54 protein-coding genes and 1 pseudogene (1 of these 55 running past the window's edge) are annotated in these 57,671 nt (G+C 50.7%); 44 read left to right on the forward strand and 11 right to left on the reverse strand.

Features of this window, described 5'->3' with window-relative positions:
* Positions 1-199, forward strand: a pseudogene (locus VJY99_RS18605) (RHS domain-containing protein); the annotation flags it as partial.
* Between the two features lie 224 nt (positions 200-423).
* On the opposite strand, the gene flk reads toward VJY99_RS18605, so the two are convergent.
* Complete coding sequence (flk, locus tag VJY99_RS18610; RefSeq protein WP_324121124.1) at positions 424-1,428, reverse strand: flagella biosynthesis regulator Flk; 1,005 nt, start codon at positions 1,426-1,428, stop codon at positions 424-426.
* Positions 1,429-1,531: 103 nt separating this feature from the next.
* Between flk and pdxB the strand changes: the two genes are divergently transcribed.
* The 15 genes from pdxB (at position 1,532) to hisP (ending at position 15,712) form a co-directional block, all read left to right on the forward strand.
* A complete protein-coding gene (pdxB, locus tag VJY99_RS18615) occupies positions 1,532-2,668 on the forward strand; it encodes a 4-phosphoerythronate dehydrogenase PdxB (protein WP_324121126.1) in 1,137 nt (378 codons plus the stop codon).
* A gap of 71 nt (positions 2,669-2,739) precedes the next feature.
* On the forward strand, positions 2,740-3,753 hold the full coding sequence (locus VJY99_RS18620) for an aspartate-semialdehyde dehydrogenase (protein WP_324121127.1): 1,014 nt from the start codon (positions 2,740-2,742) through the stop codon (positions 3,751-3,753).
* On the forward strand, positions 3,753-4,586 hold the full coding sequence (truA, locus tag VJY99_RS18625) for a tRNA pseudouridine(38-40) synthase TruA (protein WP_324121129.1): 834 nt from the start codon (positions 3,753-3,755) through the stop codon (positions 4,584-4,586). The genes VJY99_RS18620 and truA overlap by 1 nt, the downstream gene beginning before the upstream one ends.
* A 24-nt stretch (positions 4,587-4,610) precedes the next feature.
* Positions 4,611-5,270 carry a DedA family protein gene (locus tag VJY99_RS18630; RefSeq protein WP_324121131.1) on the forward strand — a complete coding sequence of 220 codons (660 nt, stop codon included), beginning with the start codon at positions 4,611-4,613 and terminating at the stop codon, positions 5,268-5,270.
* A gap of 138 nt (positions 5,271-5,408) precedes the next feature.
* Entirely contained in the window at positions 5,409-6,329 is a 921-nt protein-coding gene (accD, locus tag VJY99_RS18635) for an acetyl-CoA carboxylase, carboxyltransferase subunit beta (protein ID WP_324121133.1), read from the forward strand.
* Positions 6,330-6,395: 66 nt separating this feature from the next.
* Complete coding sequence (folC, locus tag VJY99_RS18640) at positions 6,396-7,664, forward strand: bifunctional tetrahydrofolate synthase/dihydrofolate synthase (protein WP_324121135.1); 1,269 nt, start codon at positions 6,396-6,398, stop codon at positions 7,662-7,664.
* The gene (gene dedD / locus VJY99_RS18645; RefSeq protein ID WP_324121137.1) at positions 7,654-8,385 is read left to right on the forward strand and encodes a cell division protein DedD; all 732 of its coding nucleotides are present in this window, start codon (positions 7,654-7,656) and stop codon (positions 8,383-8,385) included. Before folC ends, dedD begins: the two co-directional genes overlap by 11 nt.
* Before the next feature lie 190 nt (positions 8,386-8,575).
* Complete coding sequence (cvpA, locus tag VJY99_RS18650) at positions 8,576-9,061, forward strand: colicin V production protein (protein ID WP_324121139.1); 486 nt, start codon at positions 8,576-8,578, stop codon at positions 9,059-9,061.
* A 39-nt stretch (positions 9,062-9,100) separates the two neighbouring features.
* Positions 9,101-10,618 carry an amidophosphoribosyltransferase gene (gene purF, locus VJY99_RS18655; protein WP_324121141.1) on the forward strand — a complete coding sequence of 506 codons (1,518 nt, stop codon included), beginning with the start codon at positions 9,101-9,103 and terminating at the stop codon, positions 10,616-10,618.
* Positions 10,619-10,728: 110 nt separating this feature from the next.
* Positions 10,729-11,298 (forward strand): UbiX family flavin prenyltransferase, encoded by a 570-nt coding sequence (locus VJY99_RS18660; RefSeq protein ID WP_324121143.1) that lies wholly within the window; start codon positions 10,729-10,731, stop codon positions 11,296-11,298.
* Positions 11,299-11,592: 294 nt separating this feature from the next.
* A complete protein-coding gene (gene argT, locus VJY99_RS18665; protein ID WP_324121145.1) occupies positions 11,593-12,375 on the forward strand; it encodes a lysine/arginine/ornithine ABC transporter substrate-binding protein ArgT in 783 nt (260 codons plus the stop codon).
* Between the two features lie 297 nt (positions 12,376-12,672).
* Positions 12,673-13,455, forward strand: coding sequence for a histidine ABC transporter substrate-binding protein HisJ (gene hisJ, locus VJY99_RS18670; protein ID WP_324121147.1), 783 nt, complete (start codon positions 12,673-12,675; stop codon positions 13,453-13,455).
* Between the two features lie 74 nt (positions 13,456-13,529).
* Positions 13,530-14,216 carry a histidine ABC transporter permease HisQ gene (locus VJY99_RS18675; RefSeq protein ID WP_324121149.1) on the forward strand — a complete coding sequence of 229 codons (687 nt, stop codon included), beginning with the start codon at positions 13,530-13,532 and terminating at the stop codon, positions 14,214-14,216.
* Positions 14,213-14,929 carry an ABC transporter permease gene (locus tag VJY99_RS18680; protein ID WP_324121151.1) on the forward strand — a complete coding sequence of 239 codons (717 nt, stop codon included), beginning with the start codon at positions 14,213-14,215 and terminating at the stop codon, positions 14,927-14,929. The genes VJY99_RS18675 and VJY99_RS18680 overlap by 4 nt, the downstream gene beginning before the upstream one ends.
* A 9-nt stretch (positions 14,930-14,938) precedes the next feature.
* Positions 14,939-15,712 (forward strand): histidine ABC transporter ATP-binding protein HisP, encoded by a 774-nt coding sequence (hisP, locus tag VJY99_RS18685; RefSeq protein WP_324121153.1) that lies wholly within the window; start codon positions 14,939-14,941, stop codon positions 15,710-15,712.
* A gap of 241 nt (positions 15,713-15,953) precedes the next feature.
* On the opposite strand, the gene VJY99_RS18690 is transcribed toward hisP, so the two are convergent.
* From VJY99_RS18690 to yfcG, 3 genes are all read right to left on the reverse strand, one after another.
* Positions 15,954-16,847 carry a TIGR01777 family oxidoreductase gene (locus VJY99_RS18690; protein ID WP_324121155.1) on the reverse strand — a complete coding sequence of 298 codons (894 nt, stop codon included), beginning with the start codon at positions 16,845-16,847 and terminating at the stop codon, positions 15,954-15,956.
* Between the two features lie 15 nt (positions 16,848-16,862).
* Positions 16,863-17,237, reverse strand: a complete 375-nt coding sequence (folX, locus tag VJY99_RS18695) for a dihydroneopterin triphosphate 2'-epimerase (RefSeq protein WP_324121157.1) — start codon at positions 17,235-17,237, stop codon at positions 16,863-16,865.
* Between the two features lie 91 nt (positions 17,238-17,328).
* Positions 17,329-17,958, reverse strand: a complete 630-nt coding sequence (yfcG, locus tag VJY99_RS18700) for a GSH-dependent disulfide bond oxidoreductase (RefSeq protein ID WP_324121159.1) — start codon at positions 17,956-17,958, stop codon at positions 17,329-17,331.
* A 150-nt stretch (positions 17,959-18,108) separates the two neighbouring features.
* On the opposite strand from yfcG, the gene yfcF reads away from it, so the two are divergent.
* From yfcF to yfcD, 3 genes are all read left to right on the forward strand, one after another.
* Positions 18,109-18,753, forward strand: a complete 645-nt coding sequence (yfcF, locus tag VJY99_RS18705; RefSeq protein WP_324121161.1) for a glutathione transferase — start codon at positions 18,109-18,111, stop codon at positions 18,751-18,753.
* 56 nt (positions 18,754-18,809) lie between these two features.
* Positions 18,810-19,361, forward strand: a complete 552-nt coding sequence (yfcE, locus tag VJY99_RS18710) for a phosphodiesterase (RefSeq protein ID WP_324121163.1) — start codon at positions 18,810-18,812, stop codon at positions 19,359-19,361.
* A gap of 116 nt (positions 19,362-19,477) precedes the next feature.
* Positions 19,478-20,023 (forward strand): NUDIX hydrolase YfcD, encoded by a 546-nt coding sequence (yfcD, locus tag VJY99_RS18715; RefSeq protein WP_324121165.1) that lies wholly within the window; start codon positions 19,478-19,480, stop codon positions 20,021-20,023.
* A 93-nt stretch (positions 20,024-20,116) separates the two neighbouring features.
* Here yfcD and pta read toward each other — a convergent pair whose 3' ends face one another.
* Both pta and ackA read right to left on the reverse strand, forming a co-directional pair.
* Positions 20,117-22,258, reverse strand: a complete 2,142-nt coding sequence (pta, locus tag VJY99_RS18720) for a phosphate acetyltransferase (protein ID WP_324121166.1) — start codon at positions 22,256-22,258, stop codon at positions 20,117-20,119.
* A 193-nt stretch (positions 22,259-22,451) separates the two neighbouring features.
* Entirely contained in the window at positions 22,452-23,654 is a 1,203-nt protein-coding gene (ackA, locus tag VJY99_RS18725; protein ID WP_324121168.1) for an acetate kinase, read from the reverse strand.
* A 334-nt stretch (positions 23,655-23,988) separates the two neighbouring features.
* On the opposite strand from ackA, the gene yfbV reads away from it, so the two are divergent.
* The 4 genes from yfbV (at position 23,989) to VJY99_RS18745 (ending at position 27,595) form a co-directional block, all read left to right on the forward strand.
* Positions 23,989-24,444, forward strand: coding sequence for a terminus macrodomain insulation protein YfbV (gene yfbV / locus VJY99_RS18730; protein WP_324121169.1), 456 nt, complete (start codon positions 23,989-23,991; stop codon positions 24,442-24,444).
* 71 nt (positions 24,445-24,515) lie between these two features.
* Positions 24,516-25,010 carry a YfbU family protein gene (locus VJY99_RS18735; RefSeq protein WP_324121170.1) on the forward strand — a complete coding sequence of 165 codons (495 nt, stop codon included), beginning with the start codon at positions 24,516-24,518 and terminating at the stop codon, positions 25,008-25,010.
* On the forward strand, positions 25,003-25,683 hold the full coding sequence (locus VJY99_RS18740) for a sugar phosphatase (protein ID WP_324121171.1): 681 nt from the start codon (positions 25,003-25,005) through the stop codon (positions 25,681-25,683). The genes VJY99_RS18735 and VJY99_RS18740 overlap by 8 nt, the downstream gene beginning before the upstream one ends.
* A gap of 79 nt (positions 25,684-25,762) precedes the next feature.
* On the forward strand, positions 25,763-27,595 hold the full coding sequence (locus tag VJY99_RS18745) for an SLC13 family permease (RefSeq protein WP_324121173.1): 1,833 nt from the start codon (positions 25,763-25,765) through the stop codon (positions 27,593-27,595).
* A 202-nt stretch (positions 27,596-27,797) separates the two neighbouring features.
* On the opposite strand, the gene yfbR is transcribed toward VJY99_RS18745, so the two are convergent.
* Both yfbR and alaA read right to left on the reverse strand, forming a co-directional pair.
* Positions 27,798-28,397 (reverse strand): 5'-deoxynucleotidase, encoded by a 600-nt coding sequence (yfbR, locus tag VJY99_RS18750; protein WP_324121175.1) that lies wholly within the window; start codon positions 28,395-28,397, stop codon positions 27,798-27,800.
* Between the two features lie 97 nt (positions 28,398-28,494).
* Entirely contained in the window at positions 28,495-29,709 is a 1,215-nt protein-coding gene (alaA, locus tag VJY99_RS18755) for an alanine transaminase AlaA (protein ID WP_324121176.1), read from the reverse strand.
* 1,005 nt (positions 29,710-30,714) lie between these two features.
* Between alaA and lrhA the strand changes: the two genes are divergently transcribed.
* From lrhA to VJY99_RS18830, 15 genes are all read left to right on the forward strand, one after another.
* The gene (gene lrhA, locus VJY99_RS18760) at positions 30,715-31,650 is read left to right on the forward strand and encodes a transcriptional regulator LrhA (RefSeq protein WP_324121177.1); all 936 of its coding nucleotides are present in this window, start codon (positions 30,715-30,717) and stop codon (positions 31,648-31,650) included.
* A gap of 754 nt (positions 31,651-32,404) precedes the next feature.
* The gene (nuoA, locus tag VJY99_RS18765) at positions 32,405-32,893 is read left to right on the forward strand and encodes an NADH-quinone oxidoreductase subunit NuoA (RefSeq protein ID WP_324121178.1); all 489 of its coding nucleotides are present in this window, start codon (positions 32,405-32,407) and stop codon (positions 32,891-32,893) included.
* 171 nt (positions 32,894-33,064) lie between these two features.
* Entirely contained in the window at positions 33,065-33,739 is a 675-nt protein-coding gene (gene nuoB / locus VJY99_RS18770) for an NADH-quinone oxidoreductase subunit NuoB (protein WP_183270010.1), read from the forward strand.
* 100 nt (positions 33,740-33,839) lie between these two features.
* Entirely contained in the window at positions 33,840-35,651 is a 1,812-nt protein-coding gene (gene nuoC, locus VJY99_RS18775; protein WP_324121179.1) for an NADH-quinone oxidoreductase subunit C/D, read from the forward strand.
* 2 nt (positions 35,652-35,653) lie between these two features.
* Positions 35,654-36,154, forward strand: a complete 501-nt coding sequence (nuoE, locus tag VJY99_RS18780) for an NADH-quinone oxidoreductase subunit NuoE (RefSeq protein ID WP_324121181.1) — start codon at positions 35,654-35,656, stop codon at positions 36,152-36,154.
* The gene (gene nuoF, locus VJY99_RS18785) at positions 36,151-37,491 is read left to right on the forward strand and encodes an NADH-quinone oxidoreductase subunit NuoF (protein ID WP_324121183.1); all 1,341 of its coding nucleotides are present in this window, start codon (positions 36,151-36,153) and stop codon (positions 37,489-37,491) included. Before nuoE ends, nuoF begins: the two co-directional genes overlap by 4 nt.
* A 202-nt stretch (positions 37,492-37,693) precedes the next feature.
* Positions 37,694-40,417, forward strand: a complete 2,724-nt coding sequence (gene nuoG, locus VJY99_RS18790; protein WP_324121185.1) for an NADH-quinone oxidoreductase subunit NuoG — start codon at positions 37,694-37,696, stop codon at positions 40,415-40,417.
* A complete protein-coding gene (gene nuoH / locus VJY99_RS18795) occupies positions 40,414-41,391 on the forward strand; it encodes an NADH-quinone oxidoreductase subunit NuoH (RefSeq protein WP_324121187.1) in 978 nt (325 codons plus the stop codon). The genes nuoG and nuoH overlap by 4 nt, the downstream gene beginning before the upstream one ends.
* A gap of 14 nt (positions 41,392-41,405) precedes the next feature.
* Complete coding sequence (gene nuoI / locus VJY99_RS18800) at positions 41,406-41,948, forward strand: NADH-quinone oxidoreductase subunit NuoI (protein WP_121268553.1); 543 nt, start codon at positions 41,406-41,408, stop codon at positions 41,946-41,948.
* 12 nt (positions 41,949-41,960) lie between these two features.
* The gene (gene nuoJ / locus VJY99_RS18805) at positions 41,961-42,518 is read left to right on the forward strand and encodes an NADH-quinone oxidoreductase subunit J (RefSeq protein ID WP_324121189.1); all 558 of its coding nucleotides are present in this window, start codon (positions 41,961-41,963) and stop codon (positions 42,516-42,518) included.
* Entirely contained in the window at positions 42,515-42,817 is a 303-nt protein-coding gene (gene nuoK, locus VJY99_RS18810; protein ID WP_034458791.1) for an NADH-quinone oxidoreductase subunit NuoK, read from the forward strand. Before nuoJ ends, nuoK begins: the two co-directional genes overlap by 4 nt.
* Positions 42,814-44,655: an NADH-quinone oxidoreductase subunit L gene (gene nuoL / locus VJY99_RS18815; protein WP_324121192.1), complete on the forward strand. Its 1,842-nt coding sequence runs from the start codon at positions 42,814-42,816 to the stop codon at positions 44,653-44,655. The genes nuoK and nuoL overlap by 4 nt, the downstream gene beginning before the upstream one ends.
* Before the next feature lie 216 nt (positions 44,656-44,871).
* Positions 44,872-46,401 (forward strand): NADH-quinone oxidoreductase subunit M, encoded by a 1,530-nt coding sequence (gene nuoM, locus VJY99_RS18820; protein ID WP_324121194.1) that lies wholly within the window; start codon positions 44,872-44,874, stop codon positions 46,399-46,401.
* 6 nt (positions 46,402-46,407) lie between these two features.
* Positions 46,408-47,865 carry an NADH-quinone oxidoreductase subunit NuoN gene (gene nuoN, locus VJY99_RS18825; RefSeq protein ID WP_324121196.1) on the forward strand — a complete coding sequence of 486 codons (1,458 nt, stop codon included), beginning with the start codon at positions 46,408-46,410 and terminating at the stop codon, positions 47,863-47,865.
* Between the two features lie 123 nt (positions 47,866-47,988).
* Positions 47,989-48,471 carry a GNAT family N-acetyltransferase gene (locus VJY99_RS18830; RefSeq protein ID WP_324121198.1) on the forward strand — a complete coding sequence of 161 codons (483 nt, stop codon included), beginning with the start codon at positions 47,989-47,991 and terminating at the stop codon, positions 48,469-48,471.
* 159 nt (positions 48,472-48,630) lie between these two features.
* On the opposite strand, the gene VJY99_RS18835 is transcribed toward VJY99_RS18830, so the two are convergent.
* Positions 48,631-50,418, reverse strand: coding sequence for a methyl-accepting chemotaxis protein (locus VJY99_RS18835; protein ID WP_324121200.1), 1,788 nt, complete (start codon positions 50,416-50,418; stop codon positions 48,631-48,633).
* 474 nt (positions 50,419-50,892) lie between these two features.
* Here VJY99_RS18835 and VJY99_RS18840 point away from each other — a divergent pair, with 474 nt between their 5' ends.
* Genes VJY99_RS18840 through pxpC form a run of 5 tightly spaced genes read left to right on the forward strand, consistent with a single transcriptional unit; the run spans position 50,893 to position 55,637 of the window.
* On the forward strand, positions 50,893-51,849 hold the full coding sequence (locus tag VJY99_RS18840; protein WP_324121203.1) for a 2-thiouracil desulfurase family protein: 957 nt from the start codon (positions 50,893-50,895) through the stop codon (positions 51,847-51,849).
* A 12-nt stretch (positions 51,850-51,861) separates the two neighbouring features.
* Positions 51,862-53,280 carry a deoxyribodipyrimidine photo-lyase gene (gene phrB / locus VJY99_RS18845; protein WP_324121205.1) on the forward strand — a complete coding sequence of 473 codons (1,419 nt, stop codon included), beginning with the start codon at positions 51,862-51,864 and terminating at the stop codon, positions 53,278-53,280.
* A gap of 10 nt (positions 53,281-53,290) precedes the next feature.
* Positions 53,291-54,034 (forward strand): type 2 GTP cyclohydrolase I, encoded by a 744-nt coding sequence (locus tag VJY99_RS18850; RefSeq protein WP_324121207.1) that lies wholly within the window; start codon positions 53,291-53,293, stop codon positions 54,032-54,034.
* A 20-nt stretch (positions 54,035-54,054) separates the two neighbouring features.
* The gene (gene pxpB / locus VJY99_RS18855) at positions 54,055-54,711 is read left to right on the forward strand and encodes a 5-oxoprolinase subunit PxpB (protein WP_324121209.1); all 657 of its coding nucleotides are present in this window, start codon (positions 54,055-54,057) and stop codon (positions 54,709-54,711) included.
* Positions 54,705-55,637, forward strand: a complete 933-nt coding sequence (pxpC, locus tag VJY99_RS18860) for a 5-oxoprolinase subunit PxpC (protein ID WP_324121211.1) — start codon at positions 54,705-54,707, stop codon at positions 55,635-55,637. The genes pxpB and pxpC overlap by 7 nt, the downstream gene beginning before the upstream one ends.
* Positions 55,638-55,709: 72 nt before the next feature.
* Here the strand turns inward: pxpC and gltA are convergent, their stop codons facing one another.
* Together gltA and VJY99_RS19710 are read right to left on the reverse strand one after the other, a co-directional pair.
* Positions 55,710-56,996, reverse strand: a complete 1,287-nt coding sequence (gene gltA / locus VJY99_RS18865; protein ID WP_324121213.1) for a citrate synthase — start codon at positions 56,994-56,996, stop codon at positions 55,710-55,712.
* Positions 56,997-57,203: 207 nt separating this feature from the next.
* Complete coding sequence (locus VJY99_RS19710) at positions 57,204-57,362, reverse strand: hypothetical protein (protein WP_422653024.1); 159 nt, start codon at positions 57,360-57,362, stop codon at positions 57,204-57,206.
* Between the two features lie 280 nt (positions 57,363-57,642).
* Here VJY99_RS19710 and sdhC point away from each other — a divergent pair, with 280 nt between their 5' ends.
* Positions 57,643-57,671, forward strand: partial view of a succinate dehydrogenase cytochrome b556 subunit gene (gene sdhC, locus VJY99_RS18870; RefSeq protein WP_324121215.1) — the 5' portion only. The gene runs 376 nt beyond the window's last position; 29 of the gene's 405 nt are visible here — the first part of the coding sequence; it begins with the start codon at positions 57,643-57,645; its stop codon lies beyond the right edge, outside the window.

Consider the following 57,671-nt stretch of genomic DNA (forward strand, 5'->3'; position numbering starts at 1 on the left):
GCTGGCGCAGTGCGGGCTGAGCGTGGAGCAGATGGAAAACCAGCTGGAGCCGGAACACACCCCGGAGAGAAAAATCCATCTTTACCACTGCGACCACCGGGGACTGCCGCTGGCACTGATTGACGAAACCGGCGCCATTGCGTGGCAGGCCGAATACGGTGAATGGGGAAACCTGCTGACGGAAGAGAACCTGCATCATCCGCAATAGATTATTCTTCTGCCGGGGCGGCGGCAGTGAACTTAATGCGGCTATTACATATTCAGAGTCCAAGTCTTTACCGACATCTGGAGTAATTAATTTTGCAGGTGCGATGTAATGGTCAACAAACTCAGGAAACTCCCACTGTCCGGTTCCCTAAGTTTTTTCATGGACACATAACGATAATCCACCATCATGTCTGTCAGAGCGGTTGCAAACAGAAACTAAACCACTATCCACAGCAACGCCATCACCACAACCAGTGCAACCAACGCCATACCTGGTCGCGCACTCACGACTTTCATTGGCTCGATAAAAGGCGCCCAGATTGGGTTGGCTATTGGCTGAATATTGTGGGTTTCAAGCGCTGCTGGCTGGCGTTCTGCCCGCTTCAAAAATACTTGATTCAAAATATCCTGCACTTGCGAGTTGGTCAGCAACGTCTGCGGCGTTGCCTGGAAACGTTGCAGGGAATAATCGGTCATCTCTTGCCATTCAGCGGGTTCAAGTGGCTGTTTAAGGGCGGCCTGGAGGGTATGCAACGTCGGCGAGTGCTGTTGGCTCAATGTCTGACGGGCCTGCAGCCATGTGGTCAGCAAGGTGAAGTGTTTTGCCGGGATCAGATCCCCCGTTTTTACCCCAGAAAGCTCAAGCATAGACTGCCAGATCAGTTTACCGGACTCGCCCGTCGCGGCAGTAAGCTTGGCAACTTGTTTATTTAAGGCGTTATGTTCAGCCGGAAGCAGCGGGCGATCGGTCGCCTGACGCTGTTGCGGTTGCGGGATCGCCAACTGGTTATTTTGCAATAACGTCAGGACGCTTTTTAATTGCTCGGGCGTAAGTTGGCTAAGGGCAGTCTGGCCAAATTGCTGGCGAATATAGTCGCTAACAGCCTGGCGATTATTGCCTTGAGGCAGAAGCTCGCTGAGCTGTTGAACCACCTGGCGCGTGGCGTGAGTAGTCTGCGCATTGTTCAGACGCTGATTGAGATTTTGTTCGGCCGCCGGGAAGTGACGCGATAATAAAGGCGTTTCACTTTTTAGCCCCAGATCATGCTTAAGTCCCGCCCACACTTCGGCACTCTGTTGTTGATTGAGTGCAACAAGGCGCGTGACCAAACGTTCAAGAACAGTACGTTGCTGACTGGAAAGCGGAAGCTCGCCGGCCGCAGACGGTGTGGAGGGCGGTTCCCCCGGAGGGCGTGCAGTCACCCCCTGAATGGGTTGCATAGTCTAAAATCCTTTATCGATCCCCGGCTCAAGTATGCCAGGACGCCAGATTATGGCACACTATTGGGCTTATTCTCGACGATTAACAGACAGGTAGCGTAACGTGAAAATCCTCGTTGACGAAAATATGCCCTATGCACGCGAATTGTTTAGCCGCCTTGGCGATGTAACTGCGGTGCCAGGTCGCCCGATCCCAGTTTCAGAACTGGCGGATGCCGATGCATTAATGGTGCGTTCGGTCACTAAAGTGAATGCTGATTTACTCGAAGGCAAGGGGATTAAGTTTGTCGGTACGGCAACGGCGGGCACTGACCACGTTGACGAACACTACCTTGAGCGCGCGGGCATCGCTTTTTCAGCAGCCCCAGGTTGTAACGCTATCGCTGTTGTCGAATACGTCTTTTCTTCACTGTTAATGTTAGCTGAACGTGATGGCTTCGAACTGACCGACCGCACGGTGGGTATTGTCGGTGTCGGTAACGTTGGCTCACGTTTGCAGGCACGTCTGGAAGCTTTCGGCGTGCGGACGCTGCTTTGCGATCCTCCTCGTGCGAGTCGTGGCGATGCCGGTGATTTCCAGCCGCTTGAAACCCTGGTGCGTGAAGCCGATGTACTGACGTTCCACACGCCGCTGTTCAAAGACGGCCCATACAAGTCGCTGCATCTTGCCGATGAAAAACTGATCTCAAGCCTCAAACCTGGCACCATTCTGATTAATGCTTGCCGTGGCCCGGTGGTGGATAACACCGCGTTGTTGAAATGCCTGGAGAACGGGCAGGATCTTAGCGTGGTGCTGGATGTTTGGGAGCCCGAGCCTGCGCTTAATGTGGCGTTGCTCGATAAAGTCGATATAGGCACGGCACACATCGCAGGCTACACGCTGGAAGGCAAAGCGCGTGGCACCACGCAAGTGTTTGAAGCATTCAGCGAGTTTATTGGTCAGAAACACCAAGTGGCGTTAGATACTTTGCTGCCCGCTCCGGAATTTGGCCGCATCACACTGCATGGTCCGCTTGATCAGCCGACACTCAAAAGACTGGTTCATCTGGTGTATGATGTGCGCCGCGATGACGCACCGCTGCGTAAAGTGGCGGGAATTCCAGGTGAGTTTGACTCGTTACGTAAAAACTATCTGGAACGCCGTGAATGGTCATCATTATATATTCAGTGTGATGATGAAACTGCGGCACAAACACTGCAAAAACTCGGTTTTAGTGCGGTTTATAACCCCGCTCGATAACCCTAATCTTTTGTCCCACTGGAGCTGAAATCCGGTGGGACGCTGTTTTATTAAGTCTGGAGTAAACCAACATGTCTGAAGGCTGGAATATTGCCGTTTTAGGTGCCACGGGTGCCGTAGGCGCAGCTGTGATTGAACTGCTTGCCGAACGCCAGTTCCCGGTTGGTGAATTGTATGCCCTGGCGCGTAATGATAGCGCGGGTGAAAACATTCGTTATGAAGGCAAAACGGTGATGGTTCAGGATGCTGAATCATTTGACTGGACTCAGGTTCAGCTCGCGTTCTTCGTCGCAGGTGTTGCAGCTTCGGCGCGTTTCGCTGAAGAAGCGACGAACGCGGGTTGCCTGGTGATTGACTCCAGCGGCCTGTTCGCAATGGAACATGATGTGCCGTTGGTCGTGCCTGACGTCAATCCTTTTGTGTTGGGTGAATACCGCAATCGCAACCTGGTTGCTGTTGCTGATAGCTTGACCAGCCAGTTGCTGACTGCTTTGAAGCCGCTGATTGAACAAGGGGGGTTGTCGCGTATTCAGGTGACCAATTTACTGGCGGCTTCTGGTCGCGGTAAAAGAGCTGTTGATGCGCTGGCCGGACAAAGTGCGCGTTTGCTCAACGGTTTGCCAATCGAAGACGAAGATTTATTTGGCCGCCAGTTAGCCTTCAACATGCTGCCTTTAGTACCAGACGCGGAAGGCAGCGTAAGTGTTGCACGTCGACTGGTGAACGAAGTGCGTAAAGTGCTGCAGGACGAAGGTGTGATGATTTCTGCAAGCATGGTTCAGGCACCGGTGTTTTATGGTCACGCACAAATGGTGAACTTCGAAGCGATGCGCCCGCTGGCCGCAGAAGAAGCGCGTGATGCGTTTGGCCAGTTTGAAGACATTGAAATTTCAGAAGAAGGGCAGTTCCCGACTCAGGTTTCCGATGCCTCCGGTAGCGCACATATCTCCATTGGCTGTATCCATAATGATTACGGCATGCCGGAGCAGATCCAATTCTGGTCTGTTGCTGATAACGTTCGTTTCGGTGGCGCACTGATGGCGGTGAAAACGGCTGAAAAATTAGTGCAGGAGTATATGTACTAATGTCCGACGAGTTGCCTACTCCCTCAATACAGGAAATAAGCCCACTCCGTAAGATTGCACTTGGCATTGAATACGACGGCAGCAAATATTACGGCTGGCAGCGGCAGAACGAAGTCCGCAGCGTACAGGAGAAGCTTGAAAAAGCGCTCTCTAAAGTGGCAAACGAACCTATTAACGTGCTTTGTGCTGGGCGAACGGATGCTGGGGTGCACGCCACCGGGCAGGTTGTGCATTTCGAAACCCGTATGGATCGTAAAGATGCGGCATGGACTCTGGGTGTAAATGCGAATTTACCTGGAGACATTGCAGTGCGCTGGGTTAAAACTGTGCCGGACGATTTCCACGCCCGGTTCAGTGCCACGGCGCGTCGCTACCGTTATGTCATCTATAACGAACGGCTGCGTCCTGCGGTGATGGGGCAGGGAGTGACGCACTTTTATCACCCTCTGGACACAGACCGTATGCACCGTGCAGCACAGTGTTTGTTGGGTGAGAACGACTTTACGTCATTCCGCGCAGTGCAGTGCCAGTCGCGTACACCGTGGCGCAACCTGATGCACATCACCGTGACACGTTATGGTTCATACGTCGTGGTAGACATCAAAGCGAACGCGTTTGTGCATCATATGGTGCGCAACATTGTTGGCAGTTTGATGGAAATTGGTTGTGGTAATCAACACGAAAACTGGATGGCAGAATTGCTTGCGGCGAAAAATCGCAAGCTGGCAGCCGCCACCGGTAAAGCAGAAGGCTTGTACTTAGTCTCAGTTGATTATCCTGAACATTTTGCGTTGCCTAAACCCTCGATGGGGCCACTTTTTTTAGCTGACTGACGCCAGTCGAAAAGGTAGATAACTATGGAATTTATCCGCTTTATTATTGATTTTATTCTGCACATTGATGTGCATTTAGCGGAGTTGGTTGCGCAGTATGGTGTCTGGGTTTATGCCATTCTATTTTTAATTTTGTTCTGCGAAACCGGTCTGGTGGTGACGCCATTCTTGCCTGGCGATTCATTGCTGTTCGTTGCCGGTGCGTTGGCAGCATTGCCAGGTAACGATCTGAACGTGCATACCATGGTTATCCTGATGGTGATTGCGGCTATTGTGGGCGACGCCGTAAACTACACCATCGGACGGCTGTTTGGAGAAAAACTCTTCAGCAACCCGGACTCAAAAATCTTCCGCCGCAGTTATCTTGATAAAACACACGCTTTTTACGAGCGTCATGGCGGAAAAACGATTATCCTCGCGCGCTTCGTACCGATTGTGCGAACCTTCGCACCGTTTGTCGCAGGGATGGGGCATATGTCCTATCGTCATTTTGCGATGTTCAACATCGCGGGTGCGTTGCTGTGGGTATTGTTGTTTACCTACGCAGGCTACCTGTTTGGCGATTTGCCAATCGTGCAGGAAAACCTGAAATTACTGATTGTAGCGATTATCGTGCTGTCGATTTTGCCTGGCGTAATTGAAGTTATTCGCCACAAACGTGCAGCCAAACACCTGCAAAAGTAACCCCATCGCGCGGTTCGACCACTTTTTTATCCAAAGTCGCGGGCCGTTATGTTTTAATGAGCACCATTTATGGTCTGGGGCAGGTCAAACTGCCACAGAAAAACTGGCATCGACCAGGTTCAAGCAGAAAGGTCATCAATGAGCTGGATTGAACGAATTCTCAATAAGAGCAATATTACCCCTACCCGTAAGGCGAGTATCCCTGAAGGGGTGTGGACTAAATGCGATAGCTGTGGCCAGGTTCTGTACCGTGCCGAGCTAGAACGCAATCTTGGAGTTTGCCCAAAATGCGATCATCACATGCGCATGTCCGCGCGCGATCGCTTGCATAGCCTGTTTGATGAAGGTTCGATGTTTGAGTTGGGTAGTGAGCTTGAGCCAAAAGATATTCTCAAGTTTAAAGATTCCAAAAAGTATAAAGACCGTCTGGCATCAGCCCAGAAAGAAACTGGTGAGAAAGATGCACTGGTGGTCATGAAAGGCACGCTCTATCACATGCCTGTTGTTGCTGTGGCGTTTGAGTTCGCCTTTATGGGCGGTTCTATGGGTTCTGTTGTGGGCGCGCGTTTTGTTCGTGCCGTTGAACAGTCTCTGGAAGATAGTTGCCCACTGATCTGCTTCTCCGCTTCTGGTGGCGCACGTATGCAAGAAGCGCTGATGTCGCTGATGCAAATGGCAAAAACCAGTGCTGCACTGGCGAAAATGCAGGAGCGCGGTCTGCCGTATATTTCGGTTCTGACTGACCCAACAATGGGTGGCGTATCTGCAAGCTTTGCGATGCTGGGTGATCTCAATATTGCTGAGCCAAAAGCGCTGATCGGCTTTGCAGGCCCGCGTGTTATCGAACAAACCGTTCGTGAAAAACTGCCGCCGGGCTTCCAGCGCAGTGAGTTCCTGATTGAAAAAGGGGCGATCGATATGATCGTTCGTCGTCCAGAAATGCGCCTGAAACTGGCAAGCGTTCTGGCAAAACTGACAAATCAGCCAGCGCCAAATCCTGAAGCGCCGCGTGAGCCGATAGTGGTTCCGCCAGCACCGGCAGAAGGTCACCAGGCCTGATTGTTAATAAGGGCAGGCCGAATAGGTCCTGCCCTTTTTCTTGAACCGTAGCGTAGAGCGGGCATCATGGAAAAAACTCAAACACCTCAAGCCACGTCGCCCTTGGCCACGTGGCTTTGTTATCTTGAAAACCTCCATTCTAAAACCATCGAGCTTGGTCTAGATCGCATCAAAAAAGTGGCTGCAACACTCGATGTACTGAAACCTGCCCCGACGGTGTTTACTGTCGCCGGGACGAATGGGAAAGGCACAACCTGTCGCACACTGGAAAGAGTCTTGATGGCGGCAGGATATAGCGTCGGTGTTTACAGTTCACCTCATCTGGTGCGCTACACCGAGCGTGTTCGCGTTCAAAGTGAAGAACTGGACGAGGCTTACCATACGGCGTCATTTGCCCAAATTGAAGCCGCGCGCGGCGAAACCTCACTAACCTATTTCGAGTACAGCACCTTGTCGGCGTTGTTGCTGTTTAAGCAGTTGGCGGTTGATGTGGTGATTCTTGAAGTCGGTTTGGGTGGGCGCCTGGACGCAACCAATATCGTCGATGCCGATGTGGCTGTCGTCACCAGTATCGCTCTTGATCACACCGACTGGCTGGGGCCGGACCGTGAAAGTATCGGGCGTGAAAAAGCCGGTGTCTTCCGTGGTGGAAAACCTGCTGTGGTCGGAGAGCCGGATATGCCGCTGACCATCGCTGATGTGGCGGTTGAAAAAGGCGCTCATTTGCTGCGTCGCACAGTGGACTGGTCTTACAGCGTTGAAGAGAATAGCTGGAGCTTCAAAGACGCGCAGGGCGAACTGAGCGGGCTACCGTTGCCATTGGTGCCTCAACCGAATGCGGCAACGGCACTGGCAGCACTGCGTGCAAGTGATCTGAAAGTTAGCAATGGCGCTATTATTCAAGGGATTAAAGAGGCCACATTACCAGGGCGATTCCAGGTTATTTCGCATGCACCATTGGTTATTCTTGATGTGGCGCACAATCCCCATGCGGCGGCTTATCTTGCCGGGCGGCTGGCAGAATTGCCAAAACGTGGTCGCGTGCTGGCGGTCATTGGTATGCTGCATGATAAAGACATCGCCGGTACGTTGGCATGTTTGTCCCCTCAAGTGGATAGCTGGTATTGTGCTCCGTTAGAAGGGCCGCGCGGTGCAAGTGCTGAACAGCTGATTGAACATCTCGGTCAAGGTGAAGTCTACGACACGGTAGCCCAGGCTTGGTATGCTGCAATGAAGGCAGCAACAGAAAATGATACCGTGCTGGTGTGTGGTTCATTTCATACAGTAGCCCACGTAATGGAAGCGCTGGACACGGAGAAAGCAGGTGGCGAGTAAGTTTCAAAATCGATTAGTCGGAACCATCATTCTGGTCGCTCTGGGGGTCATTATCCTGCCAGGGCTGCTTGATGGTCAGAAAAAGCATTATCAGGATGAGTTTGCAGCCATTCCTCTGGTTCCAAAACCGGGTGATACCGATGAGCCGGACATGCTGCCTGCTGCGACTCAGGCACTCCCTTCGCAGCCACCGGAAGGTGCTGCTGAAGAAGTTCGTGCGGGTACGGCGGTCGCACCTGGGCTGGATATCGCTTCGCTACCTGGCGATAGCGGTGCGGGTATAGACGAAGTGCCTGTTACCCGTGATCAACCAAAACCGAAGCCAGTGGTTGAGAAGCCAAAACCAAAGCCGGTCGAAAAACCGCAGAGCAAAGCCGAGATTTCTCAAACTGAAGAACGTCTGGCGATGATGAACGAAGAACCGGTGCCAGAGCCTGTAAAACCTGCGAAGCAAGAAACCGCTGAGAAGGCACCGACTGGGCAAGCCTATGTTGTACAACTCGGTGCGTTGAAAAATGCCGACAAAGTAAATGAAATTGTTGGTAAACTGCGCGGCGCAGGGTTCAATGCTTTCACCTCACCATCCACACCAGTTCAGGGGAAAATTACTCGTATTCTGGTGGGGCCGGAGGCCTCGAAAGACAAACTCAAGTCTTCATTAGGCGAGATGAATTCGCTTTCCGGGCTAAGTGGCGTAGTGATGAATTACACGGCGCGATAGCTTTCCCGTCATTCACGTGAAAGCACCCGCGGAGCCCCGGCAAAAGGGCAAATTCTTAATGGCGTTGAGCATTTTTTCAACGCCATTATTTATTTACGCGAGGGAAGGAAATCCCTACGCAAACGTTTTCTTTTTCTGTTAGAATGCGCCCCGAACTGGACGTCAGGGCGATTTGTCGTGAGATTTGTTCATGGTCTGGATAGATTACGCCATTATTGCAGTTATCGGCTTTTCGGCTCTGATTAGTGTTATTCGTGGGTTTGTGCGTGAAGCGTTATCGCTTGTGACCTGGGGTTGTGCTTTCTTTGTCGCCAGTCATTACTACACTTACCTGTCAGTTTGGTTCACTGGCTTTGACGACGAACTGGTACGTAACGGAATAGCTATTGCGATACTGTTTATCGCGACACTCATCGTCGGTGCGATAGTCAATTATGTGATTAGCGCACTGGTTGAGAAGACCGGCCTGTCGGGTACAGACAGGGTGTTGGGGATCTGTTTTGGTGCTTTACGTGGAGCGCTGATCGTCGCCGCCATTCTGTTCTTTCTTGATACGTTTACTGGTTTTTCGAAGAGTGACGACTGGCAAAAGTCGCAGCTTATTCCGCAATTCAGTTTCATCATCAGATGGTTCTTTGACTATCTGCAAAGCTCGTCAAGTTTCTTACCCCGGTAATCGTATCGGGGGGTTGTGGCTTAATGAGGAAAAGACAACATGTGCGGTATTGTCGGTATCGCCGGTTTTATGCCGGTCAACCAGTCTATTTATGACGCGTTAACGGTGCTTCAGCATCGTGGGCAGGATGCCGCGGGCATCGTCACCATTGATGCCTTAAACTGTTTTCGTCTGCGTAAAGCTAATGGTCTGGTGAGCGATGTATTTGGTGCCATTCACATGCAACGCTTGCAGGGAAACATGGGCATCGGCCATGTGCGTTACCCTACAGCGGGTAGCTCGAGTGCCTCTGAAGCCCAGCCTTTCTATGTGAACTCTCCGTACGGCATTACTCTTGCACACAACGGTAACCTGACGAACGCCCACGAACTGCGCCAAAAGCTGTTCGAAGAAAAGCGTCGTCATATCAACACCACTTCTGATTCCGAAATCCTGCTCAATATCTTCGCCAGCGAGCTGGATAACTTCCGCAACTATCCGCTGGAAGCTGACAACATTTTTGCCGCCATTGCTGCAACTAACCGCCAGATCCGTGGCGCTTATGCGTGTGTTGCGATGATCATCGGCCACGGCATGGTGGCGTTCCGCGACCCAAATGGCATCCGTCCTCTGGTGATGGGTAAACGCGATTTGGGTGATGGGCGTACCGAATATATGGTGGCGTCCGAAAGTGTGGCGCTTGATACACTGGGCTTCGAATTCCTGCGTGATATCGCGCCGGGCGAAGCTGTGTATATCACCGAGAAAGGTCAGTTGTTCACACGCCAGTGTGCCGACAACCCGACCAGCAATCCTTGCCTGTTTGAATATGTCTATTTTGCGCGCCCAGACTCCTTTATCGACAAGATTTCTGTGTACAGCGCACGCGTTGAAATGGGCAAAAAACTCGGCGAGAAAATTGCTCGCGAGTGGGAAGATTTGGATATCGATGTGGTTATCCCTATCCCTGAAACTTCCTGTGATATCGCGCTGGAAATCGCTCGTATTCTTGATAAACCGTACCGCCAGGGCTTCGTGAAGAACCGCTACGTTGGCCGTACCTTTATCATGCCGGGCCAGCAGCTGCGTCGTAAATCTGTGCGTCGTAAACTCAACGCCAACCGTGCTGAGTTCCGCGATAAGAATGTGCTGCTGGTGGATGACTCCATTGTCCGCGGGACGACTTCTGAGCAGATTATCGAGATGGCACGCGAAGCGGGTGCGAAGAAAGTGTACCTCGCGTCTGCAGCACCAGAAATTCGTTTCCCGAACGTCTATGGCATCGATATGCCAAGCGCGAACGAACTGATTGCTCATGGCCGTGAAGTTGATGAAATTCGCCAGTTGATCGGCGCCGACGGTTTGATTTTCCAGGACCTGGACGATCTGATTGAAGCGGTTCGCGTTGAGAACCCGGATATCACTCAGTTTGAATGCTCTGTGTTTAACGGCATTTATGTGACTAAAGATGTTGACCAGGAATACCTTGAGTATCTTGAGTCACTGCGTAATGACGATTCGAAAGCTGTACAGCGTCAAAACGAAGTGGAAAACTTAGAGATGCACAACGAAGGTTAACCCTGTCCTCACGCTAACCCTCCCCTCGCGTAGAGGGTTAGCGCTTCTTGCATCGCCGCTCATCTTACGGCAAAGTCAGCCCAGATAAACTTCTTGGGCGAACGCAAAATATGAAACGGCTAATTGTTGGGATTTCAGGTGCCAGTGGCGCAACGTATGGTGTGCGACTGCTTCAGGTGCTGCAACAATTACCGGATATCGAAACTCATCTCATCTTGAGCAATGCTGCTCGCCAAACCCTTGCGCTAGAAACCGATATATCCCTGCGAGAGGTGCAAGCGCTGGCTGATGTGGTTCATGATGCCCGGGATATCGCCGCCAGCCTCTCCTCAGGCTCTTTTAAGACACATGGCATGGTTATATTGCCGTGCTCAATCAAAACCCTTTCTGGCATTGTTCACAGCTATACAGACGGCCTGCTAACGCGTGCGGCGGATGTGGTGCTTAAAGAGCGTCGTCCTTTGGTCCTTTGTGTGCGCGAAACACCGCTTCATCTTGGCCATTTGCGCTTAATGACGCAGGCAGCCGAGTTGGGGGCGGTGATTATGCCCCCTATGCCTGCGTTCTATCATCGTCCGCAGAGCGTGCAGGATATTATCGACCAGACGGTCAATCGGGTACTCGACCAGTTTGATATTGAGCTTCCGCAAGACCTGTTCACCCGTTGGGCTGGCGCATAAGCATGCCCGTGTGGTGCATCACAAAACCCAACGCCTCAAAATGGGGCGTTTTTGTAACCCCGATCACTTCCAGAACATTTATCCGCTATTTTCCACCGTTAATGCTTTTCCCTCAGACCAGACCTGCTATCTTTCATTTCTGTGACAGAGTTGTAACTATTTTTTAACACAATAATGCGCACTTTCTTTCACGCAAGAAAAAGTGGCATGAGAACTGCAACTCCAAATCAGCAACACAGAAAAAACACAACACACATTACACATAATAAGATAAGTCAAACTTGAGGGTTACGTATGAAAAAGCAAGTTCTCGCTCTGTCTTTACTGCTTGGCTTGAGCACCACAGCAAGCGTCTTTGCAGCCCTTCCACAGAGCCTTCGTCTTGGTACGGACACGACATACGCACCGTTTTCTTCTAAAGATGCAAAAGGGGATTTTGTTGGTTTCGATATCGATCTCGGCAATGAGCTCTGTAAGCGCATTAATACGAAATGTACGTGGGTTTCAAGTGACTTTGATGCGCTGATTCCATCGCTTAAAGCGAAGAAAATTGACGCCATCATCTCCTCACTGTCCATCACTGAAAAGCGCCAGCAAGAGATTGCCTTCTCAGACAAATTGTATGCTGCTGATTCCCGCTTAATTGCCGTTAAAGGCTCCCCGGTTAACCCGACTCTTGAGTCGCTCAAAGGCAAGCATGTAGGCGTGTTGCAGGGTTCAACCCAAGAATCGTTTGCTAATGCCGAATGGCGTACAAAAGGCATTGATGTGGTGGCTTACGCCAACCAGGACCTGATTTATTCCGATCTGGCAGCGGGTCGTCTGGATGCCGCTTTCCAGGATGAAACTGCGGCGAGCGAAGGGTTCCTGAAACTGCCAGCGGGTAAAGAATATGCGTTCGCAGGCCCGTCGGTGAAAAACAAACAGTACTTTGGTGATGGCACCGGTATTGGCTTGCGTAAGGACGATGTTGAGCTGAAAGCTGCTTTTGACAAAGCACTGGCAGAGATGCGTAAAGACGGAACTTACGACAAATTTGCTAAGAAGTACTTCGATTTTAATGTTTACGGTGAATAAGTTTATCCCTTAGTCTGTAGCCCGGTTATGCTTTGATGCAGCCGGGCTGAATAGAATTGCAATCTAACCAAAGCCAGTTGCACATTAGTGGTGCAAATATTTAGCCATGCACCAAAATGGTGTATCGCTTGCATCTTGGTGGTGCAATGGGGTTTTGAGTTCTTTATGACGCGCCATAATGACGCGCCAGAAAGGCAAAAAAACACTATTATTGAGATGCATAAATTGGCATGGAACATGCGATTTTATCCGGTTAAAAAGTAACCGCTTATAAAAACAGTCTAAACGAGGATAATTATGAACAAGCAGATCATTGCTCTTTCTTTGGTACTGGCTTTTTCCAGTGTTTCCACAGCTTTCGCCGCTATTCCTAAGAATTTACGCATAGGTACAGACCCAACTTACGCCCCGTTTGAATCGAAAAACGCTCAAGGGGAATTGATCGGTTTTGATATCGATCTGGCAAAAGAACTCTGTAAACGCATCGAAACCCACTGCACCTTCGTGGAAAACCCACTGGATGCGCTGATCCCTTCATTGAAAGCGAAAAAAATCGACGCCATTATGTCGTCCCTTTCCATCACTGAAAAACGCCAACAAGAAATTGCCTTCACCGACAAACTGTACGCAGCAGACTCGCGTTTAGTGGTCGCGAAAGGTTCTGCAATTCAGCCAACGCTTGAGGCACTCAAGGGTAAGCGCATTGGTGTTCTGCAGGGTACGACACAAGAAACCTTCGGTAATGAGCACTGGGCGCCTAAAGGCATCGAGATTGTCTCTTATCAGGGGCAGGATTCTATTTACGCTGACCTGACTGCTGGCCGTATCGACGCCGCATTCCAGGACGAAGTTGCTGCGAGTGAAGGTTTCCTGAAACAGCCTGTTGGTAAGGATTATCAGTTTGGTGGTCCGTCAATTAAAGACGACAAACTGTTTGGCGTAGGCACGGGTATGGGTCTGCGTAAAGACGATACCGAATTACGCGAAGCACTGAACAAAGCGTTTGCCGAAATGCGCAAAGATGGGACTTACGAGAAGTTAGCGAAGAAATACTTCGACTTCGATGTTTACGGTGGTTAACAGTCACCAGTGGTTCAACCTGCCCGGAAAGGGCAGGTTAGGTTTGTGCAGACACTGACGACAGGATACGCACCATGCTGTACGGTTTTTCTGAAGTAATCTTTAAAGGGGCCATCGTCACGCTGGAATTGGCGCTAACCTCCGTCATCCTCTCCGTTATTATCGGTCTGGCCGGAGCAGGTGCTAAGTTATCCAAAAACCGCCCGTTGGCCTTGTTGTTCGAAGGTTATACCACCTTAATTCGTGGTGTACCGGACCTGGTGTTGATGCTGCTGATTTTCTATGGCCTGCAAATGGCACTCAATTTATTAACCGACTCGCTGGGTGTCGGACAGTTTGATATCGACCCAATGGTCGCGGGTATCATTACGCTCGGCTTTATCTACGGCGCCTATTTTACCGAAACATTCCGTGGCGCATTCCTCGCTGTCCCACGCGGGCATATCGAAGCCGCAACCGCCTTTGGTTTTACCGGTTCTCAAATATTTCGCCGCATTCTGTTCCCGGCCATGATGCGCTTCGCGCTTCCGGGGATTGGTAACAACTGGCAGGTTATTTTAAAAGCAACCGCACTGGTTTCATTGTTAGGCCTGGAAGATGTGGTGAAAGCCACGCAACTGGCCGGGAAAAGTACCTGGCAGCCATTCTACTTTGCGATTGTTGCCGGGATTATTTACCTGATCTTTACCACGGTATCGAACGGTGTTTTGCTCTGGCTTGAGCGCCGCTACTCGGTTGGTGTGAAGAGGGCTGAGCTATGATCGAAATTATTCAGGAATACTGGAAAGCCCTGCTGTGGACTGACGGATATCGCTTTACCGGAGTTGCTATCACGCTATGGCTGCTGATTTCCTCGGTGGTGATGGGCGGGATTATGGCGCTGTTCCTGGCGATTGGCCGTGTATCGAGCAACAAGTTTATTGCTTTCCCCATCTGGTTGTTCACCTACATTTTCCGTGGTACGCCATTGTATGTGCAACTGCTGGTGTTCTACTCCGGCATGTACACGCTGGAAGTGGTGAAAGGCACCGTGTTACTCAATGAGTTTTTCCGCAGCGGCTTGAACTGTACCGTGCTGGCGCTGACGTTAAATACCTGTGCCTATACTACCGAAATCTTTGCCGGGGCGATTCGCTCGGTGCCGCACGGTGAAATTGAAGCCGCTCGTGCTTACGGTTTCTCGCCATTCAAATTGTACCGTTGCATTATTTTGCCATCCGCGCTGCGTATCGCGCTGCCTGCGTACAGCAATGAAGTGATTTTGATGCTGCACTCCACGGCGCTGGCGTTTACTGCCACGGTACCTGATCTGTTGAAGATCGCCCGTGATATCAACTCCGCGACTTACCAACCGTTTACGGCGTTTGGCATCGCGGCGGTGTTATATCTGATTATTTCTTACGTCCTGATAAGCCTGTTCCGCAAAGCCGAGCAGCGTTTTATGCAGCACGTTAAACCCAGTTCTTCGCACTGAGTAATTCCCATGGCTGAAAATAAATTAAACGTTACTGATTTGCACAAACGCTACGGCGAACATGAAGTGCTTAAAGGGGTTTCTCTGCGTGCAAATGCGGGGGATGTGATTAGCATTATCGGGTCGTCTGGTTCAGGGAAAAGTACCTTCCTGCGCTGTATTAACTTCCTCGAGAAGCCAAGCGAAGGGACGATTGTGGTCAGCAACCAGAACATCAACCTGGTGCGCGACACTGACGGGCAGCTCAAAGTTGCTGACAAAAATCAGCTCCGTTTGCTGCGCACACGCTTGACGATGGTGTTCCAGCACTTCAACTTGTGGAGCCACATGACGGTGCTGGAAAACGTCATGGAAGCGCCGATTCAAGTGTTGGGCCTGAGTAAGCTCGAAGCGAAAGAGCGCGCTATTAAGTACCTGGCAAAAGTCGGCATCGATGAGCGCCAGCAGGCAAAATATCCGGTGCATCTTTCTGGTGGCCAACAGCAGCGTGTCTCTATTGCGCGTGCGCTTGCTATGGAACCAGAAGTGTTGCTGTTCGATGAACCGACTTCCGCGCTCGATCCAGAGCTTGTGGGTGAAGTGCTGCGTATTATGCAGAAGCTCGCTGAAGAGGGGAAAACCATGGTGGTGGTGACACATGAAATGGATTTTGCGCGTCATGTTTCAAACCATGTGATCTTCTTGCATCAGGGTTTAATCGAGGAAGAAGGGACGCCAGCAGAGTTGTTTGGTAATCCGAAGAGTGCGCGTTTGCAGCAGTTTTTATCGGGTTCGCTGAAGTAGCGATCCTTCGTCCACATCTCGCTCTGGCAAATTGTCAGGGCGAGAGCTGTAAGCCTTGTTAATTTTCCGTTCACCAAAGCGTTCTGCGTTCTCAAATACTTCTGCTAACGGTGAACGGAAAAACTGCACGACTGACATATGACACTCTGGAAAATCGATGCGCTCCGACGTAATCACCAGCGTTAATCTATTTAAAGAGAACTTTCGGTGAGCGTTTCAGCATGAATTCTGCAAATTAATATCAACGCACCACATCCCCCAACGCTTCCTCCAAATCATACCAACGGAACCCAAACCCTGACTCTTCAAGCCGCTTAGGTAGCGCTCGTTGCCCGCCTAACACCAATACCGACGATTCCCCCATCATCATTTTGACCGCTGTCGCCGGGGCGCGCATAAACGCCGGGCGATTTAGCACATGGCCGAGAGCGTGAGAGAACTGTTCGTTACGTACCGGATAAGGCGAAACCATATTAAACGGCCCACGCAGGTCATTATTCAGCAACCACAGAATACCGTTGACCATATCGTCGATATGAATCCAGGCCAGATATTGCCGACCGTCGCCCATCGGGCCACCCAGACCTAAGCGGAATAAAGGCAAAAGCTTCGCCAGAATCCCGCCTTTTGGTGCGAAAACTACACCAGTACGCAGCAGGCAGACACGCGTCTGTTCGCTCTGCGCACCGCAGGCAATTTGTTCCCAGCGGGCGCAAAGTTTATGGGTAAATTCATTGTGCGGCGGTTCATCTTCGTTGACGACCACTTCGCCGAGATCGCCGTAGTAGCCTGCGGCAGAACCGGAGATAAGCACTGAAGGCGGTTTCTGGCTTGCTTTAAACATCTCCACCAGACGCTCGGTGATTTGCCAGCGGCTGTGACACAATCGCTGTTTTTGCGCCTCGGTCCAGCGTTTATCGGCAATCGGTTCGCCAGCCAGGTTGATAACCGCATCAAATCCATCAAGATTGGGATGCTCATTCAACCCTTTCCAGAAGGTCACTTTCGGATCAAAAAGTGCCCGGGCTTTATCGGGATTTCGGGTAACGATGGTGACATCGTGCCCCAATACCAGCAAGCGTGGCACCAGATGGCTGCCTATCAGTCCTGTTCCACCGGTAATCAGTATCTGCATGGTCGTCTCCAGCTTTTACGCCTGGCGACGCCAACTCATCGTCATAGATACCGAGTCGGCATAACGCAGTGCGTGAAGTTTATCGATTTCTACTTCAGCATAAGATACCCAAGGATGGTCGCATGCGATGTCGAGCACATCCTGAGTTAATTTTTCCAGTAATGAGAAACGATTATTCTCAACCAACTGGATGATTTGCTTGGTGATGGTGCGATAGTTCAGCGCATCGTTGATGTCTTCACTGGCGCGAGCTTTGGCAGCCGGGTAATGAATCGCAACGTTAATAACGATGTCCTGGCGATTGGTTATTTCTTCTTCCTTGATGCCAATAAAAGTGCGCAGGCGTAAGTTTTTGATTCGAATAATCGCGTCGGGTTGTAGGGATGACATTGCAGGTTTCTTCCTTCTAGTAATCTAGTAATTTTCAGCCCTAGAATACATGAGGAAAAACGTAGCGCCCATAGTGGGCGCATTGATTGGTTTAACTATTCTGTGCTTGCTCGTAAGCGCGTTCCGTTGCCGGGCGAGAATGGATGCGCTCAAACCAGTTCTGCACCGCGGGGAAACTCGCCAGATTGATACGCTGGCGCTCATGAGAAACCGTCCACGGATAAGTGGCGATATCGGCAATGCTGTATTCATTACCGCCCAGCCACGGGGTTTTCTCTAGCTGTTTGTTGAGTACGCCATAAAGACGTTGCGTTTCCACCTGATAACGCTCAATGGCGTAGGGAATAGGTTGGGGGGCGAAGTGATTGAAGTGATGATTCTGCCCGAGCATGGGGCCAAACCCGCCGACTTGCCAGAACAGCCATTGCAGTGTGTGGGCGCGTTCACGCAAATCTTTGCTTAATAGCTCGTTGGTCTTATCAGCCAGATAAAGCAAGATTTCACCCGATTCAAACAAGCTCAACGGGCCACCCCCATCGGCAGGATGTTGGTCGATAATCGCTGGGATTTTATTGTTCGGGGAAATCGCCAAAAAGGCAGGCTGAAACTGATCTCCTTTGCCAATATCAATACGGTGAATGGTGTAGTCCAGACCTGCCTCTTCCAGAAACAGCGTGATTTTGTGGCCGTTTGGTGTGGGTGCGTAGTAAAGGTCGATCATCTCATTGCCATCCTGATATCAGTTTTTTCATAAACCTATGCAGTATAGACTTTTTGATGAATTTGCTGGGCAGATGAGTTTTGCTCAAGTGACAACCGCCATTTTCCGCTATATGTTCAATATCCTGGATGCTTGAATTATGGGGATATTATGAGCCAGCCGACAATAACACTTTGGTCCGATAGCCACTACTTTAGCCCTTACGTGATGTCTGTTTACGTTGCTCTGAAAGAGAAAGGCCTTAACTTTACGTTACAAACTATAGACCTGAATGCCGGGCAAAATCGGCAGCCGGGCTGGAAAGGGTATGACCTCACGCGCCGAGTCCCGGTCATTGCAGTCGATGACTTTTTGTTAAGCGAATCCTCCGCTATTACTGAATATCTCGATGAGCGTTTTGCCCCGCCGACGTGGGAACGAATCTACCCACATGACTTAGAAAAACGAGCACGGGCCAGACAAATTCAGGCATGGATCCGCAGTGATTTGATGCCGATTCGCGAAGAGCGTTCAACCGACGTGGTTTTTGCAGGGGCAAAGAAGCCACCGCTGACAGAAAAGGGGCAGGCTACTGCACAAAAGCTTCTGGATACCGTCGAAGGTTTGTTGCCACTCGGCCAGCAAAATTTGTTTGGTGAATGGTCTATCGCAGACACGGACCTGGCATTGATGCTAAATCGTTTGATCCTCAATGGCGATGAGGTCCCTGAGCGCTTACAAGAATACGCAGATTTCCAATGGCAGCGGGCTTCAGTTCAACGTTTTCTGGCACTTTCGGCAAAGCATTCTGGCTGATTCGCCCCATAATTCGTTATGATTAATTCGCTGATCATTAACAGGGATAGGGTTTTATGAAGCTGATGTTTGCCTCGGATATTCATGGTTCGCTACCCGCTACAGAGCAAGTGCTGGCGCACTTTGAACGTAGCGGCGCTAAATGGCTGATATTACTGGGGGATGTGTTAAATCACGGGCCGCGTAATGCGTTACCGGCAGGTTATAACCCCGGAGCGGTTGCGGAGCGGTTTAACAGCATTGCAGATAAAATTATTGCGGTACGCGGGAACTGTGACAGCGAAGTCGATCAGATGCTGCTACATTTTCCAATTACAGCACCCTGGCAACAGATTTTAATGGCTGACCAGCGTTTATTTGTCACCCATGGCCATTTGTTTAACCCTGACAACCTGCCTCCGCTGGCAGAAAATGACGTGCTGGTTTTTGGCCATACTCATCTGCCATTGGCTGAAAAACAAGACACGGTATATCTGTTCAATCCTGGTTCGGTAAGTATCCCAAAAGGGGGGTTCGAACCGAGCTATGGCATGCTAAACGATGGTGTTCTGAGCGTTCATGCATTGAATAACGATGGGGTTATTGCACAGCTTGAGATTACCCCGTAACTTACCATAAAAATTAGACCCGTTAGCATCCGAGTTGCAGCCAACACCCCTGCTGCTTGAAGGATGGCGGTATAACCGATTACGCGCCAAAGAGCGCCCTGAATAAGGTTTCCCTGATGGTGGAACAGCGTCATTTTGGTGGCACGGAATGGGTAGACATTGTCAGTGAAGACAATGAAGTGATCGCGCAAGCAAGCCGCGAGCAAATGCGTGCACAGCGTTTGCGTCATCGTGCGACTTATATTGTTGTTCATGACGGTATGGGTAAGATTTTGGTACAGCGCCGCACTGAAATTAAAGATTTTATGCCTGGTATGTTAGATGCCACCGCGGGTGGAGTGGTTCAGGCCGACGAGCAACTGCTGGATTCTGCACGCCGCGAGGCTGAAGAAGAGCTGGGGATTGCTGGTGTACCTTTTGCTGAGCACGGGCAGTTCTATTTTGAAGATACCCACTGCCGGGTGTGGGGAAGCCTGTTTAGCTGCGTTTCTCATGGCCCGTTTGCTTTGCAGGAAGAAGAAGTCAGCGAAGTTTGCTGGATGTCTCCAGAAGAGATTACCGCTCGCTGTGACGACTTCACGCCAGATTCGTTAAAAGCACTGGCATTGTGGATGACCCGCAACGCTAAAAATGAATCCCAGTACACTGCTGCTGCGGAGTAATTCATTCTGTTTTCGCGGTCTCGTCGTTATTTCCGGGACACGCTAATAAAAAAGGCCGCATATCAATGCGGCCTTTTTGCTTCTCAGAAAAAATTAATCTTGTTGAGAAGACTGAATCGCAGTCAGCGCGATGGTGTAAACGATATCGTCTACCAGTGCGCCACGAGACAAGTCGTTAACGGGTTTACGCATACCTTGCAGCATTGGCCCGATGGAGATCAGGTCAGCTGAACGCTGTACCGCTTTATACGTGGTGTTACCGGTGTTCAGGTCTGGGAAGATGAACACGGTAGCACGGCCCGCAACCGGTGAGTTTGGTGCTTTGGACTTGGCAACGTCAGCCATAACCGCGGCGTCATACTGCAACGGACCATCGATAACCAGGTCAGGACGTTTTTCCTTAGCGATACGAGTGGCTTCACGCACTTTTTCAACATCACTACCCGCACCAGAAGTCCCGGTGGAGTAGGACAGCATCGCAACGCGCGGGTCGATACCGAATGCAGCAGCGGAATCCGCAGACTGAATAGCGATTTCTGCCAGTTGTTCAGCAGTTGGATCTGGGTTGATCGCGCAGTCACCGTAAACATAAACCTGTTCTGGCAGCAGCATGAAGAACACAGAAGAAACCAAAGAGCTACCTGGTGCAGTTTTGATAAGCTGCAACGGAGGACGAATAGTGTTTGCGGTGGTGTGAACTGCACCGGAAACCAGGCCGTCAACTTCGTCTTGCTCAAGCATCAAAGTACCCAGCATAACGTTGTCTTCCAGTTGCTCGCGAGCGACGGCTTCGGTCATGCCTTTGCTCTTACGCAGCTCAACCAAGCGAGCAACGTAACTTTCGCGAACCACTTCTGGATCAACGATTTCGATGCCTGCGCTCAGTTCAACGCCTTGCGCTGCTGCAACACGGGTGATTTCATCCGGGTTACCCAACAGGACGCAAGTTGCGATACCACGTTCAGCACAAATCGCGGCTGCTTTAACAGTACGCGGTTCGTCGCCTTCTGGCAGCACAACACGTTTACCGGCTTTACGAGCCAGTTCGGTGAGCTGATAGCGGAACGCTGGAGGAGACAGACGACGGCTACGCTCAGAGGTCGCAGTCAGAGATTCGATCCAGTCTGCATCAATGTGGCTTGCCACATATTCCTGCACTTTTTCGATACGCTGATGGTCGTCAGTTGGGACTTCCAGGTTGAAGCTTTGCAGGCTCAGAGAAGTCTGCCAGGTGTTGGTATCAACCATGAACAGCGGCAGGCCAGTGGCGAATGCGCGCTCACACAGTTTGGTCACGCGTGGGTCCATTTCGTAACCACCGGTCAGCAGAACGGCACCGACGTCGACACCGTTCATTGCGGCCAGGCACGCTGCAACCAGCACGTCTGGACGGTCTGCGGAAGTCACCAGCAGAGAACCTGGGCGGAAGTGTTCCAGCATGTGCGGAATGCTGCGCGCACAGAAAGTGACAGACTTCACACGACGAGTTTTGATATCGCCTTCGTTGATGATGGTTGCGTTCAGGTGACGCGCCATATCAATTGCGCGAGTTGCGATCAGGTCGAAACTCCACGGCACACAACCCAGAACTGGCAGCGGGCTGTCAGCAAACAATTGTTTAGGATCGATGTTTGCGATGCTCGCTTTATTGGAGTCATCGAAAATCTCGGACAGGTCAGGGCGGGTACGGCCTTGTTCATCCACTGGGGCATTCAGTTTGTTAATGATAACGCCAGTGATGTTGGTATTTTTGCTGCCACCGAAGCTGCTACGAGCCAGTTCGATACGTTCTTTCATCTGCTCTGGAGAGTTGTTACCCAAAGACATAACGAAGACGATTTCAGCGTTCAGCGTTTTAGCAATTTCGTAGTTCAGAGCCTGCGCAAACTGATGCTTGCGAGTAGGAACCAAGCCTTCAACCAGTACCACTTCAGCGTCTTTGCTGCTGGCGTGGTAATTAGCGATGATTTCTTCCATCAGCGCATCTTGTTGGTTGCTGGATAACAGCGTCTCAACGTGGTGCATGTGCAGCGGTTCAGCCGTCGGGATGCTGGAGTTTGCACGAACAATACTGGTGGTTTGATCAGGAGCATCGTCACCGGTACGCGGTTGGGCGATAGGTTTGAAAACGCTAAGGCGAACGCCTTTTTGTTCCATAGCACGGATAACACCCAGGCTGACGCTAGTCAGGCCGACGCTAGTTCCGGTAGGGATCAGCATAATAGTACGGGACACGGTATAACCTCTTTGTATATACCCATCATACTTCAAGCCGCAGGGGTGTTGCTGCACTCACTCACCCCAGTCATCCAGTAAGCTCCTGGAGATTCACTCCTTTGCCGCCTACCTACAACTCGAATTATTTAGGGTATAGCCTTTACAGGACTCAGAAAACAACACCGCCAGCGAAGGCTGGCGGTAAGGAGAATCACGCGGTCAGGCGAGATGCATCCTGAGCAATAACCAGTTCTTCGTTGGTCGGAATGACCACTGCAGGACGGGTACCCTCTTTGTTGATAAAGCCAGACTTGCCGAAACGAGCAGCCAGGTTACGTTCGTGGTCAACTTCAAAGCCCAGAACGCCCAGTTTGCCCAGAGTCAGTTCACGTACCATCGCAGCGTTTTCACCGATACCACCGGTGAATACAACTGCGTCCAGACGACCATCCATCAGCGCAGTGTAAGAACCGATATATTTCGCCAGGCGGTGGCAGAAGACGTCCATTGCACGTTTAGCGTCTGCTTTAGTCAGATAGTTGTCTTCAACATAACGGCAGTCGCTGGTCACTTCGGTCAGACCCAACAGGCCAGATTCTTTGGTCAGCATTTTGTTGATGTCATCAATGCTCATGCCCAGGGAATCGTGCAGGTGGAAGATAATCGCAGGATCGATGTCACCAGAACGAGTCCCCATCACCAGACCTTCCAGTGGAGTCAGACCCATAGAGGTGTCAACACACAGGCCGTTACGGATAGCAGAAACAGAACCACCGTTGCCCAAGTGGCAAGTGATGACGTTCAGCTCTTCTACCGGTTTGTTCAGCATTTTCGCGGCTTCTTGAGTCACATAGAAGTGGCTAGTGCCGTGTGCGCCGTAGCGACGAACGCCGTGCTCTTTGTACAGTTTGTACGGCAGAGCATAGAGATAGGATTCTTCTGGCATGGTCTGATGGAATGCAGTGTCAAACACAGCAACGTTTTTATCAGCCAATTTAGGGAAGGATTTCAGTGCTTCCGCGATACCAATCAGGTGCGCTGGGTTATGCAGCGGTGCAAAAGAAGAAGAATCTTTGATGCCCTGAATCACGGTTTCGTCGATAATGACGGAGCTGGTGTACTTCTCGCCACCGTGAACAATACGGTGACCGATAGCGGTCAGCTGCTCGGACAATTCAGGTTTTTGTGCCAGAATGGTATTAACCATAAAGTTAAGAGCTTCGCTGTGAGCGGCGCCTGCACCCAAAGCCGCTTCTTGTTTACCGCCATCCATTTTCCACTTGATACGTGCTTCAGGAAGATGGAAACACTCGGCTAAACCAGAGAGGTACTCGTCACCATTTACCGCATTAATAATTGCGAATTTCAGTGATGAGCTACCGCAGTTCAGAACCAGTACTAGCTTACTCGACATGGAAGTACCTACTTTTATACGTGGCTAAAAAAACGTCAGTTAGTCTCTCAGCGTAGCGCATGATGAGCCTGACATTTATGATTAACGTCATGCCAGGAGTGTTTTTTTGGCATGGCGAATAAATACTCTAGATTTTACGCTATTTTGCGCGATTTTTGTGCAATGGCGAACAGAGCAAAAATTTGACAACCTGCGGTTTCCCTTCACGGCCATCAAGGCCGGCACAGGATACCTGATTGCTATGGTTAAAGACAAAAGATTTTGAACCATGTAATTTAGAGTTGTTAAATTGCACAAAAATTTTATTTTTTATATGTGAAGTTGAGGTAAAGCCATGTCGACACCCCAAAATAGCCACGCAAGCTGGTTCAGTATGTTCAGCCGTGGGCAACACTATTCAAAGACCTGGCCTGTTGATAAACGCCTCGCGCCTATCTTTGTAGAAAATCGTGTGATCCGCGCCACGCGTTTTGCCATTCGCTTTATGCCTCCCCTCGCTGTGTTCACGCTGACCTGGCAGATTGCACTTGGCGGCCAACTTGGCCCTGCAGTTGCCACCGCTTTATTCGCCTGTAGTCTGCCGATGCAGGGTTTATGGTGGTTAGGTAAGCGTTCCGTAACGCCACTTCCACCCACCATTTTGAGCTGGTTCTACGAAGTGCGAGGCAAATTGCAAGAAGCAGGACAGGCGTTATCGCCTCTTGAAGGCAAGCCAGACTACCAGGCACTGGCAGAAGTTTTGAAACGTGCGTTCAAGCAGTTGGATAAAACTTTTCTGGATGATTTGTAAAATCCCTGCCATTACGCATATAAAGAAGGATATTTTTCGCAGGATTCTTCCTGCGCAACAGGAGCTAAGAAATGGAAATGACTAACGCCCAGCGTCTGATTTTATCTAATCAGTACAAAATGATGACCATGCTCGACCCGGATAATGCCGAGCGTTATCGTCGCCTGCAAACGATTATTGAGCGTGGCTACGGCCTGCAAATGCGCGAACTTGATCGTGAATTTGGTGAGCTGACGGAAGAAACCTGCCGCATGGTTATCGACATCATGGAGATGTATCACGCGCTGCATGTCTCCTGGACCAATCTGAAGGACAACCAAGAAATCGACGAACGTCGTGTGACTTTCCTTGGCTTTGATGCGGCTACCGAAGCTCGTTTCCTGGGCTATGTTCGCTTTATGGTAAACATCGAAGGTCGTTATGCTCATTTTGATGCGGGTACTCATGGCTTCAATGCGCAGACCCCAATGTGGGAAAAATATCAGCGCATGTTGAAAGTCTGGCAGTCTTGTCCACGTCAGTACCATTTAAGTGCGAACGAGATCGCGCAAATTATTAATGCCTGAGGGGAGATGCGCCGTGAAGTGCAAAGGTTTCTTGTTTGATTTGGATGGGACGCTGGTTGACTCTCTGCCAGCAGTCGAGCGAGCCTGGATAAACTGGGCAACACGATTCGATATTTCGCCACAGGAAGTTTTAGGCTTCATTCACGGTAAACAGGCGATCACTTCGTTACGTCACTTTATGGCGGGCGCGTCTGAAGAAGAGATCCAGCAGGAGTTTTTGCGTCTCGAAAAAATCGAGTCTGAAGATACCGACGGTATTGTGGCGTTGCCTGGTGCCGTTGAACTGCTGACTCATTTGAACGAAGCGGGTATTGCGTGGGCTATCGTGACCTCGGGTTCTTTTCCGGTCGCTTCTGCTCGCCGTGTGGCGGGTGGGTTACCGAAGCCTGAGGTTCTGGTTACCGCTGAACGCGTTGCTCGCGGGAAACCAGAGCCTGATGCTTACTTGCTCGGTGCGCAACTGCTCGGTTTAGAGCCAGAAGAGTGCGTGGTGGTGGAAGATGCCCCAGCAGGCGTGTTGTCAGGTTTGGCAGCGGGCTGCCATGTGATTGCAGTCAATGCCCCAGCGGATACGCCGCGCCTTGAACATGTCGAATATGCTTTGCATTCACTGACTGAGCTTCTGGTGCAAAAATTGCCAGATGACACTGTCGAGGTGTTTAGAAAACACTAAACACATGATTTAGCCCCGCGATAGCGGGGTTTTTTTATGGCATGATTTTTCTCCCAGAGACAACTCATAAGGATTTGTTTTGAACTCGGAACTCATTTGGGTTTTATCGCTGCTAGCAATCGCAGTGGTGTTGTTTGCCACTGGAAAAGTGCGTATGGATGCGGTCGCATTGTTTGTCATTATTGCCTTTGTCCTCAGCGGCACACTCACACTTAACGAAGCCTTCTCCGGCTTTAGCGACCCCAACGTCATTCTTATTGCTGCGCTATTTATTATTGGCGATGGCCTGGTGCGCACCGGTGTTGCCTCCAAAATGGGTTCCTGGTTGGTGGACATGGCAGGCAGCAGCGAAACCAAAATGCTTGTTTTACTGATGCTCACCGTGGCAGGACTGGGCGCGTTTATGAGTTCGACGGGCGTGGTGGCCATTTTTATCCCCGTGGTCCTCAGCGTTTCGATGCGCATGAAAACATCACCATCACGCTTAATGATGCCCTTAAGTTTTGCGGGCCTGATAAGCGGCATGATGACGCTGGTCGCCACACCGCCAAACCTGGTGGTAAACAGCGAACTGTTACGTGAAGGTTTGCAGGGCTTCCAGTTCTTTAGCGTCACGCCTATTGGACTGGTTATTTTGCTGTTGGGCATTGGTTACATGCTCATCGCACGTTTTGCGTTAAGCGGGCATAACAAAGACGACGGTAAACAAAACTGGCGACGCCGTACTTTTCGCGATTTGATCAAAGATTATCGTCTGACGGGGCGTGCGCGGCGTCTGGCTATTCGTCCCGGTTCGCCAATGGTGGGTCGACGTCTGGATGATTTAAAATTGCGTGAGCGTTATGGCGCGTACGTCATCGGCCTTGAGCGCTGGCGTAAATTCCGCAGGGTTATTGTCAATGTCACGGCGACTACAGAGTTTCGCGCACGTGATGTCTTGTTGATTGATATGTCTGCCTCTGAAGTCGATTTGCGTGAATTTTGTCACGAGCAGATGCTTGAACCGATGGTCCTGCGCGGTGAGTATTTCTCGGATCAGGCGCTGGATGTTGGCATGGCTGAAGTTTCATTGATCCCTGATTCAGAATTGCTTGGCCAAACGATTCGTGAAATTGGTTTTCGTACACGCTATGGCCTGAATGTCGTGGGGTTACGCCGCAATGGCGAAGTGATGGACGGGCTGCTGGTGGACGAGTCCTTGCAACTGGGTGATATTTTGCTGGTAGTGGGTGACTGGAAGCTTATCAGCCAATTACAGCAGAAAGGCCGCGATTTCCTGGTACTCAACTTACCGGTGGAAGAGGGCGAGGCATCGCCTGCTCACAGTCAGGCACCCCATGCTATTTTCTGTCTGGCGCTGATGGTTGCGCTCATGCTGACTGACGAAATTCCGAATACGATTGCTGCGATGATCGCCTGTTTACTGATGGGTAAATTCCGCTGCATCGATATGGAAAGTGCTTATAAAGCGGTGCATTGGCCGAGCATTATCTTGATTGTCGGGATGATGCCTTTTGCGCTTGCATTGCAAAAAACGGGTGGCGTAGATTTGATAGTGAACGGACTGATGCGGATGGGCGGTGGTTACGGCCCCTATCTGATGCTGATTTGCCTGTTTGTGATGTGTGCCGCGATTGGCCTGTTTATCTCTAACACGGCGACAGCTGTGCTGATGGCGCCAATTGCCCTGGCTGCGGCAAAAACTATGGGGGTCTCGCCTTATCCGTTCGCCATGATTGTCGCACTTGCCGCGTCTGCTGCGTTTATGACACCCGTTTCATCGCCAGTGAATACTCTGGTTCTGGGGCCGGGGAATTATAAGTTCAGTGATTTTGTGAAAATGGGCGTGCCATTTACCGTGATTGTGATGGTGGTGAGTGTGGTGATGGTGCCGATGCTGTTTCCATTCTAATCCCCTTCATACTTGAAGCTGCATCTTTGTTGGCTACGTTATTCGGCTCATCCATGAGCCTCACCCCTTTGGGGCCGCTAAAAATAGCGTTCAAATCTGCTCCGGGCAGATTTGTCACAAACCCCAGTCACTTACTTATGTAAGCTCCTGGGGATTTGCTCTCTTGCCGCTTCAATGCAACTCCAATTATTTTGGGGATTTATTACAATGGCGAATCCTGGCTAATTTCATCGAGCGAAAGCTGGAAGCTCGGTACAAAAACAGTCATGAAATAGTCCATCTCTTCGCTGTGGCGGTCCGATAGCGTTTTCTCGAGGCGGCTCTTTGCCAGTAAGAATTCATTGTTTCCCGCAGAAAGTTCTTCCAGGCACTTCAGGTAAGCGCATAACGCATCAGCCTGTTTGACGATGGCTCGCTCTTCATCACTACTTTGATGTTCATCGATAAGCGGCGCCCAAATATCGCGTAACTCTTCTGGCACCATATCGATCAATTTCTGCTGGGCAATTTTCTCGATAGCTTTGTATTCATGGGCTATTTGCGAGTTGAAATATTTCACCGGAGTCGGCAGGTCACCGGTCAGCACTTCACTGACATCGTGATACATCGCTAATAGCGCGACATGCTCGGCGTTGATCTGGCCGTTAAATTTGCGGTTCTTTATCACGGCTAAGGCATGGGCGACCATCGCGACTTGTAGGCTATGCTCCGAAACATTTTCGGTCCGCACATTGCGCATTAGCGGCCAACGGTTGATTAATTTCAGACGTGAAAGGTGGGCAAAAAAATGGCTCTGACTCATAGATACACTCGGGGTCTGTAGGGCGGGTAAGCAGAACGTTACCCGCCGAGAAAGCGGTGGACCCAGCTTACGCTTATCCACCTTTTCAGGCTAAAAATTACTGCTGGTAGTGACCCAGGAAGCGACCAAATTTATTGATAGCCATCTCCAGCTCATCAACGCGCGGTAAGGTGACAATGCGCACATGATCAGGCCACGGCCAGTTAAACGCAGTCCCTTGAACCAATAGCACTTTTTCCTGTAATAAAAAGTCTAGCACCATTTTTTGGTCGTCATGGATGTTAAAGCGCTTAGCGTCAATTTTAGGGAACATATACAGCGCACCGCGTGGCTTCACGCATGACACCCCCGGAATATCGTTAAGCAGTTCCCAAGCACGGTTACGCTGCTCGTACAGGCGCCCGCCTGGAACGATAAATTCGCTGATGCTTTGATAACCACCCAGTGCGGTTTGAATGGAATGTTGCGCCGGAACGTTGGCACACAGGCGCATAGACGCCAGCATTTCTAGCCCTTCGATATAACCTTTCGCGTGTTTCTTCGGCCCATTGAGTACCATCCAACCCTGACGGAAGCCCGCCACGCGGTAGGTTTTGGACAAACCATTAAATGTCACGGTCAGCAGATCTGGCGCCAATGCTGCAATCGAATGGTGCTGCGCTTCGTCGTACAGAATCTTGTCGTAAATTTCATCAGCGAAAATAATCAAATTATGCTGACGCGCGATTTCAACAATCTCCAGCAACAGTTCCTTCGAGTAGACCGCACCGGTTGGGTTGTTGGGGTTGATTATCACGATACCGCGGGTACGAGGCGTGATTTTAGCGCGAATGTCATCAAGGTCAGGGAACCAGTCGGCAGTCTCATCACATAAGTAATGAACGGCTTTGCCACTGGAAAGCGAAACGGCTGCGGTCCATAAAGGATAATCAGGAGCCGGGACCAGCATCTCATCACCGCTGTTCAACAATGCTTGCATGGATTGAACAATCAACTCAGAAACACCGTTGCCGATGTAGATATCTTCAACCGTCACGTCCCGCATTTCACGTGCCTGATAATGCTGCATGATGGCTTTACGTGCGGAGTAGAGTCCTTTTGAATCGCAATACCCCTGCGCTGTAGGCAGGTTACGAATCACATCGACAAGGATTTCATCCGGGGCATCAAAGCCAAATGGCGCCGGGTTGCCAATATTCAGCTTGAGGACTTTATTCCCTTCTTCTTCGAGGCGCTTCGCCTCTTTAAGCACTGGGCCACGGATGTCATAACAGACGTTATCAAGTTTGCTGGATTTTTCGATTGGGGACATGAACCTGACCTTAAATGTTAGCGCCACTTCCTGCCGTGGAAGCGACCAGGCAACAATGTACTCCTGCAACGCCTGGATTTGAAGGTTGTCGAAGCGCCAAAGAGGAATAAATCTTCAATTCTGAGACTCGAGGTAAAATCGATTGAATGACTGTTTGGGAGCGTTATCTATTGTTGATTGCATGTAAAGCAATTAAAAATATAGCATACAAAACACTTAGCAATTACATAAACTACTTTAATGTAAGTAATGTAGTGGGTGCTGCTATTCGAAATGAAAATTAAATTGAGTAATAGTTAAGGAAAATTGAATATTCATGCTGAAGGTTAAATGGAGTGCGTGAGCGTGAGTTAATAATATGTATATAAAAATAACCAGCTATGCGATTAATATAAACATAGAATAGAGTTAAGTTGCTTCTCTTTTAGCTTATAGAGTTTTGGGTATTTCGATGAATAAGTCATTGATGAGTGAATTAAAAAAGAGAATGAGATCAGATAATTCGCAACAAAAGTTATGAGTTACCGCTTTTTACGGTAAGATACACTACCGGAAATGGTAGGTAGTATTTGCTATAAATAACACAACCCTATGTTTTGTTGAAGATTGGTTTGTCGGCGTTGTGTTGTTTCAATTGCCAATGCTACGAAATGCCCTAAAAAAATTTTTTACCCAATCTACACTTGTTACTGCCATTAGTTGAATAAATAAACTCAATGCTGAATGGATTCAGAATAATTACTCAGTTTTGATTGTGGTAATGACTCTGTTAAGACGAATGTTTGTATGTTGTTAAGGTCCGTATTATATCTTAGGTAAATGCGTTGCGTTATTGAATCGCATTAGCCTGAGGGCATGTCAAATAAAAAAGTCAGAACGACTGTCTGGAAGACAGTGCTCCCCCGTGAGAGACGTTCTGTAAAAGGGAATTGCTTTATCTTTTTGATAAATCACAGCAATAAAACTAAGGCAGACTCGTAAGAGCAACCTACTAGTGAAAAAAATATGATTAACGCAAATCGTCCGATACTCAATCTTGACCTCGATCTGCTCAGGACTTTTGTTGCCGTAGCGGATCTCAATACCTTTGCCGCTGCAGCCGTTGCGGTTTGCCGTACTCAATCGGCAGTGAGCCAGCAGATGCAGCGTCTTGAACAGTTAGTAGGAAAAGAGCTTTTTGCCCGCCATGGGCGAAATAAACTGCTGACCGAGCACGGTATCCAACTGCTGGGTTATGCGCGAAAGATTCTGCGTTTTAATGATGAAGCTTGTACTTCGCTAATGTTCAGTAATTTACAGGGTGTATTAACTATCGGAGCATCTGATGAAACAGCGGACACCATTCTGCCGTTTCTGCTAAACAGGATAAGCTCGGTTTACCCTAAATTGGCGCTAGATGTGCGTGTTAAACGTAACCCATTAACGCTAGAGATGCTGAATCAACAGGAAGTGGATTTAGTCGTCACCACATCGAAACCTACGAATTTTGAAACCATTGTTTTACGGACTTCACCAACCTTATGGTACTGCGCCGCTGATTACGTCTTCCAGAAAGGGGAAACGGTGCCTTTGATTGTGCTCGATAACCCGAGCCCATATCGGGACATGATGCTTGAGCAATTGAATACAGCACGCATTCCATGGCGTATTGCCTATGTTGCTTCGACACTTTCATCCGTGCGCGCAGCAGTAAAAGCCGGGTTGGGGATTACCTCTCGTCCGGTAGAAATGATGAGTCCAGAACTCCGCGTGTTGGGAATCAGCGATGGCCTGCCGTTTATGCCTGATACGCAATATATGCTGTGTCGTAATCTGCAAACCAGCAATGAACTCGCTCAAGCTATTTTCAGCACGCTGGAAAACAGCCCAAATCCCTATCGTTACATGGACTCTTCTGCTGCAGAGGGTGACTCGGTGTTAATGGAAAGTGATTTCGAGTAACGTCTCCCCCGTCATACTTCGAGGCGCAGGGGGGTTGGTTGCGCTCACCAACCCCAGTCACTGACTTGTGTAAGCTCCTGGGGGGTTGCTCCCTGGCCGCCTACCTGCGACTCGAATTATTTAGAGGACTGGTGATTTGTGAGTCACAAATTATGAAATTTGAAAATAGGCCATTGAGGAGCATTTTTGTCTCAATGGCTTATTTTTTAATCAGCATAGGGTGGGTTTTTTTATTTTTCGCAAAAACACGTTTTAAAACAATCTGCTTTCCCCTTTCCTTGCTACCTATCCTGCCCATACATCCTACAAATCAAAATCGCTTTAAATGTTAAAAAATTGGCTGCAATGTTGTTGGTTTTTGATGTGAATTAACAGAAGCGTGTCTCAGATCAAGAAAATACTCCCTATTAGGGGGATGAATAGTTGGGATTTCCTGCCAAAATAGAGCCGCAGCTAATTTTTTCCAACGTAACGGACACGATTCAACGTCATTAGAAACGAGTTGGTAACCTAACGTTACTCGTTTTTAACGCATTAAATGTTAATGAAGTTGCTGTCATGTAAATTAATGTGTGGATACTTTTGTTAAAGTTGACAAAAGGTTATAGAAAGGAGTAAAAAACCCCATCAATTTGCTGGTAAAGTTTTGATTCTGGCACTAATTGTAAGGTTAATTGTTCCTCCCCATGAATCGATGTGGTGTTCATCTGCCAGCAAGAGCAGAGACTTTGGCGCCACTTTTGATGAGTAAGCAATGAGTATGTCAACATCCACTGAAGTTATCGCTCACCACTGGGCGTTCGCAGTCTTTCTTATTGTTGCCATTGGCCTGTGTTGCGTAATGCTTCTCGGGGCCTGGTTCCTTGGCGGGAGAGCTAAGGGTCGGCACAAAAACACTCCCTTCGAGTCAGGTATCGACTCAGTTGGTACAGCGCGCTTACGGCTATCCGCTAAGTTCTACTTGGTTGCCATGTTCTTCGTCATCTTCGACGTGGAAGCCTTGTATCTCTACGCGTGGTCAGTCTCTATTCGTGAAAGCGGATGGGTAGGCTTCGTTGAGGCCGCAATTTTCATATTTGTGCTACTGGCAGGTCTGGTGTATCTGGTGCGCATTGGCGCGCTTGATTGGACTCCTACGCGTTCGCGCCGCGCCCAAATCAACCCGGAAACCGACAGTCTCACTAACCGTCATACGCAAGATGCTCTAAAAAATTCGGATTACAGCAAGGCGGCAAGCGAGTAAATCCCATGAGCTTACTCAGGTAAGTGATTGGGGTTTATGACAAATCTGCCTGGAGCAGATTTGAACGCTGTTTACAGCGGCCCCAACGGGGTGAGGCTCACGGATGAGCCGAATAACGCAGCCAACGCAACTGTAAATTGAATGATAACGAGCATAAAATGAGGCAATAAGATGGACTATACGCTCACCCGCATAGACCCCAACGGTGAGAACGACCGTTACCCCCTGCAAAAACAGGAGATCGTAAGCGATCCTCTTGATCAAGAAATCAACCGTAGTGTGTATATGGGCAAGCTCGAACATGCCATGCACGATATGGTGAACTGGGGTCGTAAAAACTCAATTTGGCCTTATAACTTTGGCCTTTCTTGCTGTTACGTTGAGATGGTGACTTCATTTACCGCCGTACATGACGTGGCTCGTTTTGGTGCCGAAGTACTGCGTGCATCTCCGCGTCAGGCTGACCTGATGGTTATTGCAGGGACCTGCTTTACCAAAATGGCTCCGGTTATTCAGCGCCTTTACGACCAAATGCTCGAGCCAAAATGGGTTATTTCGATGGGTGCTTGCGCCAACTCAGGCGGCATGTACGACATCTACTCTGTGGTGCAAGGCGTGGATAAATTCCTGCCAGTGGATGTTTACATCCCAGGTTGCCCACCGCGCCCGGAAGCTTACATGCAAGCACTTATGCTGCTGCAAGAGTCCATTGGCAAAGAGCGTCGTCCACTGTCTTGGGTCGTTGGCGATCAAGGTGTTTATCGCGCCAACATGCAATCAGAGCGTGAACGTAAGCGTGGCGAGCGTATCGCTGTCACCAACTTGCGGACACCAGACGAAATTTAATATGCGCCTGTGGGCAGTGTGAGTTGTTACCCAAAATAATTCGCATATCAATAATACTAGCGCGAAGCCGCTGACCACAGTCACCACAGTACCATTTGCAATGGTGAGAATTATGACCGATTTAACTGCGCATGATGCCAACCAGGAAGCCTGGCAAACCCGAGACCATTTAGATGATCCGGTTATTGGCGAACTGCGTAACCGTTTTGGGCCGGATGCCTTCACTGTTCAGCCAACCCGCACTGGTGTTCCAGTGGTCTGGGTTAAGCGCGAACAATTGCTCGAAGTTGGCGATTTCTTAAAGAGACTCCCGAAGCCCTACGTCATGTTGTTCGACTTACACGGCATGGACGAACGTCTTCGTACTCACCGCAACGGTTTACCGGCTGCGGATTTTTCCGTTTTCTACCACCTGATTTCTATCGATCGCAACCGCGACATCATGCTCAAGGTGGCGCTGTCTGAAAACGATCTGAATGTGCCTACACTCACCAAGCTTTTCCCGAACGCGAACTGGTATGAGCGTGAAACCTGGGAAATGTTTGGCATCACCTTTAATGGTCACCCGCACCTGACGCGCATCATGATGCCGCCAACGTGGGAAGGCCATCCACTGCGTAAAGATTATCCAGCGCGTGCCACCGAGTTCGATCCGTTTGAATTGACCAAACAGAAAGAAGACCTCGAGATGGAAGCGCTGACCTTCAAGCCTGAAGAGTGGGGCATGAAGCGCAGCAGCGAGCATGAAGACTTCATGTTCCTGAACCTCGGTCCAAACCACCCATCTGCACACGGTGCATTCCGTATTGTCCTGCAACTCGACGGTGAAGAAATTGTCGATTGCGTTCCGGATATCGGTTACCACCACCGTGGTGCTGAGAAAATGGGTGAGCGTCAGTCCTGGCACAGCTACATTCCGTACACCGACCGTATCGAATACCTCGGCGGCTGCGTTAACGAAATGCCATACGTGTTGGCGGTTGAAAAACTGGCGGGCATCAAGGTTCCAGAGCGTGTAGACGTTATCCGCGTCATGCTGTCTGAACTGTTCCGTATCAACAGCCACTTACTGTACATCTCCACGTTTATCCAGGACGTGGGCGCGATGACTCCGGTGTTCTTCGCCTTTACCGACCGTCAGAAAATCTATGACCTGGTCGAAGCGATTACCGGTTTCCGTATGCACCCAGCCTGGTTCCGTATTGGCGGTGTTGCTCACGATTTGCCAAACGGTTGGGAACGCCTACTCAAAGAGTTCCTCGACTGGATGCCAAAACGTCTGGATTCCTACGAGAAAGCCGCACTGCGTAACACCATCCTGAAGGGGCGTTCTCAGGGCGTTGCCGCATACGGTAAGAAAGAAGCGCTGGAGTGGGGTACCACCGGTGCTGGCCTGCGTGCAACGGGTGTCGATTTCGATATCCGCAAAGCGCGCCCATATTCTGGCTATGAAAACTTCGACTTCGAAATCCCGGTCGGCGGTGGCGTGAGTGACTGCTACACCCGTGTGATGTTGAAAGTTGAAGAACTTCGCCAGAGCTTGCGCATTCTTGACCAGTGCCTGAAAAACATGCCTGCTGGCCCGTTCAAAGCCGATCATCCGCTGACAACGCCGCCACCGAAAGAGCGCACGCTGCAACATATTGAAACCCTGATCACTCACTTCCTGCAAGTTTCGTGGGGCCCGGTCATGCCGGCTAACGAATCTTTCCAGATGATTGAAGCGACGAAAGGGATTAACAGTTACTACCTGACCAGCGACGGCAGCACAATGAGCTACCGTACCCGCATCCGTACCCCGAGCTTTGCGCATTTGCAGCAAATCCCGTCGGCGATTCGCGGAAGCCTGGTTTCTGACCTGATTGTCTATCTGGGTAGTATCGATTTTGTAATGTCTGATGTGGATCGCTAACTATGCACGATAAACAACAACCCCAGGCTGAAGCATTTGAGCTGAGTGCGGCCGAGCGCGATGCTATTGAGCACGAAAAACATCATTACGAAGATGCTCGTGCTGCATCTATTGAAGCGCTGAAGATTGTTCAGAAACAGCGTGGCTGGGTGCCTGACGGCGCTATTGATGCCATTGCTGAAGTTCTGGGAATTCCTGCCAGCGACGTAGAAGGTGTTGCCACATTCTACAGCCAGATTTTCCGCCAGCCGGTAGGTCGCCATGTTATTCGTTATTGCGATAGCGTGGTTTGCCACATTACGGGCTACCAGGGCATTCAGTCGGCTATTGAAGCAAAACTGAGCATCAAACCGGGTCAAACCACGTTTGATGGCCGCTTTACACTGCTGCCGACTTGCTGTCTGGGCAACTGCGACAAAGGGCCGACCATGATGATTGACGACGATACGCACAGTCATCTGACGCCGGAAGCGATCCCTGATTTGCTGGAGCAGTACAAATGAAAACCGTTATTCGTACTGCCGAAACCCATCCGCTGACCTGGCGGTTGCGCGATGACAAACAGCCTGTCTGGCTGGATGAATATCGTAGCAAAAACGGTTACGAAGGTGCGCGTTTGGCACTGACGGGTTTGGCACCGGATGAAGTCGTCAGTCGTGTTAAAGACTCTGGCCTGAAAGGGCGCGGCGGTGCGGGCTTCTCCACCGGTCTGAAGTGGAGCCTGATGCCGAAAGACGAATCCATGAACATCCGTTACCTGCTGTGTAACGCCGATGAAATGGAACCGGGCACTTATAAAGACCGTCTGCTGATGGAGCAACTGCCGCACCTTTTGGTGGAAGGCATGCTGATTTCCGCGTTCGCGCTCAAAGCGTATCGCGGTTACATTTTCCTGCGTGGCGAATACATCGAAGCGGCTGTGCATTTGCGCCGTGCGATTCAAGAAGCGACCGAAGCCGGTTTGCTGGGTAAAAACATTCTCGGGTCGGGTTTTGATTTCGAGCTTATCGTGCACACCGGTGCGGGGCGTTATATCTGTGGTGAAGAAACCGCACTGATTAACTCTCTGGAAGGCCGCCGCGCGAACCCACGTTCTAAACCACCATTCCCTGCGTCAAGCGGTGTGTGGGGTAAACCGACTTGCGTAAACAACGTCGAAACGCTGTGTAACGTGCCAGCGATTCTGGCCAACGGCGTGGAGTGGTACCAGGGCATTTCGACCAGCAAAGATGCTGGCACCAAGCTGATGGGCTTCTCTGGTCGTGTGAAAAACCCTGGTGTTTGGGAATTACCGTTCGGCACCACCGCACGTGAGATTCTCGAAGATTACGCGGGTGGCATGCGCGATGGCCTGAAATTCAAAGCCTGGCAGCCGGGTGGGGCAGGGACTGACTTCCTGACCGAATCACACCTTGATCTGCCGATGGAGTTTGAAAGCATTGGCAAAGCGGGTAGCCGTCTGGGTACGGCGCTGGCGATGGCCGTTGACCATGAAATTGGTATGGTGCCGCTGGTGCGTAATCTGGAAGAGTTTTTTTCACGTGAATCTTGCGGCTGGTGCACACCTTGCCGTGACGGCTTGCCGTGGAGTGTAAAAATTCTGCGTGCGCTGGAACGTGGCGAAGGCCAACCTGGGGATATCGAGACACTTGAGCAACTGTGTCGTCTCCTCGGACCGGGTAAAACCTTCTGTGCGCATGCGCCAGGTGCGGTTGAACCGTTGCAGAGCGCGATTAAATACTTCCGCGAAGAATTCGAAGCCGGCATTGCCAAACAAGATTTCGGTAACACTCGTGCCATTAGTGGCATTCAACCGAACTTGTTAAAAGCGCGCTGGTAACACCTGACAACACGTTTGCAGGTTATAAAATTTTATTATTAATGCCTAAAAAATAATCAAGAGTTTCGCGCTGAGGCAAGGCGGCAATGGAGCGAAGCCCTGGGAGTTTAGTTAACTAAACGACGAGGGTGAGCGAGGGTAGCCAACGCAGCCACAGTGTGAAAGGCGAAGATTATTCAGGCCAACTGGAAGCATGCTGACTATGGCTACGATTCATGTAGACGGCAAAGAATATGAGGTAAACGGGTCAGACAACCTGCTGCAAGCATGTCTGTCACTCGGCCTTGATATTCCTTATTTTTGCTGGCACCCGGCGCTAGGCAGCGTCGGTGCTTGCCGCCAGTGTGCGGTGAAGCAATATCAGAACGCAGAAGATCTTCGTGGCCGCCTGGTGATGTCATGTATGACACCCGCCTCAGACGGTACGTTTATCTCTATTGACGATGGTGAAGCAAAGGAATTCCGTGAAAGCGTTGTGGAATGGTTGATGACTAACCACCCGCACGACTGTCCGGTTTGTGAAGAAGGCGGCAACTGCCACCTGCAAGATATGACGGTGATGACCGGTCATAGCTTCCGTCGCTACCGCTTTACCAAACGTACTCACCGTAACCAGGATCTCGGACCATTCATTTCTCACGAAATGAACCGCTGTATTGCCTGTTACCGCTGTGTGCGTTACTACAAAGATTATGCCGACGGCACAGATCTGGGCGTCTATGGCGCTCATGACAACGTTTACTTCGGTCGTACTGAAGATGGCACGCTTGAGAGCGAATTCTCCGGTAACCTGGTAGAAATTTGCCCGACAGGCGTGTTCACGGATAAAACGCACTCCGAGCGCTATAACCGTAAGTGGGACATGCAGTTTGCACCAAGCATCTGCCAACAGTGCAGCATCGGCTGTAACACCAGCCCTGGCGAGCGCTACGGTGAATTGCGTCGTATCGAAAACCGCTATAACGGTACCGTAAACCACTACTTCTTGTGTGACCGTGGCCGCTTTGGTTATGGCTACGTCAACCTGAAAGACCGTCCACGTCAGCCAATCCAACGTCGTGGTGACGATTTGATAGCGCTGAACGCTGAACAAGCGATGCAGGGTGCGGCAGATATTCTGCGCCAGTCGAAGAAAGTTATCGGTATTGGCTCCCCGCGCGCCAGTGTTGAAAGTAACTTCGCACTGCGTGAACTGGTGGGTGCAGACAACTTCTACACCGGTATTGCAACCGGCGAACAAGCGCGTCTGCAACTGATGCTCAAAGTGCTGCAAGAAAGTGGTATTCATACTCCAGCGCTGCGTGAAATCGAATCCTACGATGCCGTTCTGGTGCTTGGCGAAGACATTACACAAACCGGTGCGCGTGTTGCGCTGGCTGTGCGTCAGGCAGTAAAAGGCAAATCACGTGATATGGCAGCAGCCCAGAAAGTGGCTGACTGGCAGATTGCGGCCATCCTCAACATTGGCCAAAACGCTAAACATCCACTGTTTGTCACCAACATTGACAGTACCCGTCTGGACGACATCGCCGCGTGGACTTACCGTGCGCCGGTTGAAGATCAGGCGCGTCTGGGCTTTGCGATTGCCCATGCGCTGGACAGCAATTCCCCAGCCGTTGAACTCGACCGCGACTTGAAAAACAAAGTCGACGTGATTGTTCAGGCATTGGCGGGTGCGAAGAAACCCCTGATTGTTTCCGGTACTAACGCCGGTAGCACAGCAGTGATTCAGGCAGCAGCAAACGTTGCGAAAGCACTGAAAGGCCGTGGTGCCGATGTCGGTATCACTATGGTCGCGCGTGCAGTGAACAGCGTGGGTCTGGGTCTGATTGGTGGCGGCTCGCTTGAAGAAGCGTTGAGTGAACTGGAAAGTGGCGCTGCCGATGCGGTAGTGGTACTGGAAAACGATCTGCATCGCCATGCTTCTGCAGCTCGCGTTGATGCGGCCCTGAGCAAAGCTCCGCTGGTGATGGTTATCGACCATCAGCGTACCGCGATTATGGACAAAGCCCATCTGGTGCTGTCTACCGCAAGCTTTGCTGAAAGCGACGGTACGGTTATTAACAACGAAGGCCGTGCGCAACGTTTCTTCCAGGTTTATGACCCGTCCTACTACGACCACTCGGTTGTGATGCTCGAAAGCTGGCGTTGGCTGCACTCCTTGCAAAGCACGGTTGAAAGCCGTGAAGTGGACTGGACGCAGCTTGACGATGTTATCGATGCTTGCGTGAAAGCGTTGCCGCAACTGGCTGGGATTAAAGAAGCGGCACCTGATGCCAGCTTCCGTATCCGTGGTCAGAAACTGTCACGTTCGCCAATTCGTTCCAGTGGTCGTACGGCGATGCGCGCGAACATTAGCGTGCATGAACCGCGTCAGCCACAGGATAAAGACACCATGTTCGCCTTCTCGATGGAAGGGAACAACAGCCCGTCGGCAATCCGTCAGCAGATTCCATTCGCATGGGCACCAGGCTGGAACTCACCGCAAGCATGGAACAAATTCCAGGCCGAAGTGGGTGGCAAACTGCGCCATGGTGACCCGGGTGTGCGTCTGATTGAAGCTTCCGAAACAGGTATTGATTACTTCACCGACGTACCGGAAATCTTCCAGGCAGAAGAAGGTAAATGGCGTATTGCGCCTTACTACCATCTGTTTGGCAGCGATGAAATGTCACAGCGCTCTCCGATTTTCCAGAGCCGGATGGCCGAACCTTACATCAAGCTTAACCCAGCAGATGCTGCAAAACTGGGCGTGAATGCGGGAAGCCTGATTTCGTTTAGCTATGAAGGCCAATCACTGAGTCTGCCGTTGCAACTTTCCGAAGGGCTGTCAGCAGGGCAGGTGGGTTTACCGATGGGGATGCCTGGCATTGCTCCGGTACTGGCGGGTGCTCGTCTTGAAAATCTTCAGGAGGCTGGCCAATGAGTTGGTTAACACCGGATGTTATCGACATTCTGCTGAGCATTCTCAAAGCGGTGGTTATCCTGCTGGTCGTGGTGACATGCGGCGCGTTCATGAGTTTTGGTGAGCGCCGTTTGCTGGGTCTGTTCCAGAACCGTTACGGACCTAACCGTGTTGGCTGGGGCGGCTCGCTTCAGCTCGTCGCGGACATGATCAAAATGTTCTTTAAAGAAGACTGGACTCCGCGCTTTGCGGACCGAGTCATCTTTACCCTGGCACCAATGATTGCCTTCACCTCGCTTCTGCTGGCCTTTGCCATTGTGCCGGTCAGCCCAAGCTGGGTCGTTGCTGACCTGAATATTGGTATTTTGTTCTTCCTGATGCTGGCGGGTCTTGCGGTTTACGCCGTACTGTTCGCTGGCTGGTCAAGTAACAACAAATACTCGCTGTTGGGTGCGATGCGTGCTTCTGCGCAGACGCTCAGCTACGAAGTGTTCCTGGGTCTGTCTCTGATGGGGGTTGTTGCACAGGCGGGTTCGTTCAATATGGGCGATATCGTTGATAACCAAGCTAACTTGTGGAACGTGATTCCGCAGTTCTTCGGCTTTATTACCTTCGCTATCGCAGGCGTGGCAGTGTGTCACCGTCACCCATTTGACCAACCAGAAGCAGAGCAAGAACTGGCAGATGGTTACCACATCGAATATTCAGGCATGAAGTTTGGCCTGTTCTTCGTGGGTGAATACATCGGCATCGTGACGGTTTCAGCCTTGATCGTGACCCTGTTCTTTGGTGGCTGGCATGGCCCGTGGTTACCACCGTTCATCTGGTTCGCGTTGAAAACCGCGTTCTTCATGATGATGTTCATTTTGATCCGTGCATCATTACCTCGTCCTCGTTATGACCAGGTGATGTCCTTTGGCTGGAAAATTTGCCTGCCGTTGACACTGGTCAATTTGCTGGTGACCGCTGCGGTCATTCTCTATCAGGCACCATAAGGGGTGAAAAAACCATGACATTGAAAGAGTTAGTGGTTGGTTTCGGCACCCAGGTACGCAGTATCTGGATGATTGGTCTGCACGCGTTTGCCAAACGCGAAACGCAGATGTATCCGGAAGAACCAGTGTATTTACCACCGCGCTACCGTGGCCGCATCGTGCTAACGCGCGATCCGGACGGCGAAGAGCGTTGTGTTGCCTGTAACCTGTGTGCAGTAGCGTGCCCGGTCGCCTGTATCTCTTTGCAAAAAGCAGAAACTAAAGATGGCCGCTGGTATCCAGAGTTTTTCCGAATCAACTTCTCGCGCTGCATTTTTTGTGGCTTGTGCGAAGAAGCGTGCCCAACCACGGCAATTCAACTGACTCCAGACTTCGAACTGGGCGAGTTTAAGCGTCAGGATTTGGTGTACGAAAAAGAGGACCTGCTGATCTCCGGTCCGGGTAAATACCCGGAATATAACTTCTACCGGATGGCAGGTATGGCAATCGACGGCAAAGATAAAGGCGAAGCGGAAAACGAAGCTAAGCCTATCGACGTCAAAGGCCTATTACCTTAAAGGAGCAAGGCAATGGAATTCGCTTTTTATATTTGCGCAATCATCGCGGTCGGGACCACCCTGCGGGTGATCACGCACACCAACCCGGTGCATGCCTTGCTGTATTTGATAATCTCATTACTGGCCATCTCCGGGGTGTTCTTCGCCCTGGGGGCATACTTTGCCGCAGCGCTTGAGATTATCGTTTACGCCGGTGCCATCATGGTGTTGTTCGTCTTTGTGGTCATGATGCTCAACCTCGGTGGTGCGGTCGTTGAACAAGAGCGTCAATGGCTGAAGCCGCAGTTGTGGATTGGCCCTGGTATTTTGTCAGCCATTCTGCTTTCGGTATTGGTGTACGCGATCCTGAGCCTGAATGACCAGGGTATCGACGGGACATATATCAGTGCTAAACAGGTCGGTATCGCGCTATTTGGACCGTACGTTCTGGCGGTGGAGTTAGCCTCCATGCTGTTGCTGGCGGGGCTGGTTGTTGCATTCCACCTGGGTCGTGAAGACCGTGCAGGTGAAGTGCTGAGTAATCGCCAGGCTGACCAGGCTGTGAAAAGAAAATCAGAGGAGCACGTATGATTCCGCTGCAACATGGACTTATCCTCGCGGCTATTTTGTTCGTACTGGGGCTGACAGGGCTGGTGATTCGTCGCAACCTACTTTTCATGCTGATTAGCCTGGAAGTGATGATTAACGCAGCGGCACTCGCGTTTGTGGTCGCTGGCAGTTATTGGGGCCAGGCTGATGGCCAGGTGATGTATATACTCGCGATTAGCTTAGCTGCCGCCGAAGCCAGTATTGGCCTGGCGTTGTTACTGCAGCTCCATCGTCGTCGCCAGAGCCTGAATATCGATTCAGTAAGTGAGATGCGTGGATGAACCTTCTCTGGTTAACCATTCTTTTGCCTTTTGTTGGCTTTTTATTGTTGGCGTTTTCTCGTGGTCGTTGGTCAGAGAATCTTTCTGCCACGGTCGGGGTCGGCTCGATAGGTCTGGCGGCGTTAGTCACCGCGATTGCCGGGCTTGATTTCTTTAACAACGGGCAACAAGCCTTTACCCAGCCGCTGTGGACCTGGATGTCAGTGGGCGATTTTAATATCGGCTTCAATCTGATCCTCGACGGTTTGTCATTAACCATGCTGTCTGTGGTGACCGGTGTTGGCTTCCTGATCCACATGTTCGCTTCCTGGTATATGCGCGGTGAAGAGGGCTACTCTCGCTTCTTCGCCTACACCAACCTGTTTATCGCCAGCATGGTGACTCTGGTTCTGGGCGACAACTTGTTGCTGATGTACCTCGGTTGGGAAGGTGTAGGTCTGTGCTCGTATCTGCTGATTGGTTTCTACTACACCGATCCGAAGAACGGTGCCGCAGCCATGAAAGCGTTTGTTGTGACCCGTGTGGGTGATGTGTTCCTCGCGTTCGCGTTGTTCATTCTCTACAACGAACTGGGTACGCTGAACTTCCGCGAAATGGTTGAGCTGGCACCGCAGCACTTTGCTGCCGGTAACCAGATGCTGACATGGGCAACCCTGATGCTGTTAGGCGGTGCGGTAGGTAAATCTGCGCAGTTGCCATTGCAGACCTGGCTTGCAGATGCGATGGCTGGCCCAACGCCAGTTTCAGCGCTGATCCACGCAGCCACCATGGTTACCGCGGGTGTCTACCTGATTGCTCGTACTCACGGCCTGTTCCTGTTAACGCCTGAAGTGCTGCATTTAGTCGGCATCGTCGGGGCAGTTACGCTGGTGATGGCGGGCTTTGCGGCTCTGGTGCAAACCGATATCAAACGTGTACTGGCGTACTCGACCATGAGCCAGATTGGCTACATGTTCCTGGCACTCGGTGTACAAGCGTGGGATGCGGCGATTTTCCACCTGATGACTCACGCCTTCTTTAAAGCGTTGCTGTTCCTGTCATCCGGTTCGGTTATCCTTGCTTGCCACCACGAGCAAAACATCTTCAAAATGGGTGGTCTGCGTAAGTCCATTCCACTGGTGTATGTTTGCTTCCTGGTGGGGGGGGCCGCGTTGTCTGCACTGCCAATCATCACTGCGGGCTTCTTCAGTAAAGATGAGATTCTGGCCGGTGCGATGGCAAATGGTCATATGAACCTGATGGTTGCGGGTCTGGTCGGTGCGTTTATGACCTCTCTGTATACCTTCCGTATGATCTTCATCGTCTTCCACGGTAAAGAGCAAATTCACGCTCACGCGGGCAAAGGCATTACCCACCATCTGCCGCTGATTGTGTTGATGGTGCTGTCCACGTTCATTGGCGCAATGATTGTTCCGCCACTGCACGGTGTTCTGCCTGCAACCACTGAGCTTGCGCACGGTAGCGTGCTGACTCTTGAGATTACCTCAGGCGTTGTGGCGATTGCCGGTATCCTGATTGCTGCGTGGCTGTGGTTGGGCAAACGCACTCTGGTCACCGCTATTGCCAACAGTGCACCGGGCCGCTTCTTTGGTACCTGGTGGTTCCATGCCTGGGGCTTCGATTGGCTGTACGACAAAGTCTTCGTTAAGCCATTCCTGGGTATCGCCTGGTTGATTAAGAGTGATCCGCTGAATTCACTGATGAACATTCCGGCAGTTCTTTCACGCTTTGCAGGTCGTGGCCTGCTGGTGAGCGAGAACGGTTACCTGCGCTGGTATGTGGCTTCAATGAGTATCGGTGCGGTCGTGATTCTGGGCTTGCTGCTGGTCTTGCGTTGAGTTTGTAGTTTTTGTGTGAAGGGAACTTCACAGTAAAAATAAATCTTAAGTAACTGTTCCTGAAGGACAGGCGTCATCGGCGAAGCCAGACTGAACACCGCCAGCGCGCAGCAACCGGAGCGTACTCAAGTACGTGAGGATTGCGAGCACTGCCGGGGTTCAGTATGGCGAGCAAGATAGCCTGAGCAGGAGCAAAGATAAGGGACATACTTAGCTATGTTATTGCCTTGGTTGATATTAATCCCCTTCATTGGCGGCTTCTTCTGCTGGCAGACTGAGCGCTTCGGCGTAAAAGTGCCGCGTTGGATTGCGCTGGTAACGATGGGACTGACACTGGCGCTCTCGCTGCAACTGTGGTTGCAGGGTGGCTACTCACTGACGCAATCCGCAGGTTTGCCGCAGTGGCAGTCTGAATTTATCCTGCCGTGGATCCCACGTTTTGGGATTGAAATCCATTTAGCCATTGACGGTCTGTCACTGCTGATGGTGGTGCTCACCGGCCTGCTCGGTGTGTTGGCGGTACTGTGTTCCTGGAATGAAATCGAAAAATATCAGGGCTTCTTCCACCTCAACCTGATGTGGATCCTCGGTGGCGTTATCGGCGTGTTCCTTGCCATCGACATGTTCCTGTTCTTCTTCTTCTGGGAAATGATGCTGGTGCCGATGTACTTCCTGATTGCACTGTGGGGCCACAAAGCCTCCGACGGGAAGACGCGTATCACCGCAGCAACCAAGTTCTTCATCTACACCCAGGCAAGTGGCCTGGTGATGTTGATTGCGATCCTTGGCCTGGTGTTCGTTCATTACAACTCAACTGGCGTCTGGACATTTAGCTACGAGCAACTGCTGCATACTGAAATGTCCAGCAGCGTTCAGTGGTTGTTGATGCTGGGCTTCTTCATTGCGTTTGCGGTGAAAATGCCTGTCGTTCCATTGCACGGTTGGTTGCCAGACGCGCACTCCCAGGCACCAACAGCGGGTTCTGTTGACCTCGCAGGTATCTTGCTGAAAACCGCGGCCTACGGCATGCTGCGTTTCGCACTGCCACTGTTCCCGGAAGCGTCCGCTGAATTTGCGCCAATCGCCATGTGGCTCGGTGTCATCGGTATCTTCTACGGTGCGTGGATGGCCTTCGCGCAAACTGATATCAAGCGCCTGATTGCTTACACTTCTGTGTCCCATATGGGCTTTGTGTTGATTGCCATTTATACCGGCAACCAACTGGCTTATCAGGGTGCTGTGATTCAGATGATTGCTCACGGTCTTTCTGCGGCCGGTATGTTCATCATCTGCGGTCAGATTTACGAGCGTCTGCACACCCGTGATATGCGCCTGATGGGCGGCCTGTGGAACAAAATCAAATGGTTGCCAGGTTTGTCGATGTTCTTCGCAGTGGCAACCCTTGGGATGCCAGGTACCGGTAACTTCGTTGGCGAATTCATGATTCTGTTCGGCAGCTACCATGTCGTGCCAGTGATTACGATTATTTCTACCTTCGGTCTGGTCTTTGCCTCAGTTTATTCTCTGGCAATGATGCATCGCGCTTACTTCGGTAAAGCTAAAAGCGAAATCAGTGATAAACAGCTGCCTGGCATGTCGCCGCGCGAGTTCTTTATCATCCTGTTGCTGGTGGTGTTGTTAGTCCTGTTGGGCTTCTACCCGCAGCCAATTCTGGATACTTCGCATGCCGCGATGAGCAATATTCAGCAGTGGTTTACCAGTTCAATTCCAACTACAAGGCCGTAATTCGCCATGACTATAACTCCTCAACAATTGATCGCGCTGCTACCGCTGCTCGTCGTCGGATTGACGGTGGTGGTTGTGATGCTCTCCATAGCGTGGCGACGCGACCATTTTATCAATGCAACATTGTCAGTTATCGGACTTAACGCAGCACTCGTTTCACTCTGGTTTGTGGGTCAAGTTGGAGCCATGGATGTCACGCCGCTGATGCGCGTTGATGGCTATGCGATGCTCTACACCGGACTGGTTCTGCTGGCGAGCCTGGCAACCTGTACGTTTGCTTATCCGTGGCTTGAGGGATACACCGACAACCGCGAAGAGTTTTACCTGCTGGTGCTGATTGCCGCCCTTGGCGGTATTCTGCTGGCAAACGCCAATCACCTGGCGGCGTTGTTCCTCGGTATTGAATTGATTTCACTGCCGTTGTTCGGCCTAATTGGTTACGCCTTCCGTCAGAAACGCTCGCTGGAAGCCAGTATCAAATACACCATTCTGTCTGCGTGTGCGTCTTCATTCCTGCTGTTCGGTATGGCGCTGGTGTATGCAGAGTCTGGCGACCTGTCGTTTGTGGCTCTCGGTAAGAGCATGGCAGACAACTCGCTGCACGAACCGCTGCTGTTGGCGGGTTTGGGTATGATGATTGTTGGCCTGGGCTTTAAATTGTCACTGGTTCCATTCCACCTGTGGACGCCAGATGTTTATCAGGGCGCTCCGGCTCCGGTTTCTACTTTCCTGGCGACGGCCAGCAAAATCGCCATTTTTGGTGTGGTGATGCGTCTGTTCCTCTATGCGCCAGTTGGCGATAGCGAAGCGGTACGTGTGGTACTCGGTATTATTGCCTTCATCTCCATCATCTTCGGTAACTTGATGGCGTTGAGTCAGACCAACATTAAGCGTCTGCTGGGTTACTCGTCTATCTCCCACCTCGGTTACTTGATGGTGGCATTGATTGCGCTGCAAAGCGGCGATATGTCGATGGAATCGGTTGGCGTTTATCTGGCAGGCTATCTGTTCAGCAGCCTCGGCGCGTTCGGCGTGGTCAGCCTGATGTCCAGCCCATACCGAGGCCCGGATGCAGACTCGCTGTACTCTTACCGTGGTCTGTTCTGGCACAAGCCAGTTCTGTCTGCGGTGATGACGGTGATGATGCTGTCCCTGGCCGGTATCCCAATGACGCTGGGCTTCATCGGTAAGTTCTACATCATTGCGGTAGGTGTTCAGTCTCACCTGTGGTGGTTGACCGGCGCTGTGGTGCTGGGCAGTGCAATTGGTTTGTACTACTACCTGCGTGTGACGGTGAGTTTGTACCTGAACGCGCCGCAACAATTGACCCGTGATACCCCAACTAACTGGGCGTTAACAGCGGGCGGGGTTGTGGTGTTGATCTCGGCTGTGCTGGTGCTGTTGCTGGGTGTTTACCCGCAACCGCTTATCAGTCTGGTGCGTTTGGCAACACCGATGATGTAAGTGGGTTTTGTCGGGTTCATACAGCGACATCCACCAAATATTCAAGCGTAAGGCTACCCAATCGGGTAGCCTTTTTTGTTACCGTGATAATTTTCAGCACCCTCTATTTCGAAGGAATCAGTCATGATCTTGCTCAGGCCAATGCAGGAGGATGAGTACTCTGCTTATCTTGAATACTTTATTCCCGATTATGCGAAGGAAATTGAATCAAACTACGGGCTTTCCGATTGTGAGTCTCTGGCAAGAGCGCAACGGGAAATAGAGGCGGATCTCCCTGTGGGGGTTAACACGCCGGGGCAGGTTTTGCTCTGTCTGATTACCCGGTTAGGCGATAAAGACCAGCATGTGGGATACCTCTGGTACAAACCCGATGCAGATATGCGTACCGTATTCATCTACGATTTTCACATATTCGGTTCCTACCAGGGGCAGGGGCTGGGTAAACAGGCGCTGAGTGCTCTCGAGCAAGATCTTCGTGAAAAGGATGTTGAACAGATAAGACTCCGTGTCGCCGGTGACAACGGTTGCGCACGGCATGTTTACGAGTCTACTGGGTTTCGGGTAACTGGGGTCAATATGAGCAAAGTCATTACGGATGGCAGATAGTCGAAACCCGGCTTCTGCCTAACACCGTTAGTTTAAGAACGAGATATCCGGGGCGACCACCGGGTTTGGCATCCCTCCGGGAACCAAATCCCGGTGTTTCCCCTCATTCATTGGCTTAAGTGAACGGTGTTAGGCTTTGGCCGGGTTTTGCTTGCAGTCTTACAGACGGAATTGATTCACCGCCAGAGTCAGTTCGCCTGCCTGATCCTGAAGTGCCGCAGAAGCAGCCGTTGATTCCTCAACCAGGGCTGCGTTCTGCTGCACCATGGTATCGAGTTGGGCTACCGCAGCATTGATTTCCGCAATGCCTTTCATTTGCTCATCCGCAGCCTGGTTAATTTCCGCCATCATGGTGGTGACGGAAGTCACGCTGGTGACAATTTCCTGCATGGTATTACCAGTATGGTGAACCTGCTTTGCACCCGATGACACGCTAGTCACCGTCGAATCGATAAGTACTCTTATCTCTTTAGCCGCCTGCGCGCTGCGGCTTGCCAGGTTCCGTACTTCATTGGCTACTACCGCGAATCCTCTTCCTTGCTCACCTGCTCGCGCGGCCTCCACCGAGGCATTCAGTGCCAGAATATTTGTCTGGAACGCAATACCATCAATCACGCCGATAATATTGCCGATCTTCTCGGAGGCTGCTTCTATGGCGTTCATAGTCTGAATCACATCGCGCACCGAGTTGCCACCACGGCGTGCAACCTCGGCGGCAGAAAGCACGGCCTTGTTGGCTTCATGAGATGAACTGGCTGAGTGCGCGACAGTTGAAGAGATCTGTTCCAACGCCGCTGAGGTCTGTTGCAGACTTGCGGCAGCCGATTCTGTACGCGCAGAAAGATCGATATTCCCAGAGGAAATTTCCTCGGAAGCAATACGCACCGACTCGCTACTACTACGAATGGATTTCATCACCACCGCGAGCTTGTCGACAAACCGGTTAAATGCGCTGGCAATCTGTGCCACTTCATCATTGCCGTCCACAACTAAACGCTGGGTTAAGTCTTCGGTACCCTGAGCGATGGAGTCCATTGCCTCACGAACGCGGATCAACGGGCCAAGGCTGCGCTTAGTGATAAAGCTGATGATAAGTGCGGCGAGCGCAATCAGCACGATCAAAGAGACCGTTGAAGTCCACAGTAGCGAACGCATGCTTGCGGTTGCCTCTGCTTTATCCATCGCCACCACGATGTACCAGTTGGTGCCTTTAACCGGCATGGCCATCATAAAGGTGGGGCGTTCTAAAACATTAGCCTGAATCGGTACTGCAGAATTCAGCAATTCTGACAGTTTGAGGTCCTGCGCAATGCCGGAGAGGGGTTTGAGGGTGAGCGATTCGTCCGGGTGGGCGATGATCGTTCCATCGGCGTCCATCAACATGCCGAAACTACCCTCGGTCGGATGAATTGAACGCACGTTGGCAATCACCGCATCCATATTGATATCACCTTCCACCACACCCAGCAGTTCCCCGTTCTCAATACGCGGTGCTGCCACGGTGACAATAAGTTTTTTCGTACCGGCATCCTGATAAGGATTTGTCACGATTGGCTTTTTCGCTTGGGCCGCCTGAATATACCACGGGCGAGAAGTCGGGTCGTAACCCTCCGGGATACCCGATGCATCAGAGGAAATATCACGTTTGTCCGGATAACCAATGTCCACATTGATAAAGTGACCAGAAGTGGCAACCTGGGTTAACAGTGGAACCGGATCGGCATCGCTAACATGGGCTGTCAAGGAACTAATCTGGGCGACTTTGGTTTCAGTCCACTGATTCACTGTTTCAGAGTGACTTTCCGCCAAGGCGGTAAGTGTACTGTTGATTGAATTATTGTTTGCAGAATTACTAATTAGATAATTAATAAAGGTATTTACGCATAATGCGCTGACCACAATTAATGTTGTAGCAACTAAAACTCTGCTGCGGATGGAGTTAAACATGCTATGGCCTTCCGGGTTATTTATAAATGCATTAGTGGCTATTAACGACCGGAACGGGAATAACTTTAATTATTTACACTGAAACAGGAGGGGGAAATATGACCGATTTAAATACGGGTTTATTGAATAAATCGAACTTTGGGTTATTGCTACGCTCAAGTGACGGCACAGAAGACCCCATACGCGCCTGATTTAACGAGGTAAAGTGTCCTCACGGGTCTCTGCTTTGTTAAAGCGATATATTCCCAATTCAAAAGGATTGCTAATATATTTCATCTACAGTCCCTCTAATTGTAGGGGTATTTAGGCGTCAAAAGGCAGAAAAACATTAACATCGTTTAAAGTACGTGGATTGGTCACCGAGCTATTCCTGTCAAAATACATCCGAAATAATTCGGATTGCATTGAAGCGGTAAGAGAACAATTCCCGATGAGCTTACTACACTTAAATGAACACTTTCAAAGGAGCAAGTCATGAGTGACAAAATGAGTATTGGCATCAGCGCTTGCTTACTTGGGGAAAATGTCCGGTTTGATGGTGGGCATAAAAGGCTGGCGTTTGCCATTAATGAGCTGGCACCGTGGGTGCATTTTGAACCTGTATGCCCGGAAATGGCGATTGGTTTACCGACCCCAAGACCCGCTTTGCGTCTGGTTAAATTGGACGATGGTGAAGTTGCCTTACGTTTTAGCAATCATCGTGAAGGGGATTTAACTCAGGCGATGCAGCAGTTCTCAGCCCGCCGCATCGCGGGTCTGGAGCATTTGTGCGGTTATATTGTTTGTGCAAAATCTCCGAGCTGTGGCATGGAACGAGTGAGGGTTTACGATGCAGAAGGCAGCAATAACCGAAAAAGTGGCACGGGGATATTTACCGCTGAACTGAAACGCCAACTGCCCTGGCTCCCCGTGGAAGAGGATGGACGCTTATACGATCCGGCGATCCGCGAGAATTTTGTTGAGCGCATTTATACGCTTTATGAGCTTAATAAATTGCGAAACGCAGGCCTGACGCGCGGTGGGCTTATCGAATTTCATAGCCGCTATAAATTGCTGCTGCTGGCGCATTCACAGCCGCAATATCGGGAGCTGGGGCGTTTTGTGGCGGATATCGTCAGCTGGGGTTCTCTGGATGACTTTTTCAATGAATATCGCCAGCGCTTAATGGCCTTGCTTGAGCATCAGGCGACGCGTCGCAACCACACTAACGTGCTAATGCATGTTCAGGGATACTTCCGCCGCCAGTTAAATTCTCGCCAGCGACAGGAGCTCTCAGGCCTTATCGACAGGTATCGCCAGGGAACCCAACCTTTACTGGCACCTATCACCTTGTTAAAACACTATATGGCAGAATATCCTGACGCTTATCTGGCGCAACAGCGCTACTTTGAGCCGTATCCCGAAGCGTTACGCTTGCGGCTTGGCAATTAATTATGGAGTTGTATGACCACGCATTTGGTCTGGTTTCGCAATGATTTACGGGTCAACGACAATCTGGCGCTGGCTGCTGCCTGCCGTGACCCTGATGCCAGGGTTATTGGGATATTTATCGCCACACCTCTTCAATGGCGCAAACATGAGATGTCTCCCCGCCAGGCGGAATTCATCTGGCAGCATTTGCAAAGCTTGCATACTGCGCTTGCGGCCAGGGGAATTGACCTGTTTATCCGGCAAGTCGATGGCTTTGATGAGAGTGTCGATTTTCTGAAAAACTTCTGTGAAACGCAGCAAGTGAATGCGCTCTTTTACAACTATCAATATGAGTTCAATGAACGCCAGCGCGATGCCGAACTAGAAAAGGTGCTGGGATCAGATGTGGTTTGCCAGGGATTTGATGACAGTGTTTTGCTGCCGCCAGGCAGTGTGACGACGGGTAATCACGAGATGTACAAAGTGTTTACCCCGTTTAGTAAAGCGTTCATAAAACGTCTTAAAGAAGGTCTACCAGAATGTGTTTCTTCACCGCAAGTGCGCAATGCCTTACAGGTTGAAACTGCAAATATCTGCACATTCGATTACCCGCAACAATCGGTTGACCCAAACCTATTCCCTTATGGCGAAAAGCAGGCGATTAACCAGTTGCGCTTCTTTTGCCGCCAGCGTGTTGAGGATTACGCGCAACAACGTGATTTCCCCGCCGTTGACGGCACCAGCCGTTTGTCGGCTTATCTGGCGATAGGTGTGCTGTCACCTCGTCAATGTTTACAACGTTTGCTGAGTGAACATCCTCAGGCACTTGAAGGTGGTGTCGGATCCGTTTGGTTAAACGAGTTAATCTGGCGCGAGTTTTATCGCCACTTGCTGGTAGCCTGGCCCAAACTCTGCCGTCATCAGCCGTTTATCCCATGGACAGATAGCGTGGCATGGCGACAAGATAACGCTCAGTTTGTTGCCTGGCAGCAAGGTAACACCGGTTTTCCGATTGTGGATGCGGCGATGCGGCAATTGAATGCCACCGGCTGGATGCACAACCGCTTACGAATGGTGGTGGCCAGTTTTTTAGTCAAAGATTTATTGATCGACTGGCGGCAGGGTGAACGCTACTTTATGTCACAACTTATTGATGGCGACCTGGCGGCCAATAACGGTGGCTGGCAGTGGGCAGCCTCGACGGGTACTGATGCCGCGCCTTATTTTCGCATCTTTAACCCGACCACCCAAGGTGAGCGGTTTGATAAGCAAGGTGAATTTATACGCCAGTGGTTGCCAGAACTGGGGATTGTGCCAGATAAATACATTCATACCCCATGGGTTTGGGCTGATATTCAGCCACTGACGCTGGACTACCCACGTCCCATTGTTGACCATAAACAGGCACGTATAGCCACACTCGCCGCTTATGAAGTGGCCCGTAAATCTTGAGAGCAAGAACATGAAAAATAGCGAACTGGAACGCCTGATTAACGAGAAACTCAACAGCGCTGCGATCAGCGACTACGCGCCGAATGGTTTGCAGGTTGAAGGACGCGAAGAAGTACGCAAAATCATTACTGGCGTGACGGCAAGTCAGGCGTTGATTGATGAAGCGATACGAAGCCAGGCAGACGCGGTGATTGTTCACCATGGTTACTTCTGGAAAGGTGAATCACCAGTGATTCGTGGCATGAAGCGCCATCGCCTGAAAGCGTTACTGAGTCACGATATCAATCTCTACGGCTGGCATTTGCCGCTTGATGCGCATCCACAACTGGGTAATAACGCGCAACTCGGTGCGCTGTTGGGGATTGAAACCCAGGGTGAAATCGAGCCGCTAGTGCCATGGGGAGAGTTTCCAACGCCGTTATCTGGCGTTGAGCTGGCATCATGGATTGAGATGCGCCTTGGGCGAACGCCACTGTGGTGTGGCGATACTGGCCCTGAGCAAATTCGCCGCGTAGCCTGGTGTACTGGCGGCGGGCAAAACTTTATAGATAGCGCGGCACGTTTTGGTGTTGATGCGTTTATTACTGGCGAAGTTTCAGAGCAAACCATCCATTCTGCGCGTGAACAGGGGCTGCATTTCTATGCGGCCGGGCATCATGCCACTGAACGCGGCGGCATCCAGGCACTGAGTGACTGGCTGAACAGCGAAACAGATTTGGACGTCACGTTCATCGATATTCCTAACCCTGCATAGCGCAAAACCAAGGAGCAAAAGTGCAAAGAGCACGGTGTTATCTGTTAGGCGAAAGTGCAGTGGTTCTTGAGCTGGAACCCCCTTTATCGCTAAAAAGCCAGCAACGCATCTGGGGATTAACGCAACGACTGTTAGAAGCGCCTGCAGTACTGGAAGTGATTCCTGGGATGAACAACATCACCGTGGTACTGCGTGAGCCGCAAAGCCTGGCGCTGGATGGCATTGAACGTATTCAACGCTGGTGGGAGGAGAGCGAGGCGATTGTGCCTGAATCCCGACGCATTGAAATTCCGGTTATTTACGGCGGAAGTTTCGGCCCTGATCTCTGGGAAGTTGCCGAACATTGTGGGTTATCGCCAAGCCAGGTGGTGGAGCAGCATTCCTCAGTTGACTATATCGTCTACTTCCTCGGTTTCCAGCCCGGCTTCGCCTACCTTGGCGGGCTGGCGCAAGCGCTTGAAACACCCCGTCGAGCTGAACCGCGTTTGTTAGTACCAGCCGGTTCGGTGGGGATTGGGGGCAGCCAGACGGGGATTTATCCGCTAGCCACACCAGGCGGCTGGCAACTTATCGGCCAGACGCCAGTGCAGTTGTTCAATCCGGCAGATGAAATGCCAACATTATTGGCTCCGGGTGATACCGTTCGCTTCGTGCCTCAAAAGGAGGGCGTGTGCTGAAAATAATTCGTGCTGGATTGCACATGTCGGTGCAGGACACTGGACGTTATGGTTATCGGCAGTTAGGTGTGAGCCGTTGCGGTGCGCTTGATGCACCAGCATTACAAATGGCAAATTTGCTGGTGGGCAATGCACCAGAAAGTGCTGCACTAGAAATTACCTTGGGAAATTGTGTCGTTGAGTTCACGCAAGAGGGTTGGTTTGCGCTAACCGGAGCGGGTTGCCACGCAGAATTGGATGGTCATGCAGTGTGGACGGGCTGGCGGCTGCCTGTCAAAGCGGGCCAGCAACTCCGCCTGACAGTGCCTGAACGTGGGATGCGTAGCTATCTTGCTGTGGCTGGCGGGTTAGACATTCCTGAAGTCCTGGGCTCTTATAGCACCGATTTGAAAGCGCAAATCGGTGGCTTCGAAGGGCGGTTACTCAAAGATGGCGATGAAATCCCTCAACTGCCTGCAACGCGACATTTCCGCGAAGCGCGTGGTGTGAAGCAACTTTTATGGGGAAATCGCATTCGTGCGTTGGAGGGGCCGGAGTATCACGAGTTTACTCAAACCTCTCAGGATGTGTTTTGGCGTTTGCCGTGGCAGCTAAGCCCGCAAAGTAACCGCATGGGTTATCGCTTGCAGGGGCAACGCCTGGAACGCACCACAGACCGCGAATTGCTGTCACATGGATTGCTGCCGGGTGTGGTGCAAGTGCCACACAACGGTCAGCCTATCGTGTTGATGAATGACGCACAGACTACGGGTGGCTATCCACGGATTGCCTGTGTTATCGAAGCGGATATGTTCAATCTGGCGCAATTACGGTTAGGTGAACCCATTCATTTCGTACGCTGCACCCTGGAAGAGGCGCTTAAAGCGCGACGCGATCAGCAAATCTATCTTGATCAACTGGCCTGGCGGCTGAATAACGAAGACTGATTTGATTCCCCTGAAGAATTTTAATCATAAAAAAACGCGCCGATTGGCGCGTTTTTATTTCCAGCATCGAACTTATTTCTTCAAATCTGAAGTGAAGTCACGCTGTTCGTAGCCAGTGTACAACTGACGTGGACGGGCGATTTTAATGCCGTCGTCATGCATTTCGTTCCAGTGAGCAATCCAACCCACGGTACGCGCCATCGCGAAGATAACGGTAAACATGGAAGATGGAATCCCCATCGCTTTCAAGATGATACCGGAGTAGAAGTCCACGTTCGGGTAGAGTTTCTTCTCGATGAAGTACGGGTCGTTAAGCGCGATATGCTCAAGTTCCATCGCCACTTCCAGCAGGCTGTTATCTTTCAGATCCAGCTCTTTGAGAACTTCATGGCAGGTTTCACGCATGACAGTGGCACGCGGGTCATAGTTTTTGTACACGCGGTGGCCAAAGCCCATCAGACGGAAAGAGTCATTCTTATCTTTCGCGCGACGGATGAATTCTGGAATGTGTTCAACGCTGCTGATTTCTTCCAGCATCTTCAGAGCAGCTTCGTTAGCTCCACCGTGCGCAGGTCCCCACAGGGATGCGATACCGGCAGCAATACAGGCGAACGGGTTCGCGCCAGAAGAGCCTGCGGTACGGACGGTAGAGGTAGAAGCGTTTTGCTCGTGGTCAGCATGCAGGATCAGAATTCGGTCCATTGCACGTTCGAGAATCGGGTTAACTTCGTATTTCTCACACGGAGTGGAGAACATCATGTTCAGGAAGTTACCGGAGTAGGACAGGTCGTTGCGCGGGTACACGAACGGCTGGCCAATAGAATATTTGTAACACATCGCCGCCATAGTCGGCATTTTGGACAGCAGACGGAACGCTGCAATCTCACGGTGGCGCGGGTTATTCACGTCCATAGAATCATGATAAAACGCCGCCAGCGCACCGGTCACGCCGCACATTACCGCCATCGGATGGGAGTCACGACGGAAACCGTGGAACAAACGGGTGATTTGTTCGTGGATCATGGTGTGACGGGTGACGGTAGTTTTAAACTCTTCGTACTGTTCCTGAGTCGGTTTTTCACCATTCAGCAGGATATAGCAGACTTCAAGATAGTTGGAGTGGGTTGCCAGTTGATCGATTGGGAAACCACGGTGCAACAAGATGCCTTCATCACCGTCGATAAAGGTGATTTTTGACTCACATGATGCAGTAGAGGTGAAACCCGGGTCAAAAGTGAACACACCTTTAGAACCAAGACTACGGATATCAATTACATCCTGACCGAGTGTACCTTTTAGCACATTCAGTTCCAGAGCATCACCACCGTTATAGGTGAGGGTTGCTTTTCTATCAGCCATTTACGGTCTCCTTAGCGCCTTATTTCATCAGACTGCGGGATTCCTGATTTGCATTAAAACACTACCGTGTCCGTTACCAGTTTTTTATTTGCTCGTGGCTCTGTTTTGATTGTGTACAGCCAGGGTACAGAGCAATGGGCGTTTGCAGGTAACACATGCCACGCAGGCGAAAAATCAGCAAATCAAGGTGTTAGCAGTCCATATCATTCAAACCTGTTTACCACTAATAACTGTCCTAATCGACTGGGTCAATACCGACACACTGTTACATAACTTATTCTCAGGTGAAAGGCTGACCCTATAACTTTTACGAATTATACGGCTTTTCTGGCACCGTTTGTAACAAGAATGTTTAACTTTTGTCAAATCAGATGATTAAAATTTAAAATAATGTTGTTATCGTGATCCTGCTCACTGTTCCGAATAAAACCCTTCAATCTATATATGTAGGTCAATTGTAATGAATTTGTGAAGAGCCTATACTGCGGCCAGGTCTCCGGAACACCCTGCCACCGGGCGCCACCCAGCGTTGTAGCCAGTTTTTTGGCATCTGGATGTAGCTGTTTTTGCATGACGCACAGTTATAGAAAGTTCACGCTGTCTGACCCCACCTGCAGGACCGGAGGAAGGAAACAATAAGAACAGCATGTGGGCGCTATTCATGATAAAAAATGC

This window comes from Buttiauxella sp. (assembly GCF_035271705.1).
Classification (GTDB): domain Bacteria; phylum Pseudomonadota; class Gammaproteobacteria; order Enterobacterales; family Enterobacteriaceae; genus Buttiauxella.

Excerpts from the sequence above, each read along its gene's own strand:
- flk (WP_324121124.1), bottom strand. The coding sequence starts at position 1,428 with ATGCAACCCATTCAGGGGGTGACTGCACGCCCTCCGGGGGAACCGCCC.
- VJY99_RS18620 (WP_324121127.1), top strand. The coding sequence starts at position 2,740 with ATGTCTGAAGGCTGGAATATTGCCGTTTTAGGTGCCACGGGTGCCGTA.
- truA (WP_324121129.1), top strand. The coding sequence starts at position 3,753 with ATGTCCGACGAGTTGCCTACTCCCTCAATACAGGAAATAAGCCCACTC.
- VJY99_RS18630 (WP_324121131.1), top strand. The coding sequence starts at position 4,611 with ATGGAATTTATCCGCTTTATTATTGATTTTATTCTGCACATTGATGTG.
- accD (WP_324121133.1), top strand. The coding sequence starts at position 5,409 with ATGAGCTGGATTGAACGAATTCTCAATAAGAGCAATATTACCCCTACC.
- folC (WP_324121135.1), top strand. The coding sequence starts at position 6,396 with ATGGAAAAAACTCAAACACCTCAAGCCACGTCGCCCTTGGCCACGTGG.
- cvpA (WP_324121139.1), top strand. The coding sequence starts at position 8,576 with ATGGTCTGGATAGATTACGCCATTATTGCAGTTATCGGCTTTTCGGCT.
- purF (WP_324121141.1), top strand. The coding sequence starts at position 9,101 with ATGTGCGGTATTGTCGGTATCGCCGGTTTTATGCCGGTCAACCAGTCT.
- VJY99_RS18660 (WP_324121143.1), top strand. The coding sequence starts at position 10,729 with ATGAAACGGCTAATTGTTGGGATTTCAGGTGCCAGTGGCGCAACGTAT.
- argT (WP_324121145.1), top strand. The coding sequence starts at position 11,593 with ATGAAAAAGCAAGTTCTCGCTCTGTCTTTACTGCTTGGCTTGAGCACC.
- hisJ (WP_324121147.1), top strand. The coding sequence starts at position 12,673 with ATGAACAAGCAGATCATTGCTCTTTCTTTGGTACTGGCTTTTTCCAGT.
- VJY99_RS18675 (WP_324121149.1), top strand. The coding sequence starts at position 13,530 with ATGCTGTACGGTTTTTCTGAAGTAATCTTTAAAGGGGCCATCGTCACG.
- VJY99_RS18680 (WP_324121151.1), top strand. The coding sequence starts at position 14,213 with ATGATCGAAATTATTCAGGAATACTGGAAAGCCCTGCTGTGGACTGAC.
- hisP (WP_324121153.1), top strand. The coding sequence starts at position 14,939 with ATGGCTGAAAATAAATTAAACGTTACTGATTTGCACAAACGCTACGGC.
- VJY99_RS18690 (WP_324121155.1), bottom strand. The coding sequence starts at position 16,847 with ATGCAGATACTGATTACCGGTGGAACAGGACTGATAGGCAGCCATCTG.
- folX (WP_324121157.1), bottom strand. The coding sequence starts at position 17,237 with ATGTCATCCCTACAACCCGACGCGATTATTCGAATCAAAAACTTACGC.
- yfcG (WP_324121159.1), bottom strand. The coding sequence starts at position 17,958 with ATGATCGACCTTTACTACGCACCCACACCAAACGGCCACAAAATCACG.
- yfcF (WP_324121161.1), top strand. The coding sequence starts at position 18,109 with ATGAGCCAGCCGACAATAACACTTTGGTCCGATAGCCACTACTTTAGC.
- yfcE (WP_324121163.1), top strand. The coding sequence starts at position 18,810 with ATGAAGCTGATGTTTGCCTCGGATATTCATGGTTCGCTACCCGCTACA.
- yfcD (WP_324121165.1), top strand. The coding sequence starts at position 19,478 with ATGGTGGAACAGCGTCATTTTGGTGGCACGGAATGGGTAGACATTGTC.
- ackA (WP_324121168.1), bottom strand. The coding sequence starts at position 23,654 with ATGTCGAGTAAGCTAGTACTGGTTCTGAACTGCGGTAGCTCATCACTG.
- yfbV (WP_324121169.1), top strand. The coding sequence starts at position 23,989 with ATGTCGACACCCCAAAATAGCCACGCAAGCTGGTTCAGTATGTTCAGC.
- VJY99_RS18735 (WP_324121170.1), top strand. The coding sequence starts at position 24,516 with ATGGAAATGACTAACGCCCAGCGTCTGATTTTATCTAATCAGTACAAA.
- VJY99_RS18740 (WP_324121171.1), top strand. The coding sequence starts at position 25,003 with ATGCCTGAGGGGAGATGCGCCGTGAAGTGCAAAGGTTTCTTGTTTGAT.
- yfbR (WP_324121175.1), bottom strand. The coding sequence starts at position 28,397 with ATGAGTCAGAGCCATTTTTTTGCCCACCTTTCACGTCTGAAATTAATC.
- alaA (WP_324121176.1), bottom strand. The coding sequence starts at position 29,709 with ATGTCCCCAATCGAAAAATCCAGCAAACTTGATAACGTCTGTTATGAC.
- lrhA (WP_324121177.1), top strand. The coding sequence starts at position 30,715 with ATGATTAACGCAAATCGTCCGATACTCAATCTTGACCTCGATCTGCTC.
- nuoA (WP_324121178.1), top strand. The coding sequence starts at position 32,405 with ATGAGTATGTCAACATCCACTGAAGTTATCGCTCACCACTGGGCGTTC.
- nuoB (WP_183270010.1), top strand. The coding sequence starts at position 33,065 with ATGGACTATACGCTCACCCGCATAGACCCCAACGGTGAGAACGACCGT.
- nuoC (WP_324121179.1), top strand. The coding sequence starts at position 33,840 with ATGGTGAGAATTATGACCGATTTAACTGCGCATGATGCCAACCAGGAA.
- nuoE (WP_324121181.1), top strand. The coding sequence starts at position 35,654 with ATGCACGATAAACAACAACCCCAGGCTGAAGCATTTGAGCTGAGTGCG.
- nuoF (WP_324121183.1), top strand. The coding sequence starts at position 36,151 with ATGAAAACCGTTATTCGTACTGCCGAAACCCATCCGCTGACCTGGCGG.
- nuoG (WP_324121185.1), top strand. The coding sequence starts at position 37,694 with ATGGCTACGATTCATGTAGACGGCAAAGAATATGAGGTAAACGGGTCA.
- nuoH (WP_324121187.1), top strand. The coding sequence starts at position 40,414 with ATGAGTTGGTTAACACCGGATGTTATCGACATTCTGCTGAGCATTCTC.
- nuoI (WP_121268553.1), top strand. The coding sequence starts at position 41,406 with ATGACATTGAAAGAGTTAGTGGTTGGTTTCGGCACCCAGGTACGCAGT.
- nuoJ (WP_324121189.1), top strand. The coding sequence starts at position 41,961 with ATGGAATTCGCTTTTTATATTTGCGCAATCATCGCGGTCGGGACCACC.
- nuoK (WP_034458791.1), top strand. The coding sequence starts at position 42,515 with ATGATTCCGCTGCAACATGGACTTATCCTCGCGGCTATTTTGTTCGTA.
- nuoL (WP_324121192.1), top strand. The coding sequence starts at position 42,814 with ATGAACCTTCTCTGGTTAACCATTCTTTTGCCTTTTGTTGGCTTTTTA.
- nuoM (WP_324121194.1), top strand. The coding sequence starts at position 44,872 with ATGTTATTGCCTTGGTTGATATTAATCCCCTTCATTGGCGGCTTCTTC.
- nuoN (WP_324121196.1), top strand. The coding sequence starts at position 46,408 with ATGACTATAACTCCTCAACAATTGATCGCGCTGCTACCGCTGCTCGTC.
- VJY99_RS18830 (WP_324121198.1), top strand. The coding sequence starts at position 47,989 with ATGATCTTGCTCAGGCCAATGCAGGAGGATGAGTACTCTGCTTATCTT.
- VJY99_RS18835 (WP_324121200.1), bottom strand. The coding sequence starts at position 50,418 with ATGTTTAACTCCATCCGCAGCAGAGTTTTAGTTGCTACAACATTAATT.
- VJY99_RS18840 (WP_324121203.1), top strand. The coding sequence starts at position 50,893 with ATGAGTGACAAAATGAGTATTGGCATCAGCGCTTGCTTACTTGGGGAA.
- phrB (WP_324121205.1), top strand. The coding sequence starts at position 51,862 with ATGACCACGCATTTGGTCTGGTTTCGCAATGATTTACGGGTCAACGAC.
- VJY99_RS18850 (WP_324121207.1), top strand. The coding sequence starts at position 53,291 with ATGAAAAATAGCGAACTGGAACGCCTGATTAACGAGAAACTCAACAGC.
- gltA (WP_324121213.1), bottom strand. The coding sequence starts at position 56,996 with ATGGCTGATAGAAAAGCAACCCTCACCTATAACGGTGGTGATGCTCTG.